General features: G+C 67.2%; 55 protein-coding genes and 1 pseudogene (2 of these 56 only partly in view). 22 read left to right on the forward strand and 34 right to left on the reverse strand.

Annotated elements, in window-relative coordinates; all coding sequences use genetic code 11:
• From AB4061_RS15865 to AB4061_RS15875, 3 genes are all read right to left on the reverse strand, one after another.
• A protein-coding gene (locus AB4061_RS15865; protein WP_441635343.1) for a sensor domain-containing protein crosses the window boundary here: on the reverse strand, positions 1 to 1346 show its 5' portion. 832 nt of this gene lie to the left of the window's left edge; only the first 1346 of its 2178 coding nucleotides appear in the window; its start codon is at positions 1344 to 1346; its stop codon lies off the left edge, out of view.
• Between the two features lie 146 nt (positions 1347 to 1492).
• Positions 1493 to 2233: a DsbA family protein gene (locus tag AB4061_RS15870; protein WP_441635345.1), complete on the reverse strand. Its 741-nt coding sequence runs from the start codon at positions 2231 to 2233 to the stop codon at positions 1493 to 1495.
• Between the two features lie 43 nt (positions 2234 to 2276).
• The gene (locus AB4061_RS15875) at positions 2277 to 3182 is read right to left on the reverse strand and encodes an MBL fold metallo-hydrolase (RefSeq protein ID WP_441635347.1); all 906 of its coding nucleotides are present in this window, start codon (positions 3180 to 3182) and stop codon (positions 2277 to 2279) included.
• A gap of 148 nt (positions 3183 to 3330) precedes the next feature.
• On the opposite strand from AB4061_RS15875, the gene AB4061_RS15880 reads away from it, so the two are divergent.
• Positions 3331 to 4257 (forward strand): LysR family transcriptional regulator, encoded by a 927-nt coding sequence (locus AB4061_RS15880; protein ID WP_441635475.1) that lies wholly within the window; start codon positions 3331 to 3333, stop codon positions 4255 to 4257.
• Between the two features lie 66 nt (positions 4258 to 4323).
• Here AB4061_RS15880 and AB4061_RS15885 read toward each other — a convergent pair whose 3' ends face one another.
• The 3 genes from AB4061_RS15885 to AB4061_RS15895 form a co-directional block, all read right to left on the reverse strand.
• Complete coding sequence (locus AB4061_RS15885) at positions 4324 to 6462, reverse strand: alpha/beta hydrolase domain-containing protein (RefSeq protein ID WP_441635349.1); 2139 nt, start codon at positions 6460 to 6462, stop codon at positions 4324 to 4326.
• A gap of 167 nt (positions 6463 to 6629) precedes the next feature.
• A complete protein-coding gene (locus AB4061_RS15890) occupies positions 6630 to 7151 on the reverse strand; it encodes a DUF2938 domain-containing protein (RefSeq protein WP_441635351.1) in 522 nt (173 codons plus the stop codon).
• Positions 7144 to 8025 (reverse strand): class I SAM-dependent methyltransferase, encoded by an 882-nt coding sequence (locus tag AB4061_RS15895; RefSeq protein ID WP_441635353.1) that lies wholly within the window; start codon positions 8023 to 8025, stop codon positions 7144 to 7146. Before AB4061_RS15895 ends, AB4061_RS15890 begins: the two co-directional genes overlap by 8 nt.
• A gap of 73 nt (positions 8026 to 8098) precedes the next feature.
• On the opposite strand from AB4061_RS15895, the gene AB4061_RS15900 reads away from it, so the two are divergent.
• A complete protein-coding gene (locus tag AB4061_RS15900; protein WP_441635355.1) occupies positions 8099 to 8536 on the forward strand; it encodes a helix-turn-helix domain-containing protein in 438 nt (145 codons plus the stop codon).
• 88 nt (positions 8537 to 8624) lie between these two features.
• Complete coding sequence (locus AB4061_RS15905) at positions 8625 to 9692, forward strand: GNAT family N-acetyltransferase (RefSeq protein WP_441635357.1); 1068 nt, start codon at positions 8625 to 8627, stop codon at positions 9690 to 9692.
• Between the two features lie 111 nt (positions 9693 to 9803).
• Here AB4061_RS15905 and pdxR read toward each other — a convergent pair whose 3' ends face one another.
• Positions 9804 to 11249, reverse strand: a complete 1446-nt coding sequence (gene pdxR / locus AB4061_RS15910; protein WP_441635359.1) for a MocR-like pyridoxine biosynthesis transcription factor PdxR — start codon at positions 11247 to 11249, stop codon at positions 9804 to 9806.
• Positions 11250 to 11331: 82 nt separating this feature from the next.
• On the opposite strand from pdxR, the gene AB4061_RS15915 reads away from it, so the two are divergent.
• On the forward strand, positions 11332 to 12228 hold the full coding sequence (locus tag AB4061_RS15915) for a DMT family transporter (protein WP_441635361.1): 897 nt from the start codon (positions 11332 to 11334) through the stop codon (positions 12226 to 12228).
• 344 nt (positions 12229 to 12572) lie between these two features.
• Here AB4061_RS15915 and AB4061_RS15920 read toward each other — a convergent pair whose 3' ends face one another.
• The gene (locus AB4061_RS15920; protein ID WP_441635363.1) at positions 12573 to 12989 is read right to left on the reverse strand and encodes a hypothetical protein; all 417 of its coding nucleotides are present in this window, start codon (positions 12987 to 12989) and stop codon (positions 12573 to 12575) included.
• Between the two features lie 519 nt (positions 12990 to 13508).
• Here AB4061_RS15920 and AB4061_RS15925 point away from each other — a divergent pair.
• From AB4061_RS15925 to AB4061_RS15940, 4 genes are all read left to right on the forward strand, one after another.
• Complete coding sequence (locus AB4061_RS15925) at positions 13509 to 15275, forward strand: FAD-dependent oxidoreductase (protein ID WP_441635365.1); 1767 nt, start codon at positions 13509 to 13511, stop codon at positions 15273 to 15275.
• 171 nt (positions 15276 to 15446) lie between these two features.
• Positions 15447 to 15734, forward strand: coding sequence for a hypothetical protein (locus AB4061_RS15930; RefSeq protein ID WP_441635367.1), 288 nt, complete (start codon positions 15447 to 15449; stop codon positions 15732 to 15734).
• 259 nt (positions 15735 to 15993) lie between these two features.
• Positions 15994 to 16680 carry an alpha/beta hydrolase gene (locus AB4061_RS15935; protein WP_441635368.1) on the forward strand — a complete coding sequence of 229 codons (687 nt, stop codon included), beginning with the start codon at positions 15994 to 15996 and terminating at the stop codon, positions 16678 to 16680.
• Between the two features lie 72 nt (positions 16681 to 16752).
• Positions 16753 to 17151, forward strand: a complete 399-nt coding sequence (locus AB4061_RS15940) for a hypothetical protein (RefSeq protein ID WP_441635477.1) — start codon at positions 16753 to 16755, stop codon at positions 17149 to 17151.
• A 47-nt stretch (positions 17152 to 17198) separates the two neighbouring features.
• Here AB4061_RS15940 and mdtD read toward each other — a convergent pair whose 3' ends face one another.
• Complete coding sequence (gene mdtD / locus AB4061_RS15945; protein WP_441635370.1) at positions 17199 to 18593, reverse strand: multidrug transporter subunit MdtD; 1395 nt, start codon at positions 18591 to 18593, stop codon at positions 17199 to 17201.
• A gap of 196 nt (positions 18594 to 18789) precedes the next feature.
• Between mdtD and AB4061_RS15950 the strand changes: the two genes are divergently transcribed.
• Positions 18790 to 19650 (forward strand): LysR family transcriptional regulator, encoded by an 861-nt coding sequence (locus AB4061_RS15950; RefSeq protein WP_441635372.1) that lies wholly within the window; start codon positions 18790 to 18792, stop codon positions 19648 to 19650.
• A gap of 30 nt (positions 19651 to 19680) precedes the next feature.
• Here the strand turns inward: AB4061_RS15950 and AB4061_RS15955 are convergent, their stop codons facing one another.
• Entirely contained in the window at positions 19681 to 20178 is a 498-nt protein-coding gene (locus AB4061_RS15955) for a copper resistance protein CopQ (RefSeq protein ID WP_441635374.1), read from the reverse strand.
• A 354-nt stretch (positions 20179 to 20532) separates the two neighbouring features.
• Between AB4061_RS15955 and AB4061_RS15960 the strand changes: the two genes are divergently transcribed.
• A complete protein-coding gene (locus AB4061_RS15960) occupies positions 20533 to 21252 on the forward strand; it encodes a Crp/Fnr family transcriptional regulator (RefSeq protein WP_441635376.1) in 720 nt (239 codons plus the stop codon).
• 24 nt (positions 21253 to 21276) lie between these two features.
• On the opposite strand, the gene AB4061_RS15965 is transcribed toward AB4061_RS15960, so the two are convergent.
• Positions 21277 to 22416, reverse strand: coding sequence for an AGE family epimerase/isomerase (locus AB4061_RS15965; RefSeq protein ID WP_441635378.1), 1140 nt, complete (start codon positions 22414 to 22416; stop codon positions 21277 to 21279).
• A gap of 375 nt (positions 22417 to 22791) precedes the next feature.
• On the opposite strand from AB4061_RS15965, the gene AB4061_RS15970 reads away from it, so the two are divergent.
• On the forward strand, positions 22792 to 23064 hold the full coding sequence (locus tag AB4061_RS15970) for a hypothetical protein (protein WP_174423701.1): 273 nt from the start codon (positions 22792 to 22794) through the stop codon (positions 23062 to 23064).
• 42 nt (positions 23065 to 23106) lie between these two features.
• Here AB4061_RS15970 and AB4061_RS15975 read toward each other — a convergent pair whose 3' ends face one another.
• The 8 genes from AB4061_RS15975 to phnG form a co-directional block, all read right to left on the reverse strand.
• On the reverse strand, positions 23107 to 23688 hold the full coding sequence (locus tag AB4061_RS15975) for an MOSC domain-containing protein (RefSeq protein WP_441635380.1): 582 nt from the start codon (positions 23686 to 23688) through the stop codon (positions 23107 to 23109).
• Between the two features lie 2 nt (positions 23689 to 23690).
• Positions 23691 to 24941 carry an alpha-D-ribose 1-methylphosphonate 5-triphosphate diphosphatase gene (locus AB4061_RS15980; protein WP_441635382.1) on the reverse strand — a complete coding sequence of 417 codons (1251 nt, stop codon included), beginning with the start codon at positions 24939 to 24941 and terminating at the stop codon, positions 23691 to 23693.
• A gap of 82 nt (positions 24942 to 25023) precedes the next feature.
• Positions 25024 to 25797 carry a phosphonate C-P lyase system protein PhnL gene (gene phnL / locus AB4061_RS15985; protein ID WP_441635384.1) on the reverse strand — a complete coding sequence of 258 codons (774 nt, stop codon included), beginning with the start codon at positions 25795 to 25797 and terminating at the stop codon, positions 25024 to 25026.
• A 2-nt stretch (positions 25798 to 25799) separates the two neighbouring features.
• Entirely contained in the window at positions 25800 to 26588 is a 789-nt protein-coding gene (gene phnK / locus AB4061_RS15990) for a phosphonate C-P lyase system protein PhnK (RefSeq protein ID WP_441635386.1), read from the reverse strand.
• Positions 26585 to 27496 carry an alpha-D-ribose 1-methylphosphonate 5-phosphate C-P-lyase PhnJ gene (locus AB4061_RS15995; RefSeq protein ID WP_441635388.1) on the reverse strand — a complete coding sequence of 304 codons (912 nt, stop codon included), beginning with the start codon at positions 27494 to 27496 and terminating at the stop codon, positions 26585 to 26587. The genes phnK and AB4061_RS15995 overlap by 4 nt, the downstream gene beginning before the upstream one ends.
• Positions 27493 to 28647 (reverse strand): carbon-phosphorus lyase complex subunit PhnI, encoded by a 1155-nt coding sequence (locus AB4061_RS16000; protein WP_441635390.1) that lies wholly within the window; start codon positions 28645 to 28647, stop codon positions 27493 to 27495. The genes AB4061_RS15995 and AB4061_RS16000 overlap by 4 nt, the downstream gene beginning before the upstream one ends.
• A gap of 1 nt (position 28648) precedes the next feature.
• The gene (gene phnH / locus AB4061_RS16005; protein ID WP_441635479.1) at positions 28649 to 29227 is read right to left on the reverse strand and encodes a phosphonate C-P lyase system protein PhnH; all 579 of its coding nucleotides are present in this window, start codon (positions 29225 to 29227) and stop codon (positions 28649 to 28651) included.
• 79 nt (positions 29228 to 29306) lie between these two features.
• Entirely contained in the window at positions 29307 to 29798 is a 492-nt protein-coding gene (gene phnG, locus AB4061_RS16010; protein ID WP_441635392.1) for a phosphonate C-P lyase system protein PhnG, read from the reverse strand.
• 217 nt (positions 29799 to 30015) lie between these two features.
• Here phnG and phnF point away from each other — a divergent pair, with 217 nt between their 5' ends.
• From phnF to AB4061_RS16035, 5 genes are all read left to right on the forward strand, one after another.
• Positions 30016 to 30750 (forward strand): phosphonate metabolism transcriptional regulator PhnF, encoded by a 735-nt coding sequence (gene phnF, locus AB4061_RS16015; RefSeq protein WP_441635481.1) that lies wholly within the window; start codon positions 30016 to 30018, stop codon positions 30748 to 30750.
• A 93-nt stretch (positions 30751 to 30843) separates the two neighbouring features.
• Entirely contained in the window at positions 30844 to 32040 is a 1197-nt protein-coding gene (locus AB4061_RS16020; RefSeq protein WP_441635394.1) for an alpha-D-ribose 1-methylphosphonate 5-triphosphate diphosphatase, read from the forward strand.
• 44 nt (positions 32041 to 32084) lie between these two features.
• A complete protein-coding gene (locus AB4061_RS16025) occupies positions 32085 to 32846 on the forward strand; it encodes a DUF1045 domain-containing protein (RefSeq protein ID WP_441635396.1) in 762 nt (253 codons plus the stop codon).
• An 11-nt stretch (positions 32847 to 32857) separates the two neighbouring features.
• Entirely contained in the window at positions 32858 to 33499 is a 642-nt protein-coding gene (gene phnN, locus AB4061_RS16030; RefSeq protein WP_441635483.1) for a phosphonate metabolism protein/1,5-bisphosphokinase (PRPP-forming) PhnN, read from the forward strand.
• 34 nt (positions 33500 to 33533) lie between these two features.
• Positions 33534 to 33728, forward strand: a complete 195-nt coding sequence (locus AB4061_RS16035) for a hypothetical protein (RefSeq protein WP_441635398.1) — start codon at positions 33534 to 33536, stop codon at positions 33726 to 33728.
• Between the two features lie 8 nt (positions 33729 to 33736).
• On the opposite strand, the gene AB4061_RS16040 is transcribed toward AB4061_RS16035, so the two are convergent.
• The 5 genes from AB4061_RS16040 to phnC form a co-directional block, all read right to left on the reverse strand.
• Complete coding sequence (locus AB4061_RS16040; RefSeq protein ID WP_441635399.1) at positions 33737 to 34234, reverse strand: GNAT family N-acetyltransferase; 498 nt, start codon at positions 34232 to 34234, stop codon at positions 33737 to 33739.
• A gap of 43 nt (positions 34235 to 34277) precedes the next feature.
• The gene (locus tag AB4061_RS16045) at positions 34278 to 34814 is read right to left on the reverse strand and encodes a phosphonate degradation HD-domain oxygenase (protein WP_441635401.1); all 537 of its coding nucleotides are present in this window, start codon (positions 34812 to 34814) and stop codon (positions 34278 to 34280) included.
• A gap of 69 nt (positions 34815 to 34883) precedes the next feature.
• Positions 34884 to 35675: a phosphonate ABC transporter, permease protein PhnE gene (gene phnE, locus AB4061_RS16050; protein ID WP_441635403.1), complete on the reverse strand. Its 792-nt coding sequence runs from the start codon at positions 35673 to 35675 to the stop codon at positions 34884 to 34886.
• Positions 35676 to 35777: 102 nt separating this feature from the next.
• The gene (phnD, locus tag AB4061_RS16055; RefSeq protein WP_441635405.1) at positions 35778 to 36770 is read right to left on the reverse strand and encodes a phosphonate ABC transporter substrate-binding protein; all 993 of its coding nucleotides are present in this window, start codon (positions 36768 to 36770) and stop codon (positions 35778 to 35780) included.
• Positions 36771 to 36839: 69 nt separating this feature from the next.
• Positions 36840 to 37679, reverse strand: a complete 840-nt coding sequence (gene phnC, locus AB4061_RS16060) for a phosphonate ABC transporter ATP-binding protein (protein ID WP_441635407.1) — start codon at positions 37677 to 37679, stop codon at positions 36840 to 36842.
• A 63-nt stretch (positions 37680 to 37742) separates the two neighbouring features.
• On the opposite strand from phnC, the gene AB4061_RS16065 reads away from it, so the two are divergent.
• A complete protein-coding gene (locus AB4061_RS16065; protein WP_441635409.1) occupies positions 37743 to 38099 on the forward strand; it encodes a hypothetical protein in 357 nt (118 codons plus the stop codon).
• Between the two features lie 23 nt (positions 38100 to 38122).
• On the opposite strand, the gene AB4061_RS16070 is transcribed toward AB4061_RS16065, so the two are convergent.
• The 3 genes from AB4061_RS16070 to AB4061_RS16080 form a co-directional block, all read right to left on the reverse strand.
• Positions 38123 to 38413, reverse strand: a complete 291-nt coding sequence (locus AB4061_RS16070) for a type II toxin-antitoxin system RelE family toxin (RefSeq protein ID WP_441635411.1) — start codon at positions 38411 to 38413, stop codon at positions 38123 to 38125.
• Positions 38403 to 38657: a type II toxin-antitoxin system Phd/YefM family antitoxin gene (locus AB4061_RS16075; protein WP_441635413.1), complete on the reverse strand. Its 255-nt coding sequence runs from the start codon at positions 38655 to 38657 to the stop codon at positions 38403 to 38405. The genes AB4061_RS16070 and AB4061_RS16075 overlap by 11 nt, the downstream gene beginning before the upstream one ends.
• Before the next feature lie 195 nt (positions 38658 to 38852).
• Entirely contained in the window at positions 38853 to 39503 is a 651-nt protein-coding gene (locus tag AB4061_RS16080; RefSeq protein WP_441635415.1) for a VTT domain-containing protein, read from the reverse strand.
• 219 nt (positions 39504 to 39722) lie between these two features.
• Here AB4061_RS16080 and AB4061_RS16085 point away from each other — a divergent pair, with 219 nt between their 5' ends.
• Positions 39723 to 40124 (forward strand): OsmC family protein, encoded by a 402-nt coding sequence (locus AB4061_RS16085; RefSeq protein ID WP_441635417.1) that lies wholly within the window; start codon positions 39723 to 39725, stop codon positions 40122 to 40124.
• Between the two features lie 70 nt (positions 40125 to 40194).
• Here the strand turns inward: AB4061_RS16085 and AB4061_RS16090 are convergent, their stop codons facing one another.
• The 4 genes from AB4061_RS16090 to AB4061_RS16105 all read right to left on the reverse strand — a co-directional run bounded on the left by AB4061_RS16090 (position 40195) and on the right by AB4061_RS16105 (position 46348).
• The gene (locus AB4061_RS16090; protein WP_441635419.1) at positions 40195 to 41427 is read right to left on the reverse strand and encodes a bifunctional alpha/beta hydrolase/OsmC family protein; all 1233 of its coding nucleotides are present in this window, start codon (positions 41425 to 41427) and stop codon (positions 40195 to 40197) included.
• A 183-nt stretch (positions 41428 to 41610) separates the two neighbouring features.
• The gene (locus AB4061_RS16095) at positions 41611 to 42783 is read right to left on the reverse strand and encodes an acyl-CoA dehydrogenase family protein (RefSeq protein ID WP_441635421.1); all 1173 of its coding nucleotides are present in this window, start codon (positions 42781 to 42783) and stop codon (positions 41611 to 41613) included.
• A 58-nt stretch (positions 42784 to 42841) separates the two neighbouring features.
• Positions 42842 to 44962 carry an acetate--CoA ligase family protein gene (locus AB4061_RS16100; RefSeq protein ID WP_441635423.1) on the reverse strand — a complete coding sequence of 707 codons (2121 nt, stop codon included), beginning with the start codon at positions 44960 to 44962 and terminating at the stop codon, positions 42842 to 42844.
• 30 nt (positions 44963 to 44992) lie between these two features.
• A complete protein-coding gene (locus tag AB4061_RS16105) occupies positions 44993 to 46348 on the reverse strand; it encodes an MmgE/PrpD family protein (protein ID WP_441635425.1) in 1356 nt (451 codons plus the stop codon).
• Between the two features lie 361 nt (positions 46349 to 46709).
• Here AB4061_RS16105 and AB4061_RS16110 point away from each other — a divergent pair, with 361 nt between their 5' ends.
• Positions 46710 to 47621: a LysR family transcriptional regulator gene (locus tag AB4061_RS16110; protein ID WP_441635427.1), complete on the forward strand. Its 912-nt coding sequence runs from the start codon at positions 46710 to 46712 to the stop codon at positions 47619 to 47621.
• A gap of 159 nt (positions 47622 to 47780) precedes the next feature.
• Positions 47781 to 48758, forward strand: a complete 978-nt coding sequence (locus tag AB4061_RS16115) for a Bug family tripartite tricarboxylate transporter substrate binding protein (protein WP_441635429.1) — start codon at positions 47781 to 47783, stop codon at positions 48756 to 48758.
• Between the two features lie 22 nt (positions 48759 to 48780).
• Here AB4061_RS16115 and AB4061_RS16120 read toward each other — a convergent pair.
• Together AB4061_RS16120 and AB4061_RS16125 are read right to left on the reverse strand one after the other, a co-directional pair.
• A pseudogene (locus AB4061_RS16120) lies at positions 48781 to 49269 on the reverse strand (thiamine pyrophosphate-dependent enzyme); the annotation flags it as partial.
• A 200-nt stretch (positions 49270 to 49469) separates the two neighbouring features.
• On the reverse strand, positions 49470 to 49871 hold the full coding sequence (locus AB4061_RS16125) for a MerR family transcriptional regulator (RefSeq protein ID WP_441635431.1): 402 nt from the start codon (positions 49869 to 49871) through the stop codon (positions 49470 to 49472).
• A 62-nt stretch (positions 49872 to 49933) separates the two neighbouring features.
• On the opposite strand from AB4061_RS16125, the gene AB4061_RS16130 reads away from it, so the two are divergent.
• A complete protein-coding gene (locus tag AB4061_RS16130; protein ID WP_441635433.1) occupies positions 49934 to 50167 on the forward strand; it encodes a GDCCVxC domain-containing (seleno)protein in 234 nt (77 codons plus the stop codon).
• Between the two features lie 273 nt (positions 50168 to 50440).
• Here AB4061_RS16130 and AB4061_RS16135 read toward each other — a convergent pair whose 3' ends face one another.
• Complete coding sequence (locus AB4061_RS16135; RefSeq protein ID WP_441635434.1) at positions 50441 to 51358, reverse strand: LysR family transcriptional regulator; 918 nt, start codon at positions 51356 to 51358, stop codon at positions 50441 to 50443.
• 95 nt (positions 51359 to 51453) lie between these two features.
• Here AB4061_RS16135 and AB4061_RS16140 point away from each other — a divergent pair, with 95 nt between their 5' ends.
• Positions 51454 to 54776, forward strand: partial view of a molybdopterin-dependent oxidoreductase gene (locus AB4061_RS16140; protein WP_441635485.1) — the 5' portion only. It continues 97 nt past the right edge of the window; only the first 3323 of its 3420 coding nucleotides appear in the window; the start codon lies at positions 51454 to 51456; its stop codon lies beyond the right edge, outside the window.

Raw genomic sequence — 54776 nt, forward strand, 5'->3', positions numbered from 1 at the left:
GATTCGGACAAGCTGCCCTTGGCGCGGTACATCGCCAGGTCGGTATTGCTGACCAGCTGGTCGCGATGGGTGCCATCGCCGGGATAGATCGCGATCCCGATGCTCGCGCCCGTGGTCAGGTCGAAGCCATCGAGCCGCACCGGCTCGCTCAGGCATGTCACCAGGCGCGCGCTGAAGTCGCTCAGCTCGGCCTGCCGCTCGAAGCGCTTCACGGCAATGAACTCATCGCCGCCGATGCGGGCGATGAACTCACCTGGCTCCAGCTGGCTGGCGATGCGCTGGGACACCGCCCGCAGCACGGTGTCGCCGGCCGCATGCCCGTGCAGGTCGTTGATTTCCTTGAAGCGATCCAGGTCGATGCCGAGCGTTGCCACGCGGCTGCCCTGCTTTTGCGCGCGCTGCAGTTCTTCGTCCAGGTAGTCGTTGAAATAGCTGCGGTTGGGCAGGCCGGTGAGCCCATCGTGGCGCGCCATATACTGGATCTTGGCTTCGATGCGCCGCTGCTCGGTCACGTCCTCGCAGGTGGTCACCCACGAGCCGTCAGCCATGACGCTGTGCGACAGCGCAATGGCGCGCCCGTCGGGCAGCGCTTCCACGCTGCGCCATTGCTGGTGACGGCGCAGGATCTCGCGGTGCCGCTCGCAAAGCGCCTGCGCGTATTGCTCCGTGCGGTCGTCGCGCTGGCCGGCCTCGGCCTGCATCTCGCCGCCAAGGCGGCTGGCGAGCACGCCTGGCGCCGCGATTTCGCTCTCGCGCACGCCGGCCATGGTGCGGCACAGGACGAGAAAATCCGCGCCTGGCACCAGCGCCGCGCCGGCGCCGCGGAAGATCTCTTCCATGCGGCGATTGGTCAGGATGATCGTGCCATGCGGATCGAACAGGCACAGCCCCTGCGACATGTTCTCCAGCGCCAGGTCCAGCGTGCGTGTCACCTCCGCAATGCGCTCGGCGTCGGCCTTTTGCTGCGTCATGTCGCGCGTGACCTTGGCATAGCCAAGCTGCTTGCCCTTGCGATCGAAGATCGGCGTGATCAGCACGTGGGCCCAGAAGCGGGAACCATCCTTGCGCAAGCGCCAGCAGCCTTCCGCCGCGAAGCGGCCTGCCTCGCGCGCTTGCCGCAACGCCTGCTCGGGCAGCCCCGCGGCGCGATCCTCCGGCGTGTAAAAGCACGAGAAATGCGCGCCCAGGATTTCATCCCGGGTGTATCCCTTGGCCCGCTGCGCGCCGGGGTTCCAACTGCTCACGGTGCCAGCGGGATCCAGCGCGTAGATCGCGTAATCGGTCACGCCAAGTACCAGCGTGCGAAAAAGTTCGGTCTCTCCGGGAGGGCCTTGGATGTGCGGCATGTAGGGTGCGGGTGTAGGGTCGATGCCGTCTCGCGCAGCGCTAGTCCCGACGAAAGGACAAGCCGCGCGCAAGCAACAATCGACGGAACCGGCGCAACCTGTGTGCCGGGACGTCGATTGGTATAACGGCAATGCGGGCGCGAAGTTTACCCTTGCGCCGGCAAAGCGCAACCCTGCGCTTCGCAAGCCGGGCCGCCCGCGCCATCCTGGCTGCCCGCCTCCGCGCGCGCGCCCTGCTGCGCAACCGCCCGCGCCAGGTTCTCCTGCCACGCCCCCACGTCGCCAAGGAACGGGCCCACGTCCAGCACGGCAAATTGATCGGTGCCGTTTTGCAGCGCAAACGTGGGGAAGCCATGCCCGCCCAGGCGGTTCAGCAGCGTACGGCTGGCGGCCATATGCGCCTGCGTCTTGTCACCCCCAATGTCCACACAAAGGCCGGCAAAGCGCTGCGGGTCCAGTCCGGCCTGCCCGGCAAGATCGGCCAGCACTTGCGCATCGGCAATGCGCAGCCCGTCCACATAGTGCGCATGCTGCAAGCGCGCCAGCAGATCGGCGGCGGCCTGCACGCCGCCCAGCGCCTGCGCGGCCAGGATCGCGGTGGTGGGCGGCGCGGAGTCCATCACCGCGCTCTCGTCGCGCAGCAAGCCTTCGAAATAGCGTTCGCCGAACGGCTGGCCGGTGAGCGCGGCGATGCGGCGGTCGTGCGGCATCACGTAGTCGCGCCATTGCGCCGTGATGCGGCGGCGGTTGGCGCCCGTGAGCATGCCGCCGCCGTGCAGCGCGAGCGTCAGGCCAGGCACGGCGCGCGCGGCACGCACCAGCGGCGCGGCGCCGTAGCACCAGCCACACAGCGGGTCGTAGATGTAATGCAGGGTGAGACCGGACATGATCAATGCTTCCTGAGATCTGGTGCTGGGTTACGCACAGCCGTTATTTTGCAGGCCACTGCATTTCGCCCTTGATGACCTTGGCGCTCAGTTCGAGCGAGTCCAGGCCACCCAGTTGCGGATAGTGTTTTTGCATCGCCGCGCTTAGCGCCTTGGCATCCGGCGCGCGTGCCGCTTCTTGCTCGAACGTGCGCAGGTAATCCCGCGTGAAGCGCACTGACGCCAGCGTCTGCGGTGCATCGTCCAGATAGTGCCCGGGCACGACCCGCGCCGGCTTCTTCGCCGCGATGCGATCGAGCATGGCGATCCAGTGCTGGCGCGAGGCCGGTGTCTGCGTATCGGCCACCCAGACGTGGCTCTTGCCAAAGACCACCACGCCGCCGGCCACGGTCTTGAGCGACGGAATCCATACCACCGTGCGCTCCGGCGCCGGGCCGTCCAGGCCCAGCACTTCCAGCTTCCTGCCCTCGAGCTCGATGGCGTTGCCAGCCAGCGGCTCGGGCAGCACCAGCGCCTTGGGCGCATTGTCCTTCAGGATCGGAGCCCAGTAAGCCTGCTTGCCCGCCATGGATGCCTGGATGGCCGCCACCGTTTGCGGCGTGGCGACGATCCTGGCCGCCGGGAACGCAGCCTTGAGCACGTCCAGCCCGAAGTAGAAATCCGGATCGCTGTGGCTGATGTAGATGGTGGTGAGGTTCTTGCCGCTGGCGCGGATGCGCGCAACCAGCGCCTCGGCGTCGTTGCGCTGGAACTGCGCGTCGATCAGCACCGCGTCGTGCGCGCCGGTGACGAGTTCGGACGAGACCGGGAACATGCTCTTGGTGCCGGGGTTGTAGACCTCCAGCTTGAGCGCGGCAGCGGCCATTGCGGGCGTGCTGGCGGCGATGCCCAGGCACAAGGCGGCGGCAAGGCCACGCAGGAATCGGTTAAGGGTCAGGCTGGCGCGCATCGGGAGTCTCACATGGCGAGGGATCAAGGAAACCGCCAGCATAATTTGCACAGACCGGTACAAAAATCCCATAGAATGAACATCTTTGTTGCATCAATCGATCAAATTGGGCGACATGCTGCACAAGCAGCACCCCCCAACCCATGCCATGGACCGCATCACCGCCGCCGAAGTCTTCATAGCCATTGCCGAACGCGGCAGCATGACGGCCGCCGCCGAGGCGCTGGACATGTCGCGCGCCATGGTCACCCGTTATCTCGCGCAAATGGAAACCTGGGCCGAGCAACGCCTGCTGCACCGCTCCACGCGCAGCCTGAGCCTGACGCCCGCCGGGGAGCAAGCGCTGTCGCGCTGCCGCCAGATGCTGGAGATCGCCGCTCAGATGGCGCGGCCCGACCATGAGCGCGCGGGCATGCCGCGCGGCATGCTGCGCATCAGTTGCGCGCAATCGCTGGCGGAGTCCGTGCTGGCCGCGGCCGTGACGGCCTACCTGAAGCGCTATCCGGAAACCGCCGTCGACCTGCATATCGGCAGCCAGGCGGTCAACCTGGTGGAAGCACGCATCGACCTGGCGATCCGCATCACCAACGACCTCGACCCCAACCTGATCGCGCGCCCGCTGGCAAGCTGCGCCTCGGTGATCTGCGCCGCGCCAGCCTACATCGCCGCCCACGGCATGCCACGCAAGGCGCAGGACCTCGCCATGCACAACTGCCTCACCTACTCGTACTTCGGCAAGAGCTTGTGGCGACTGGAACGCGCGGGGGAAACGCTGACGGTGCCGGTGCAGGGCAACCTCAGCGCCAATGAATCGACCGTGCTGCTGGCCGCCGCGGTGGCGGGCGCCGGCATTGCCATGCAGCCGCTCTACTCTGCCGCGCCGCTGCTGCACGGCGGGCAACTGGTGGCCCTGCTGCCCGGCTGGCAACCGCAGGCGCTTGGCATCCACGGCGTCTACGCATCGCGCCGGCAAATGCCGGCAATCCTGCGCACCATGCTGGACTTCCTTGCGGAGCGCTTCGCCGCGGACCCCGGATGGCAAGGCGCAGGGACCGCAGCGAGGCTTCCGGGCTAGGCAGGGCAAAACGCCCCGCCCGCCGCATCACAGCCCCTTCAAAAGTCCCGTCAAAAGCCCCTTCCCTCAGGGCAACACGGGATTCGCCTGCGCGCTCGCCACGCGCCGGTCGGCATCCGCCTGCAGCAGGAAGCGCCTGGCCACCAGCCCGGCGGCCACGCTCTGCACCTTGGCCACATAGCCTGCCTGGTCGGTGTAGAGCGACTCCAGCGAGGGCCGCGTATCGCCCGCCGCAATGCGCGCGGCCTCGGTCTTGTGGAAGGGAATGTAGCTGCCGCTCAGGTTGACCAGATCCACAATGCCCGGCGTGGCCACGTAGTTGAACTCCAGGCTGGTGCCCACTGGCGCGTCCACGTCGACGCTGTGGATGCCGGCCTTGGTCAGCCCGGTCAGCGCATCCACCTGCGGCACCATGATGGCGTAGTCCCGTCCCATGTACGACGGCGGCAGCAAGGTCGGGATGCCGGACTCATCCTGCGGGCGATAGGTCGGGCCGTAGTCGAGCAGCGGGAAGCCGTTGTAACGCGCCAGGTACTGCAGCGCGGGAATCGCGGCATTGCTGCCCGCGCCGGCCCAGGTAATGCCCTTGGTCACGGGGAAGGTCAGTTGGTCGGGCCGCACCAGCGTGCCATCGGCGATGGCCGGCACCTGGCTGGCCGGTGGCGCGACATCGCGAGCCACCCAGTCTTCCAGCGCAACGAACAGCGCCCGGAACGTATCGGCAAAATCGACCATGGAACCCGCTGGGTACACCGTGGACGCCGGCGCGTAGCTGATCAGCGGCGACTTGCCGCCGTGCTGCGTGCTGGCGTAGTAGTAGATGCGCGCATTGTCAGGCTGCTTCAGATCGGCAAAGCCGTAGGGGTCGGTCAGCACCGGCGAGCCCTGCAACTGCCAGAACTCCGTGCCCGACAGGCCGAGAAAGAACTTCGGGCAAGTCTGCGTAGCGGTGCAGCGCTGCATGACGCCGCCACTGCGGCCGGCCAGCGTGTCCTGGTAGTCGGCAGCCAGCCCGCGCGGCGCGGTCTGCCCGAAGGCGCGATGGTCGGTGCGCAGGCCACCGCCGCCGCCCGGCACGGCAAAGCGCGTGTTGATATTGGTCTGGCGCGCGGCCACGTGCGCGTAGATGCCGTCGAACACCTTGCTGCCATCCAGCGCCTGGTTAAAACCAAGATGCAGGAAGGTCTTCATCGCGTTGCCCGATTGCGAGGTGCCCTGCCCGATGGCAAAGCGCACCGCGCCCGCCACCGGGTTCGGCGTGCCCGCCGAATCCGCGGCCTGGTGCCGGAAAAACGTGATGGTGTCGCGCAGCGCCGCCAGGCCCACGCCCATCACCTTCGGGTCTTTCGCCACGTAGGTGATCTCGTAGAGGTAGCCCGGCACGAAGCCGCCCTTGAGGCAGATGTTGGCGGCGTCGGACTTGCCCGGGAAGGGGTTGCCTGCGTTATCGCAGGTGGCGAACTTCCAGTCCGTTGCGGGAATCGCCACGCGCGGGTCGGTCTCGTTCACGCGCCGCGTCAGCGTGTAGCCCGGCAAGGTGTTGTCGAGGCTGGCCGGCGCATAGGGAATCATCGTGCTGTTGAACACGCCGCCCGGCAGGCTCATCGACGGGCTGGCGGCGCTCGGGATCAGTTCCGCCGCATACGGGCCGGTAATGCTGCTGCCGTCCTTGTTCTTTGCCACCGGCACCGTCAGCGTGAGCCGCGCCGCCGAGCTCTTCGGCACATCGCCCTGCCAGGCCGAGTACAGCAGCACGTAACCGCGCTCGAAGTAGAGCGAATCCCCGGGCACCGCGGTGGGGTTCGGCATGGTCAGGATATTGCCGCGATTGGGCGCGTCGTAACGCAGCACGCCACCCGCCTTGCTCATGTCCTTGGGCTTGAGCATGACGAATTCGGTGGTGTACTCCACAAGGCCGCGGCCGTTCACCGGGGCCAGCGCCAGGTCCTGGATGATGGCGTTATGCGCATCGGCGGGATCGAGCTCACCCCTCAGCGTGCCGGTGAGTTTTTCGTAGGCGCCTACGTTGCCGTAGGTGCCAGGCATGTCTTGCCGCGCGGTGATGGTCAGCGTCATGCCCGGGGTGGCCGCCGCGGTGGACGTGGCAGCGGTGCCCGTATTCGCGCTGTCATCGTTGCCGCCGCAGGCGAGCAACGGCAAAGCTAGCGCCAGCGCCGCCATGCGGCGCGCCAAGGTGGTCTCCATACTTGCTCCTCTCTTGTCGTACGCCCTGCTAAAGGGGGCGTTGGCGCAAAGTGTAGGGAGCGCGGCAATATAAGGTAAATGGATAGTTTCGATGGATTATGCGGATAAACCGCTGAATCGCTGCTTTAGGGCGCGTAGGCATGGCGGGAAGAACGCGCGTGGCGCCGCTACCAAAAGCTCCGCCATGGCAACGTGTCCAGCCAGCTTGTCACCCGGCCCGCGCCGTAGAGACCCAGGCCGAATATCCCGTGCGTGACGAGGCTATGGAAGCGCGCGGCGGCGGGACGCGGCGTGCGGCTGGCGGCGACGCCGGCGCCCATGGCTGGCTGCATCAAAAAGAAGGGAGCCGCCACGCTGCCAATGCCAACGATCAGCGCAGGGCCGAGCGTCGGCTGATGGACCCAGCCGAGGCCCCAGAACGCGAGCAGCACGGCCGCAAATGCGATGCCGATCAGATAATGGGCAACCCAGCCAATCAGGCGCTCGCCCCGTACCGGCGGCGAAGCGGCAATGGGATCGTGGCAAAAGCGCCCTCGCGTCAGATGGGCGAGCCAGCGGCCTACCAGGGCATAGTTCAGGGGAGGAATGCCGAGCAGCCACTGTCGAGCCGCGGCCCAGATGTCCATCACCACGGTCGCACCCGCCCCGATCAGGAATGCGCACATCAGGTAACCCACTGCGTCAGACATGGGTGGCCCCCTTCAGCGCGCCTGGCGCAGACGGCGCTCGGGCGCTGACCATCCAGCAGGCTGCGGTGAAGCGAACTTCAGCGCCATGCACATAGGGATCGAAGGCGGCGCGGACCGTTTCGATGACCTGCGTGCGCGTGCGCTCGTCCACCTCTTGAAGCATCAGGCCGACGGGACCGAGGCAGGAGAGGTAGCCGAGCAGATCCTTCTCGCGCATGGTGCAGTCCACCTCGATCGGCCGGATGTCGATTTCAGCCCAGCCGCTGCCTTCCAGCAAGGCAGCGATCCGATGCCGGTCCGCGAAAGCAAACTGCCCCGGCGCATCTGGCCGGCGGGCGGGCATGTGCGGCAGCAGCGCTGCCGCGGCGCGCTCGGCCGTCGTCATGAACGGATTTTCCGCGGCACTGCGCCACGCGATAAAGCGCAGATCCGCGCCGTCCCGCGCGGCGCGGCGCAGGTTCTCGAAGGCCAGGGCCGGGTTGTCAAAAAACATGACGCCGAAACGCGAAATGATCACATCGAAGCTTGCGGGCTCGAAGGCGTGGCTCTGCACGTCGGCGCGGATGAAGCATGCGGAGGTGTCTTCGCGTTCGGCGCGCGCCCGCGCAGCGGCGATCATCGGATCCGAGATGTCGGCGCCGACGCAGTGGCCCTTCGCACCGAGCCGCCGCGCTACGGCGAGCGTGGTGCTGCCCGTACCGCAGCCCACATCCAGCACCCGGTGCGCGGCGCCGCCGCAGGCCGCTTTGACGAGCAGGTCTTCGAAGGGCTTGAACATCTGGTCAAGCGGCGCCTGAGCCTCGACCCAGGCGCGCCCGGAGCGGCCCCTCCAGAGCGCCGCCTGCTCGCTTTCGGCCCGTTGCGTGACGTCCATGATCGTTTTCCTTTGCTGCTCCAGGGAGCGGAAGCTACACTGTGCCAGTTCAAGTCGACTTGAGGTCAAGAGGGTGAAAAGCCTAGACATAGCCGAAGTGGCGCAGCAGTCCGGCGTTCCCGCATCGACGCTGCGGTTCTATGAGGAAAAGGGGCTGGTTGCCTCTACCGGCAGGCGCGGGCTGCGCCGCCTGTTCGATGCCGGCGTGCTGGAACGGCTGGCGCTGATCGCGCTGGGGCGCGCCGCCGGCTTTTCGCTCGACGAAATCGCCCTCATGTTCGCGCCGCAGGGGCAGCCGCGCATCGACCGGCAGATGCTCTCAGCCAAGGCGGATGAGCTGGACAGGACGATCAAGAGGCTGAGCGCCATGCGCGACGGCCTGCGCCACGCCGCCGCCTGCCCCGCGCCCAGCCACATGGAATGCCCCACCTTCCGACGCATCGTGCAGGCCGCTGCGTCCGGCGCCCTTGGCGCGCCGCCGAAGAAGGCACCGCAGTCACCGCGGAAGTAGCGCGCAGTTGGCGCCATCGGGCTGGTCATGCTCACGCTGTGATAGGCTCGCGTGCCGAGCATATCGCCTCAAAGTCGGATTCTCGCCCATGCCCAATTTCTCGTCCGATCTTGCGCCCGTGGAACTCCATTGCCTTGACCCCACGGCCGCAACCCCTGCGCAATGGAAGCAGTTTCACGCGTTTCGACGACTTCGATTAGGTCAAGACTTCCCGGAAGATCCGGTCATGCCGGATCACGAGGCAGAAAATGTCCTGCGCCAGCAGCACCCGATCTTCGATACCCAGCGCTTGCTTGCCCTGCGCAATGGCGAGATGGTTGGCATCCTGACTCTCTCGCATCGTCGCGAAGGGTCGCCCGGGAGCGAGGATGGCCTCGACCACGTAGACGTTGCGGGCGGGGTGCTGCTCGATCAGCGGCGCCAAGGCATCGGCAGGGCTCTTCTCAAGGGGCTGTCGCACTTCATGGACCAGCGATCCAAGGGCATCGCAACAGCCAAGGTTCACTTGCCCGACGGGCACGCGTTCATGGCGCGGATTGGTGCCGATTGCAAGCTGCGCCATGTCGAGAATCGCCTGTTGTTCGACCAGGTGGACTGGGATGAACTAGATCGATGGGTCGAGCCACCCGTCCTACGCTCCCCGAAACTATCCTGGGAAATCCATGCGGGGCGCGTGCCAATGGCTACGCTCGAACCGCTGATGGAACCGTTGACGTCGCTGCTGAACGAACAACCGCTAGGGACCCTTGACATGCCCCCTTTGCGCTATGAGCTTGCGAGCTACCCGGCCTGGTATGCCGAGATGGACCGGCGCGGGGGCGAGCATTTCATGGTGATGTTGCGCGACGCCAGCGAAGTGGTTGCCGTGTGCGATGCCAGCTGGGACCAACGCTTCCCGGACCGTGTTCGCCAGGACCTGACCGCCGTCGCGCGGCCCTGGCGAGGCCACGGCTTGGCCAAGGCGGTCAAGGCTCGCATGCTCAAGCTTGTTCGACAACGCCATCCCGAGGTGCGCATGGTCGCCACCAACAACGCGAATGCAAACGCGGCCATGCTCTCGATTAACCGGCAACTGGGCTTCTCGGTGCACCGGGAGCAGGCAACGTATCAGATTGGAAGGGATGCCTTGAGAGAATACCTGGCAGGCCGCGGGTGATGTACTTGGGTGCGATCCACACAGATGCCATCGCACAGGCCACAGCGGAACCGACGGTGCCGTGGCTCACCGATCCTGTGCAGGCGCACTTGGCCCTGACCGCGCCGGCCCTCACCAAAGCTTGCGCAGCGCCTTCAGCCCCGCCGCGATGCCCGCCTCGTCGATCGCGCCGAAGCCGAACAGCAAGCCCGCGCGATCCTGCGGGCCGAGGTAGTACTCCTGCGTGGTCCAGACCCCGATGCCCTGCTCCCTCGCGCGCTCCGCCAGCGGCTCGGGATCGGCATGGCCAACGCACAGCGCGGCCAGGTGCAAGCCGGCGGCGCAGGGCACTGGATCGAGCCGGCCGCGGAAATCCTCGCGCAGCGTATCCAGCAGCAGCTGGCGGCGCACGCCATAGAGCCGGCGCATCTTGCGCACGTGGCGCGCCAGGTGCCCTTCGGCGATGAAGGCGGCGAGCGTGTCCTGCGCGGTGGCAGCGCAATGCCAGTCGCTGCACTGCTTGGCCAGCGTGAGCGCCTGCCGCGCCCAGCGCGGGGCCACCACGAAGCCCAGCCGCAGCGTGGGAAACAGGCTCTTGGAGAAGGTCCCGACGTAGCACACGGATTCGGTGCGGTCGAGGGTCTGCAGGGCGTCGAGCGGGCGCTCCGCGTGGCGAAACTCGCCATCGTAATCGTCTTCGACGATAACCGCGCCGTGCGCCTGCGCGAACGCAAGCAAGGCCGCGCGCCGCGCCGCCGACATGGCATGGCCGAGGGGGAACTGGTGCGATGGCGTGACATAGATCACCAGCGCATCGGCGGGCAGCCGTTCCACCACCAGTCCTTGCGTGTCCACCGGCACCGGCACGATCCTGGCGCCGGCGGCGGCAAAGGCAGCGCGGGCCGGCGGGTAGCCCGGGTCCTCCATCGCCACCACGGTGCGTCCGGGCGTCACCAGCACGCGGGCCAGCAGGTCGAAGGCCTGCTGCGCGCCCGCCGTGACCACCACGTCGCCAGCCTGGCAGGCGACCGCGCGGGCAAACGAGACGTGGCTGGCAATGGCCTCGCGCAACGCGGGCTGCCCTTGCGGGTCGGCATAGGCCACCGGCGCATGCGTCATCGCCCGCATTGTGCGCGCCGTCAGGCGCCCCCACAGGTCTGCCCGGAATGCCGACAGGCTGGGCACGCCAACGCGAAAATCAAAGCGCGGCACCACCGGCGAAGCTTCCCGAGGCGGCAAGGGCGGCGCGCGCCAGAACGCGGCCAGCCGGCGCTCAGCCTCGGGCGCGACAGGCTGCGGGGCTGGCTCGCGTGCGGGCGCCAGCAGCCCCGCCACATAGGTGCCGCCACGATCGCGCGCGACCACGTAGCCCTCGCTCAGCAGCAGGTCGTAGGCGGCCACCACGGTGTTGCGCGACACCCCCCAGGCCTGGGCCAGCGCGCGCGTGGCAGGCAGGCGCAAGCCAGGGCGCAGGCGCCCGTCAAGGATCGCCCCCTTGAGCTGGCCGTGCAGGCTGCGCAGCAAATGGCGTGAGCCGGATGCCGGCAAGCGGATCGGGAAGGCGAATTCTGGATCCATAAACTTCCTAATTTCTGGCTCTTTTCCAGTACCAGTTTGCCGTCTTATCCTGGCCCTGTCATCCCCCATGAGGTGCCTGGAAATGAAACGCTCCGATCTTTCGATGTTGCTGTCGCTGGCCGCCCTGTGGGGCGCCTCCTACCTGTTTATCCGTCTGGGTGCGGGTGAGTTCGGCGCGGTGCCGCTGGCGGGCGCGCGCGCCGGCGGCGCGGCCCTGCTGCTGCTCCCGCTGCTGGCCTGGCGCGGCGGGCTGGCCGGCCTGCGCCGCCGCGGGTGGGCGATCGCCGTGGTCGGGATCACCAATTCAGCGCTGCCCTTCGTGCTGTTCAGCTTTGCCGCGCTGACGATTCCGGCCGGGCTTTCCGCCATGTTCACCGCGGCCACGCCGCTGTTTACCGCACTCATCGGCTGGCTGTGGTTGCGTGAAAGCCTGGGAGCGCCGCGCGTGGCCGGGCTGGCCCTGGGCTTCGCCGGGGTACTGTGGCTGGTGTGGGACAAGGCCGGGCTGCACCACGGCGCCGCGGGCAAGGCCGCCGGCCTGGCCGCGCTGGCCTGCCTGGCCGCTACCCTGCTCTATGGCTTCTCCGCCAACTTCACCCGCAAATACTTGGCGGACGTACCGCCGCTCACGGTGGCAACGGGCAGCCAGTTCGCATCGGCACTGCTGCTGTGCGCCCCTGCAGCCTGGCTGTGGCCGGCCACGCAGCCAAGCGCGCACGCGTGGCTGGCGCTGGGCGCGCTGACCGCAGCCTGCACCGCGCTGGCTTATGTGATCTTCTTTCGCCTGATCGCCAAGGCGGGACCCGCGCGGGCAATGACCGCGCTATTCCTGATCCCGGCCTTCGGTGTCTTGTGGGGTGCGCTGTTCCTGGGCGAGCGCATCACCCCTTCGATGCTGCTGGGCTGCGCCGTGATCCTGGCCGGCACCGCCCTGACAACGGGCATTGTGCGCGGATGGAGCAAGCGCCTGGCAAGCTAGCGAGGCGCAGGGATGCGGACTGGATTGACGGGGCTTGGAAAAAGCTTCGGCGCGCCACAGTGGGCGCGCCGATTCGCATGCAGCGTGGGGACGCTGCGCTATGCCTTCTTTGCCACGGATACCGTGGATCCCGGGGAACCCTCAGGCCGGAAGTGCCTGAGCCACTACGGTGGCCATGGAGCCGCTGGCAACGCAAACCAGCGCCCAGCCTGCCAATATCCGGAAACTCTGCCAACGGTTCATGATGTGCTCCTGGTATCCGCGCGTCGTTACGGTGACGCCGCGGGGTGATACATGCAATCCGGCACCTCGGTCATCGAGACCTGAGAGGTACCGGTTTTCACTCAGGCCCTTGCGCCATCGGTGTACACGTCCCGTGCGCCGCTGCGGGCACCGTCGAAGTACGGGTTGCGCTTGTCGTTGCGGGCGCCGTCGGTGTACGGGTCGAACTTGCGGCTGGGTTCAGACGACACGCCGCTGCGATCCAGGCCCGCGACGGTGCGGAAACCATCCGTGTACGGGTCGGCCTTGCCAACGCGGGCACCGTCGGTGAACGGATCGAACTTGCCGGCGCGTGCGCCTTCGGTGAAGGGATCGAACTTGCCGCTGCGGGCGCCATCGCTGTAGACGTCGCGGGTGCGGTATTCATAGCCGTACTTGTCGGCGGTAACGGTTGCGGCGGCCTGGGCATGGCCAGCAGCGAATGCTGCGGCGAGGGTGGCGGCGGTGAGCAGGGACTTGGCAAAAAGCTTGGTGTTCATGATGTTCTCCAATCGAAGCATGGGTCCGGGGGTCTGCTTTGGCCGCGGGGACCGGGTTTTAGCTGGTTCGTCGTCTTTTTCGCTTTCTTACCTATCACTAGGTAGAGGAGCGAGGCAAAAAAAATGACTTTCGTCGTTGTTACTTATTTGCTGCATTGGAAACCGGCCGGCTGGGCCTTGTCTGCTTGGCGTTACCTTGTTGCGGCATCCATGGAACACATCTTATCTACCTGCAAGTAGATAGTCAAGGGTTTTTACCAGGTTGTACTTACGATATCCACCAATAGCATAAGCAGCACAAACCACAAAGATGCGCATGGATCACTATTTGTGTGCTATCGCCCTTTGACGCCACGCGTGTACTACGCTTTTGGGGGGCGCGGGCAACGAGGGATTGCCGCATCGCGGCATCGCGAGCAAACTCTCCGGGCCATGCCCGGGCATCCCCGCGCACGCATCAGCAGCACTCGACTCATCCGCACCGGCGCCAGCGCGGTGCCACCGGGAGGCCTTACAGCCATGAGCGCAGACAACGCTATCGGAAGCCTGGAACCCCCTGGCCCGCAAGCCATCGATGCGGCGGGCCTGGCCATCGAGCAGGAGGCGGCCACCGCGGCGTTCTCCCCGATGGAGTCGCGCCGCCACCAGATGTGGCCCCTGCTTACCGCCGCCGAGATCGTGCGGCTCCAGCATTTCGGCACACTGCGGCAGTGGCGCGCCAATGAATACCTGTTTCGCACCGGCGACCCTGCCCACGGCATGGTGGTGGTATTGCGGGGCCGCGTGCGCGTCTTGCAGCGCGACGCGCGAGACCGTGCGTCGGTGGTCGGTGAGCACGGGCCGGGCAGCTTTCTTGCCGAGGTGGGGCAGCTATCGGGCAAGCCCGCGCTAGTCGACGGCCTGGCGCTGGAGGACATCGAGGCCATCTCGATTCCACCCGATCGGCTGCGCGCGCTGATGGTCGCGGAAGCCGAGCTGGGCGAGCGGATCATGCGTGCGCTGATCCTGCGCCGCGTTGGCCTGATCGAGCGCGGCAATGGCCCGACACTGCTAGGCCGCGGCAGCGACGCGCGCCTGCTGCATCTGCAGGCGTTCCTGCGGCGCAACGGCTATCCCCACACCGTGGTCGACGCGGATACCGATCCCGATGCGTGCGCCCTGCTCGATTTCACCGCCGCCGCGCCCGGCGATTTTCCGCTGGTGATCTGCCCCGGCGGCGCGGTGCTGCGATGCCCGGACGCAGGTCAGCTTGCCACCTGCCTGGGCCTGCTGCCCGAATTCGACCCGGACTATATCTACGATGTGATCGTGGTGGGTGCCGGTCCGGCGGGTCTCGCCACCGCGGTGTATGCCGCGTCCGAAGGCCTGTGTGTTGCGGTGTTCGACAGCCTTGCGCCAGGCGGCCAGGCCGGCGCCAGCTCGCGCATCGAGAACTATCTGGGCTTCCCCACGGGTATTTCCGGGCAAGCTTTGGCCGGCCGGGCCTTTGTGCAAGCCCAGAAGTTCGGCGCGCACCTTGCCATCCCCTTGCAGGTAAGCGCGCTGCATTGTGGCGAGCATCCGCAGCGCGTCGAACTGAGCGATGGCCGCAAGATTGCGGCCCGGACCGTGGTCATTGCCAGCGGCGCGGCTTATCGCCACCCCGCCATCGCGGCACTCGATCGCTATGAAGGACGCGGCGTCTACTACTGGGCCTCCCCGGTGGAAGCCCGCCTGTGCAGCGGCGAAGAGGTCGTGCTGGTGGGCGGCGGCAATTCCGCCGGGCAGGCCGCTGTGTTCCTGGCCGCGCACGCCAAGCGCGTGCACATTCTCATCCGGGCATCGGGGCTGGAGGCCAGCATGTCGCGCTACCTGATCGAGCGCATCGCGGCCCAGCCCAATATCGAACTGCATACCGGCACGGAGATCCTCGCCCTGGGCGGGGAAGAACGCCTGGCCACCATCGGCTATCGCTCGCGCGGCAGCGATCGCGTGACCGAAGTGCCGGTCCGGCATCTGTTCCTGTTTACTGGTGCCGATCCCAATACGGGATGGCTCGCCAGCTGCAATGTGCGCGTGGACGCGAAGGGATTCGTGCTGACCGGCACAGACACGGCGCATGAAGGCACCATGCCGGCATCCACGCTGGAGACCAGTGTGCCAGGCATCTTTGCAATCGGGGACGTGCGCTCGGGTTCCACCAAGCGGGTGGCGGCAGCCGTGGGCGAAGGCGCGGCGGTGGTCGCGCAGATCCACGGCTACCTGGAAAAAATGAAACAGCCGGAGCCGGGAACGCTTGCCATGTAAGCATTGCCGGGCGCCTTGCAAAACACCGGACGATCAATTTACTCCTGCCGCTGCATGCCGGCAATCGACTGTGTGGACGGCGCGCGACAGGGCCTGAAATGCGCTTTTATTTACTATATTGGTTGCATGGCAGGAGCTTCAATTCGAAGCCGTCGATAGCGGGAGGTTTCCATGCGTTCGCTTGCAGACATGTTTAGTCCGCCCACCCCGGAGAAAATCGCAGCAAGGGAATTGCAGCAAATGCGGCTTACCTTATTCCAAGCCGAGCGTCGCCTGCTGGAGGCACAGATGCAGGTCGACTACTACCGCGACCTGGTCGCCTTCCTGGAGGAGGTGTCCGCCTCCGGCGTCGAAAGCGTCGTGGACAAGCGGCGCGCCCCCGTCGCCGCGGAGCATGCGCAAGCGCCCCGCTCCGCGCCCGGCCTCATCACGGTGCCTACCGTACCTTCAGCAGCCTGACGGTTTGCCGTCATGCCGTGCCGCGCGGCTTGAAGCCGCCGCGGCCATCCGCTCGCATGACGCTTGGCGCTAGCTGAAGCGTTCCCGATTGCCCAGCCGCCGGCACCGCGCCGGCGCTGTGCGATACTTGCCGCCTCACGCGGCCATCCCCATGYCATGCGCACAGCCACATTGCCCCGCACCGGGCGGTTGTGCCCGGCGCGCTCGCCGTGCCGGCAAGGGGGGGCCCGATCAGGATCCGGGAACAAGGAACATCGAAATGAGCGCACTGCTGCCAGCCATTGAAATCGAAACCGCGCCGTCACCCACATGGTCGGTCATCTGGATGCACGGGCTCGGCGCCGACGGCAGCGATTTCGTGCCCGTGGTCCCGGAGCTGGGCCTGACGTCCGCGCCCGGCGTGCGTTTCGTGTTTCCCAACGCACCGGCGATCCCGGTTACCTGCAACGGCGGCTACGTCATGCCGGCGTGGTACGACATAGAGTCGCTCGATGACACGCGCCGCCATGCGGACGAAGCCGGTATCCGGGTCTCCCGCGATGCCATCCGCGCCCTGATCGCGCGGGAGAACCAGCGCGGCGTGCCCAGCCACCGCGTGGTGCTGGCGGGGTTCTCGCAAGGCGGGGCCGTGGCCTATACCACAGCCCTGACGCATCCCGAAGCACTGGGCGGCATCATCGCCCTTTCCACCTATATCCCCGCGCCGGCAATGCTTGCCGCCGAGTTCAGCGAAGCCAGCCGCGCCACGCCGATCTTTGCCGGACACGGCACCGAGGACGATGTGGTGGCCGTGCAGCTCGGCCTGCTGGCGCGCAACACCGTGGAAAAACTGGGCTGCAAGGTGGAATGGCACACCTACCGCATGTCGCACTCGGTCTGCATGGAAGAGATCAAGGCGATCGGCGCCTGGCTGAATACGCGCTTCGCGGCGGCCGGGAAATCCTGACCCGTAGGGACGCCGCCCCGACATCCGATAGCGTGGTAGGCTCGCGCCCCACCGCACGATTTGCAAGTCATGATGAAAACCTCTCCCCCCGACGCTTCCGCCCCCACGCCAGCGCCCGCGCTCAAGCTCGACTTCGATACCCGCAAGGCCTTGCTGTTTGCGCTTGCCGCCGAGCGCTTGTCGGCATTCTACGAACACCGTCAATGGATGACCGATGCCCAGGGCGCCACCCTGGCGAGCCTGTGGCTGTCGCGCTCCAAGCTGCAGCTGGCGCTGGCCGAGCGGCGCTTGCTGTCGCAACTGAGCGATCAGTTCGCGCGCCAGCTCGCCGGCACGCTCTCACGCGAGGCCGGGCTGTACACCGCCCACGAAATGATGGAAGCGCTGGACCCCAACTACCAATCGGCCTTTGCGCACGACCTGCTCGACGAGTGCGAGCGGCTGCTGCATGAGAACGGCGTGACTGAGTAATGAGCGGGCAAGCCGGTGCGCGACGCATCGCGTCCCGCACCGGCGCATCAGCGGCTGGCCACCCTGGCCGGGCCGCGGCTCTTGTCGAATTGCCCGGCATCGAGCCGGCGAAACACCAGCGCCGATAGCAGTGTGATCATGCCCACGGTAAAGAACGCCAGCCGGTAGGCTGTGCCGGCCACGCCCAGCTGGGCTGTGAACATGCTGACCAGCCCGCCGCCGATGGTGACCCCGAGGCCGATTGCCAGCATCTGCACCATCGAGAACAGGCTGTTGCCGCTGCTCGCGTCTTCCACGCTCAAACCCTTGAGCGTCACGCTGTTCATGGCAGCGAACTGCATGGAGTTGGTGGCCCCGAACAAAGCGAGCTGCGCAATGGCAAGGCCCACGGGCCAGCCCGGCGCAATCGCCGCGAACGAGCCGATCGAGCCACCGACCAATACCGTGTTGACAAGCAGGAAGTTGTCATAGCCAAAGCGCTTGACCAGCGGCACGATCCAGCGCTTGGCGAGCACGCCGGCGAGCGCGGCCGGCAGCAGCATCAGCCCCGAATGCAGCGGCGAATATCCCATCTGCAGCTGCAGCAGCAACKGCATCAGGAACGGCACCGCGCCCGAGCCGATGCGGCACACCAGGTTGCCGGCCAGGCCCACGCTGAAATTGGGCTCGCGGAACAGCGCCAGCCGGAACAGCGGATTTTGACGCCGCCGCGCATGCGGGATGTAAAGCAGCGCGGACAGCAGGCTCAGCGCGAACAGGCTGCCGCTCCATGCCGCGTGGCTTGCCTCGTGCGGGGTGTCCAGCGCCAGCGAGAACGCCACCATGCAAAGCGACAGCAGGCCGCAGCCAACAAAGTCGAACGGTGGCGCACGGCCAACGGTGTGGTCGGGCAGGTAGCGCAAGACCGCCAGCATCCCGATGGCGCCCACGGGCACATTGATCAGGAAGATCCAGTGCCACGCCACCGACTGCACGATCCAGCCGCCCAGCACCGGGCCAAAGATCGGCCCGACCTGCCCCGCCACCGAGACAAAGGCCAGCGCCGCGATGTATTGCTCGCCGCAGACGCTGCGCAGCACCGCCAGCCGGCCGATCGGCAGCAGCATGGAGCCACCCACGCCCTGGATCACGCGGGCAATCACGAGCTGGTCCAGGCTTTGCGCACCCGCGCAGAACAGCGAGCCCAGCACAAAGATCAGGATCGCGGCGAAGTACACGCGACGGGTGCCGAAGCGGTCGGCCAGCCAACCCGAGGCCGGCGTGAGCATGGCCATGGTCAGCGTGTAGGCCACCACCACGGGCTTCATGTCGAGGGGGGTTTCGTTGAGGCTGCGCGCCATCGCGGGCAACGCGGTATTGACAATGGTGGTGTCGAGCGTTTGCATGAAAAAGCCCGCTGCGACGATCCACAACATGGCCTTTTGCGAGGTTTGGCTGGTCATCTGGTACGTCTCGAGGCAAATGCAAATACCGGCAATCAGGGGCAATGACCGGCGYGGCATCTGGAATGGACCATGGAAGAAGCGATCGGGCCAAAAACCAGTGCCAGGAATGCAGCCGATGTTAATACCGGCCATGCCAATCGGGAACCCTGCTAGGTATATTGACTGTCATCGGAAATTCCGATGACAATGCGGCATGCTCAATCCCGTCTGGATCAAGACCTTCGCCACCGTAGCCGCCGCGCACAGCTTTACCGACGCGGGGCGCCAGCTCGGGCTCTCCCAATCCAGCGTCAGCGACCACGTCCGGCGCCTGGAACAGCACGTCGGGCGCCGGCTCTTTGTGCGCGATACCCACACCCTGACCATGACCGCCGACGGCGAGGCGCTGCTGGCCCACGCGCGGCTGATCCTGGATGCCATTGCGCGTGCGGAATCCCAGTTCAATGCGCCGCGCCTGCAGGGCCGCGTGCGCCTGGGCACCTCCGATGACCTCGCGCTGGGCCCCCTGCCCAATGTGCTGGCGGCGTTTCGCAACTCGCATCCGGATGTGGAACTGGAGATCACCATCGGCATGACCGGCAAGCTCTACGAGCTGATGGATGCCGGCGCGCTGGACCTGATGATCGGCAAGCGCCGCGAAGGCGACCGGCGCGGGTCTCCATTGTTCAGGGGCAAGCTGGAGTGGCTAGCCCGGCCCGGCACGGTGGCGGACCTGCGCCAGCCGCTGCCGCTGATCCTGGTGCCCGAGCCCAGTGTCACGCGCGCCATCGTGCTCGATACGCTGGCCAAGGCCGGGATGCGCTGGCAGATCGTCTGCACCAGCAGCAGTCACTCAGGCTGCATCGCCGCCGCGCGCGGCGGGCTGGGCATTACCGTGCGCGCGCAATACCTGTCCAGGCGCGGGCTGTCGCCGCTGGTCAACGGCGACAGCTTGCCGGCGCTGCCGGAGGTGGAGTTCATCTCGCTGCGCGCGGGCCGCCTGAGCCGGCCCGCCGAAACGTTGCTGCAACTGCTGCAAAAGAGCGATCTGCGCGGGTCCTGGCTGGACGAGTAGCCAGCCCCTGCGCATTGGGCCGCGCACGGCTCAGGCATTCGCGCCATCCTGGTACACGTTGAAGCTACGGGCCGGCGGCGCTGAAACGCCGCGGGTATCCATGCCAGCCACTTTCTGCGCGCCATCGACGAACGGGTCGATATTGCGCGCCGGATCGGAGGACACACCAGTGCGATCCAGGCCAGCGATGCGGGCGCCGTCGGTAAACGTATCGAGCTTGCGCGCGCCATCGGTGAACGGGTCGATGCTGCGCGCCGGGTCGGCGGAGGGGCCGGTGCGGTCCAGGCCGGCGATGCGCGCGCCATCGGTAAAGGGATCCACCATGCGGGCGTGGGCACCGTCGGTAAAGGTATCGAACCGCCCGCCCCGTGCGCCATCGGTGAAGGTGTTCACGGGCGCGGTGCGCGCCCCGTCGCTGTAGATATCACGCACGCTGGCGGCTTGGGCGCTGCCCAGGGCAAGCACGGCGCCGGCGATGGCGGCGGCAAACAGCGACTTGGTGAACGACTTGGTGAGGTTCGGGTACATGGCAATCTCCAACTGGGTGAATGTGCCCATTCGTCGCCGCCACCCACAGGAACTTACAGGTTTTTTTTCAGATTGTTTGCGCCGATCCGTCCGCCGCATCCCCGCGCGGCGCCCCGGCCACCTAAACCCTCCCCCCGTCTAAAGTATGAACCCGGGGCTGAATCCAGCCGAAAGCATATCCCCCCAATACCGTGGCGATCTCCAACCTCCGGCCAGTGTCGGCAAGCGCACGCATGACGCTTAATACGTTAACGGGTCAAGCCCGGCTGCGTGGCATACCGAACAGAGAAAACAGAGAAAAAACCAAACGGCTGGCGCAGCCGCCGCGACCTTTCGACTTGGGGAGACAAGGGGATGATCGATACCGAACTGGATCTGGCCGGCAATCACTTGCTGGGCGCCCTGCCGCCGCACGAGCGCCGCGTGCTGCTGCCGCGCCTGGATAGCGTCAACCTGCGCACCGGGCAGCTGTTGAGCGATTCCGGACAGCGCATCCGGCATCTCTATTTCCCGAACACGGCGGTGATCTCGATGATGTCGCTGCAGGAAAGCGGCGCCACCGTGGAGCTGGCCTCCGTGGGCCGCGAGGGTCTGGTGGGGCTGCCCGCGCTGACCGGCGCCGAGACCATGCCCAACCGGATCGAAGTACGCAGGAGCGGCACCGGCTTTCGCGTTGGCGCGAGCGACCTGCGCGCGATCTACCCCGAGCTGCCCACGCTGCAGCGCATGGCCCTGCTCTATATGCAGGCGCTGCTCACGCAGGTGTCGCAGACGGCCGTCTGCATCCGCCACCACTCGCTGACCACGCAGTTGTGCCGCTGGCTGCTGCTGGCGCTGGACCGCTCGCCCTGCAATGAGCTCGACGTGACCCAGCAAACCATTGCGGACATGCTTGGCGTGCGCCGCGAAGGCGTGACCGAGGCGGTGGGCAAGCTGGCGGAGCTGCAGATGATCCGCCACAGCCGCGGCCATATCACCGTGATCGACCGGGCCGGGCTGGAGGGCTTTTCCGGCGAGTCTTACCGCATCGTGCGCAACGAGTTCGACCGTTTGCTCAGCCGCGCGGCCGGCTGATGCGGCGGTGGATCCGCCAGGCCGTCAATCCTGCGGCAGTGCCTGGTACGCGGTGGCAAGGTGATATGGCGTGGTTGAAGGCATCTCCGCCCGCTCCACCTTGCCGGCAGGCGACAGGCACTCATGCCAGCCGCCCGCGTGCAGGAATCGCGCCGGGTAGGCGTTCAGCCAGGCCTGCAGGTGCGCCAGCGCCACGCTGTCGCCGCGCACCGCCAGCGCCCGCGCGAATTCGGTCTGCGCCCAGATGCGCTGGATCGGGTCACGCGGCGAGCCGTCCAGGTGCAATGCTGCCGCCACGCCCATGGTGCTGATGTCGACGCCGTGCTGCAGGGCGAAGCCGAAGGCGCGTGCCAGCGCTTGCGCGAGCCCGGAGCCCTCGAACAACGCGGGCGCGCTGGCAAGCAGCGAGAACCACTCGAACTGATGGCCGGGCTCGACCCGGTTGCCAGCGCGATCGGTGCACATCGGCAACTCGGCAATGCAACCGGTCGCCGGGTCGACAAAGGTGGCCAGCACGGCGGCGGCAATGCCCGCCAGCCGGTCCGCATAGCGACGCTCCCCGGTGACCTCGAACGCCGCCAGGTAGGCCTCGGTCAGGTGCATGATCGGGTTTTGCTGGGGCGGCCCGCCTAGCGGGCGAAGGTCTTGCGCTAGCGCGGCATGGTACAGGCCATCCGCGGTGGCGAAACGCTCCTCGATCAACCGTGTGGTGCCATCCAGCAAGGCACGCGCCTGCGTGCTGCCCGAGCGCTTGAAATACGCCGCGCAGGCAAAGACGACGAAGGCGTGGGTGTACAAGTCCTTGGTGGTATCTAGCGGCCGTCCCTGCGCGTCGATGCTGTAGATGAAGCCACCCTGCCCGCCATCGGCAAAGCGGCCCCCGAGCGATGCGAACAGGCGCGCCGCATGGGCGGCCCCATCAGTGCCATCGCACTGCGAAAACACATAGAGCTGGCGCGCGCAGGCCATGGCGCGGTAACGCGCCACCGGCAAAGGCTGCTGGCCGGTGCCGGACAGCGCCTCATAGGGCAGCTGCAACGTGGCGTTCCAGCCCGGCCCGGTCCAGAGCGGCAGGACGGCGCCATCGTAGTGCGCGCGCAATGCGGCGAAGGAAGCGGCCTTGGGATCAGCACCGGCGGTGGCAAGGGGTGGCGTAACGTTCATGCGGAAAGGGAAATCGGTAGGAGGCGCGTATCTGCCACCCGTGGAATATACCTCAGCCCGCCAGCCAGTCTTCCCGAGCGGCGGTGGCAGCGCAGGGTACCGCCCTCGTCCCATTAGCGCTTTGACGCCGACGGCAAGCTTGATCCCGCCAATAAATCGCCTAACCTTACGGCGTGGCCCCTTGAATCGATCGCCGCAGTAAGCGGCTTTTGCGCCGTATTCCGCGCCTGCCGCGGCGTCCTGGCCACATTCCTGGTTTGTGCAGGTGACATGGACGGAAGGCTCCCCCCGCCTCCCGTCCAGCCGGTTCACCAAGCACTTTCGGCCCGTCCGGAGCCCGCCGGAGGTCGCGCCCATGCTCCATGGGAGAGCAACATGGAAAAGCCGGTTGTAAGTCCCTTGCGTTTTGTCGAACTACTCAACGCCAGGCTGCCCGCCCATCCCCTGTATCAGGAAGGGATGCGCGTGTACGCCATTCCCAATCATTCGGAACACCCTCACAGCCTGGTCTGCGTCGGCCCGCGAGGCGTCAAGGGCGTCTGCGCGACGGTGGAGCTGATCGTGCGCGGCGAGTGCGAGATCTTCCCCGACATACCGGGCGACTGGCACGGCTCCCACCACGGAACCGTTCGCGCGTCGCATCGCTAGGGCTGCTCCACCCTCACCCGTACCTTCATCCACGCGTCCTGCTCAAACCCGATCCAGCCTCCGGTGAGGCTCGGGCGGCAGCGTCACGCGGATCGCGTCGTGCGCGCGCACCAGTCCGCCGGCCAGGACAATGCCCATGATGCCGGCCTTGCGCACCAGCTTGCCTTCATCGTCCCGACCCAGCACCTGCGCAAGCAGGCCCGGCTGGAAGCGTTCGATCTGCGCGCAGGGATTGCGCAGCCCGGTGATCTCGACCAGCGCGGTGTCGCCCAGGTGCAGCCGCGCGCCGGTTGGCAGCGCCAGCAGGTCGATGCCCCGCGTGGTGATGTTCTCGCCCAGCGCGCCAGGCGCCACCGCATGGCCGGCGGCCTGCAGCATCGCCTGCAGTTCCACCGATAGCAGGTGAACCTGCCGCAGGTTCGGCTGGCTAGGGTCCACCGCCACGCGGGAACGGTGCTTGACGGTTTCCCCCAGATGCGCGTCACCCTCGACGCCCAGCCCGGCCAGCAGGCGGATGACCGGCGTCACCGCCTTGCTGAAGGTGTGCGTGGCGCTAAGGCTTACCGCGGCCACGCTGCCCGCCTGCGGCGACTCGGCCCACCCATTGCCAATATTAGCCGCCATGGTCATGCCGCCGCGCGCCCTGGTTCTCCCGGTTCGTCCGATTCGTCCGGCAGCGGCATCTGGACCAGGCCTGCGCTGTCAAGCGCCAGGGCGCCCGCCGGATAGCGCGCGGCAAACACCAGGCGGCCCGATGACCACGTATGCGTCACCAGCGGCTGTCCGGCCACCATGGCAACCGCTACCAGGTCGGCGCGCAGCCCGGCCCCGATGCGCCCGCGATCGGACAACCCGCAAGCCGCGGCCGGGTTGGCGCTGACCAGCGCGGCGGCTTGCGGCAGGCTCAGGCCGGCGAGGCGTTCCGTGGCAAAGGCGGCGGCAATCAGCGTGGACGGCTGGTAGTCCGAGCATAGGCAATCCGCCACCCCGGCGCTGATGGCGTCGATGGCGCGCATGGAGCCGCTCTGGCTTTGGCCGCGCAGCACATTGGGCGCGCCAAGGATGGTCGGCAACCCCTTTGCCTTGGCGGCCTGCGCCGTCTCCAGGTTGATCGGGAACTCGCTCATGCGCACGCCCAGCGCATGCATGGTGGCAATACGCTGTGCCGAGTCGTCGTCATGGCTCGCGGCCGGCACCCCTATGCGGGCGGCCAGCGCCAGCAAGCGTTCAACCCGGTCCAGTGCGCCGTGCTTCTCCACCAGTTTCCTATCGGCGGCGGCATGGGCCTCTTCACGGCTCATGGCGTGGTTGCCCATCATGTAAGCCAGGTAGGACTCCAGCGTCTTGAACTGGCCCTGCCCGGGCGAATGGTCCATCACCGAGACCAGGTCCACCAGGCCGGCTTCCACCAGTTGCTCCAGCACCGGCAATGCGCTGGCGTCGGTGACTTCATAGCGGCAATGGATGCGGTTATCCACCAGGCTGTGGCCGCGGAAGGCGGCCACAGCGCGCACGAGCTCGCCGGCCGTGTCGAAGTTGCGCACGCCGAACGAGTTACCGGCGAACGATACCGCGTGGTAAGGCGTGGTGATGCCCGCGGCGGCGTTGCGGCGATCGATCTGCGCCACGGCGAAATCCAGCGGGAACATCACCCGCGAGCGCGGCTCGGCTTCTTTCTCGATCGCGTCGCAATGCAGGTCGACCAGGCCGGGCAGCAGCGTCTGGCCACGCAAGTCGATCACCTGGGCGGCACGCGGCACGGCGGCGGCATCGGGCTCGATGGCCGCGATATGGCCGTTGTCGATCAGCAAGGCGCTGTCGGCTAGCACGCCATCGGGCAGGACGATTCGTGCATGAGTCAGGTAAGCAGGAAGCATGGTCGGTTCCGGGAACGAGTGGGAACGATGGGGAACGAGTGGGAGCGCTTGGGAGCGAATGAATACGATCAGGATGAACGGCTCAGCCGGCGACAGCCGCAAGCTTGCCGGCCGGCGCGGCCTGCGTGACAGCCGGCGAGTGCAATGGCAGCTGCCTGGTGGCCACCGCCTCGCGCACGGCTTCATCGTGGAAGATGCCGACCAGGCACCGGCCCTCGGCCAGCGCTTCGCGGATCAGCGCCACCACCACCGCGCGGTTATCCGCGTCGAGCGAGGCGGTCGGTTCGTCGAGCAACAGCACCGGATGGCCGCCGATCAGCCCGCGCGCGATGTTCACGCGCTGCTGCTCGCCGCCCGAGAAGGTCGCGGGCGGCAGGCTCCACAGCCGGCCCGGCACCTGCAGCCGCGCCAGCAGCACCGCGGCACGCTCGCGCGCTTCGCCGGCACTGGCGCCGCGCTGCTGCAGCGGCTCGGCCACCACATCAAGCGTGCTCACGCGCGGGATCACATGAAGGAACTGGCTGACATAGCCGATCACCTCGCGCCGCAATTGCAGGATGCGTTGCTCCGGCGCGCGGGTCAGCTCCACCCACGCATCGTTGTCACGGATGCGGATGCTGCCTTCGGTGGCCAGGTAGTTGCCGTACAGACACCGCAGCAGCGTGCTCTTGCCCGCGCCGGAACTGCCGGCCAGCACCAGGCATTCGCCGGCGGCGGCATCGAAATCGATGGCCTGCAGCACGGGCAGGCGCGTGCCGCCCTGGTTGTGCAGGATGAAGGTCTTGCCGAGGCCGCGCACCTGGATGCGCTGGGCGTCGGCGGCCATGCTTGGATGGTGGTAGGCGTCGTGCGTCATGATCAGCCCTGCAGAATGGAAGACACCAGCAACTGGGTGTACGGGTGGTGCGGATCGTCGAGGATCTGGTCGGTCAGGCCGCTTTCCACCACGCGCCCGCCTTGCATCACCAGCGTGCGGTGCGCCAGCAGGCGCGCCACGGCGAGGTCGTGGGTGACGATGATGGCGGCAAGGCCAAGGTCCGCCACCAGCCGGCGCAGCAGGTCGAGCAGGCGGGCCTGCACGGAGACGTCGAGCGAGGCGGTGGGCTCGTCCATGAACACCAGGCGCGGATGCGTCACCAGGTTGCGGGCGATCTGCAAGCGCTGCTGCATGCCGCCGGAGAAGCTGGTCGGCGCATCGTCCAGGCGGCCCAGGTCGAGCTCCATCTTTTCCATCCAGGTGCCGGCCACGTCGCGCAGCTCCCCATAGTGGCGCCCGCCTACCGCCATCAGGCGCTCGGCGATATTGGCGCCTGCGCTCACCCGCATGCGCAGGCCATCGCGCGCGTTCTGGCGCACGAAACCCCAGTCGGTGCGCGCCAGCAGGCGCAGCCGGGCGTCGGACAGCGTGGCAAGGTCAACCAGCCCTTGCTCGCGGGTGTCGTAGCAAACGCTGCCGGATTCAGGCGCGGCCTGCCAGGACACCGCCTGCAGCAAGGTGCTCTTGCCCGAGCCGGACTCGCCCACCACGCACAGCACTTCGCCGGGAAACAGATCGAAGCTGACATCGTGGCAGCCATGCACGCCGTCCCAGGTGCGGGTCAGGCCGCGCACGGACAACAGCGGCTGGTGCGGATCGGTGCGGCTCATGCTGCCTCCTTGCGTGCGTTGGCGGCCGTGCCGTTCGGCCCGGTCTCACCCTGCTCCTGGCGCGTGGCGCAGTACTCGGTATCGGAGCAGACGAACATGCGCCCGCCCGCGTCGTCGGTGATGATTTCATCGAGATAGCTGTCGGTGGAGCCACATAGCTCGCAGCAGCCATCCCACGTCTCCACCGCGAACGGATGGTCGTCGAAGTCCAGGCTCTTCACGCTGGTAAAGGGCGGCACCGCATAGACCCGCTTCTCACGCCCCGCGCCGAACAGCATCAGCGCCGGGCTGTAGTCCAGCTTCGGGTTGTCGAACTTGGGGATGGGCGACGGCCGCATCATGTAGCGCTGGTTGACCATCACCGGGTAGTCGTAGGTGGTGGCAATGCGCCCATGGCGGGCGATGTCCTCGTACAGCTTGACATGCATTGCGCCGTATTCCGCCAGCGCGTGCATGGTGCGGGTCTCGGTCTCGCTCGGTTCCAGCCAGCGCAGCGGCTCCGGGATGGGCACCTGGAACACCATGATCTGCCCCTGGGCCAGCGGCGTTTCCGGAATCCGGTGGCGGGTCTGCACGATCGTGGCTTGCGCGGTGCGCTCGGTGGTCTGCACGCCAGTCACGCGGCCGAAGAAGCGGCGGATATTGATGGCGTTGGTGGTGTCGTCCGAGCCCTGGTCGATCACCTTGAGCACGTCGTCGCTGCCGATGATGGAGGCGGTGACCTGGATGCCGCCGGTGCCCCAGCCATAGGGCAGCGGCATCTCGCGGCTGCCGAAGGGCACCTGGTAGCCGGGGATCGCTACCGCCTTGAGCAGCGCACGGCGCAGCATGCGCTTGGTGGATTCGTCCAGGTAGCCGAAGTTGTAGTGTTCGTCGCGCACGGTGGCGTTGGCATTGGTGTCGGTCATGATGCGATGGCCTCCTGCGCCAGCACTTGGGAGATGYCGGCAGCGTCCTGCCCGGGCGGCGTCGGCGCCGGAGACGGCACGCCCTGCCCGCGCTCGGCGCGCAGGCGGCGCAGCAGGTCGAGATTGGTCTGGAAATCCACGTARTGCGGCAGCTTCAAGTGCTGMACAAAGCCMGAGGCCTCSACGTTGTCGCTGTGRTASAGCAYGAACTCSWSGTCGTTGGCGGGCGMRTCGGCGCSTTCGCCCAGTTCGGCGGCGCGCATGGCGCGGTCGGCCAGCGCCATCGACATAGCCTTGCGCTCGCCATAGCCGAACACCAGGCCGTAGCCGCGCGTAAAGCTCGGCCCTTCCTGCGCGTTGCCGGCGAACTGGCTCACCATCTGGCATTCGGTGACCTCGATCTCGCCGATGGTCACGGCAATGCCCAGTTCCTCCACGAACAGCTCCACTTCCACCTCGCCGTAGCGGATCTCTGCCGCGAACGGGTGCGAGTTGCCGTAGCCGCGCTGGGTGGAGTAGCCCATCGACAGTAGGAAGCCCTCATCGGCGCGGGCCAGGTTCTGCAAGCGCGCCGGACGGGCCGCAGGCAGCTCCAGCGGCTCGCGCGTGAGGTCGGGCGGCGCGGGGTCGTGCTCGGGCACGGTCTCCGGCTCGATCAGCGATTCCTGGCGCAGCAGGTCCGTCACGCGTGGCATGCGCGCATCCAGCGTGGTTTGCGCAGCCGGCAGCGGCGCATTGTCGCGCTCGGCTTCCAGCGTGAAGTCGAGCAGGCGCTGGGTGTAATCGTAGGTCGGCCCCAGCACCTGCCCGCCCGGCACGTCCTTGAAGGTGGACGAGATCCGGCGCTGCAGGCGCATGGCGCCGGTATCGAGCGCCACCGAATAGCCAAAGCGCGGCAATGTAGTGCGATAGGCGCGCAGCAGGAACACGGCTTCGATCAGGTCGCCCGCGGCCTGCTTGATGGCCAGCGCGGCCAGGTGCGGGTCGTACAGCGAGCCTTCGGCCATCACGCGCGACACGGCCAGCGGCATCTGCTCGCGCACCTGCGCCAGTGTCAGCTCCGGCACGCGGCGGTCGCCACGGCGGTAGTCGTCCAGCATGCGGTACGAGTTGAGGATGGCGCGTTCGCCCCCTTTGACGGCAACGTACATGTCAAGCCTCCGCTTGGGTGGTGCGCGGCAGCGCGCTCAGGGCGCTGCCACTGGTCAGCAGCACGTCCACGCCGAGCGGGAAGCGCGCATGGTTTGCCTGCCACTGGGTCCAGAAATCGGCCGGCAAGCCTTGCACGGCCAGCGTGGCGTGGGTCTCGATGCCCGGGCCGCGCAGCGTGACCTCGGGGCCGCCGTTCAGCGAACCCACCTCGATCAACAACGTGGCGGAGCGGTCCGGGTACGCCGGATCGCCCAAGGCGCATGCGGCCAGATCGGGCGCGGCGTAACCGGCCGGCACCGTCACGAAGGCCGCCTGCCCTGGTTCCGCCACCAGCGGGCAGCCGCAATGGAAGCGCAGGAAGGCGCGCACGCCTTCGGGCGTCCCGGGCGGCAGCCACACCGGCGTATCGCTGTCGACCAGCGCGAGCAGCAGCGCGCTCAAGGCCGGGGACAGGCCCTGTGGTACGCCGCACGGCTCGGCCAGCTCGCCGACGCTGCCCGGGTGGGACATGGCATCCAGCGCGGCGCGGAAGGTCCGCTGCGCCGATTGCACCGCATCGTCGAAGCCAGGCAGCAGCATCGGCGCAAGCGCGCCGTGCCGCCCCGGGGGCACGTTGTCGTATCCAGCCGTCTGGGCGGCAATCGTTTGGCCTGGCATCTCAGTCCTCTCCACGCACCATGGTAAAAAACTCCACCTTTGTCTGCGCCGCCACGGCGGACTTGTGTTCGCCTTGCGCCGTACGCGCCTGGGCCAGCGGCGTGACCACTTCGGCCTGCACGCGCGCATGCCAATCGGGCAACTGCAGCAACGCATCCAGCACGGCGATCTGCTCCGCATGGGCGTGTGTACGGCCTTGCACGTAACCCACCCCGACCACGCCCGGCTCCAGCGTCACCGCGCAGCGCGTCACGCTGACCTCGCCGAGGTTGAACTGCGCCCCCGTGCCACCGGCGCGCCCCCGCACCATGGCCATGCCGCTCTCCGGCTTGCGCAGCAAGCGGTAGGCCGGCAGCGCGCCGAGGCGGCCCACGGCCTGCGCCAGGGCATCCGGAGCGGCCAGAGCCAGCACGCGCAGCCAGGCCGCTCGGGCCGCTTGCTGCTGGGCCGCCGCCCCTGGTTGCGTGCCCGCGTCGGTATCGGTTCGATCCATTTCACATCCCCTATACGTCTATACGTTTAGATGTAGAATACCATCCATGGCCGAACTACAACACAGCCAGATGAAGCTTTCATGACGCCCGGCAAGGCGCTTCGGCCCGCTTCGGCCCACTTCGGGCCCCGTGCACGGCATGGCCAGGTTGAGGCACAATCGCATCCTATTGAAGCACGCAAATGATTAACGCAGGATGACGAAAAGGCAGGACACGATGGTGGAACAGGAAGTCGAGCGGGGCTCGGGAGTAGCGGTATGGCGCCAGATCGGCGAGGCCCTGGCGCTCGACATCCGCAACAAGCTCTATGTCCCGGGCGAGCGCCTGCCGCCCGAGCCAGAGCTGGCCACGCGTTTCGCCGTCAACCGCCATACCATCCGCCGCGCCATGGGCGAGCTGGAGCAAAACGGGCTGGTGCGCATCGAGCAAGGCCGGGGCACCTTCGTGCAGGAACACGCGATCGACTACGCCATCGGGCGGCGCACGCGTTTTTCGCAGAACCTGGCCAGCCAGGGCATGCGTGGCCACATCGAGGTGCTGGAGTCGCAAACGCTGCGCGCCCCCGAGATCGCCAAGCACCTGGGCCTGGCGCGCAGTGCGCCCATCCTGCGCGTGCAGATGCTGGGCAAGGCTGAAGCCCGCACCATCGACGTGGCCGAGCATTATTTCGATGCCGCGCGCTTCCCCGGCATGGACGCCGAGCTGCGTGCGCGCCTGTCGATCTCCAAGGCGTTCGCCCATTACGGCATTACCGATTACACGCGCAAGTGGTCGCGCATCACCGCCGCCATGCCGACAGCGCCGGTGGCCCGTCAGCTCAACCAGCCCAAGACGCGGCCGATCCTGCAGGTGGAGGCGCTCAACGTCGACCTGGACGGCGTGCCGCTGCAATACAGCGTGGTGCGCTTTGCCGGCGACTGGGTCCAGCTGACCGTAGCCGACCCGGACTAAAATGCGCAATCGCCGGCCGTTTGGAACGCACGCCCCACCGACCAAATTGGTCTAGACATCTGTTTGTCATCTGCCCGCGCTAAGGTCGCCAGCATGGATACCAATCACGCACCTCACCCCACCCTTGCCGGCCTGAGCGGCCGCCGCGTTCTCACCGCCAACGGCATTGCGCCGGCCGCCTTCGCATTCCGCGACGGTTGCCTGGCCGGGCCGGCCAGCACGGCAGGGCCTGCCCTCGATGCGGGCGACCTGCTGGTGCTGCCCGGCATCGTGGACATTCACGGCGACGCCTTCGAGCGCGCCGTGATGCCGCGCCCTGGCGTGAGCTTTCCGTACACCAGCGCGCTGTTCGACGTGGACCGCCAGTTGCTCGCGCATGGCATCACCACCGAGCTGCACGGCGTGACGCTGTCGTGGGAAGGCGGCCTGCGCGGCGAGGCTTACGCCCAGCGCATGTTCGACGGCCTGGAGCGCATGCGCGGCACCCTTGGCGCGCAACACCATGTGCACCTGCGCTTCGAGGCACATCACCTGGCCGGGCTGGAAACCGCGCTGGCCTGGATCGATAGCGGCAAGGTGCGCTTCCTGGCCATCAACGACCACCTGCCGCTGATGGCCACCCGCCTGCACGACGCGCGCAAGCTGGCGCAGTACGCGGACCGCGCGGAGTGCGACCCGGTCATCTTCCGCCAGCGCCTGGAGCAAGCGGCCTCGCAGGCAAGCAAGGTGCCCGACGGCGTGGCCCGGCTGATTGCCGCTGCCCGCGCCGCCGGCCTGCAAGTCGCCTCGCACGACGACGGCGACGCCGCCACCCGCCAGCGCTACCACCAGCAAGGCTGCACCGTGGCGGAATTCCCGCTCACCGTGGATGTGGCCCGCGCCGCCCACGCGCTGCGCAACCACGCCGTATTCGGCGCGCCCAACGTGATCCGCGGCGGCAGCCACACCGGCGCCCCGGACGCCACCGAGATGATCGCCGCCGGGCTGTGCAACGTGCTGGCCTCCGACTACTACTACCCGGCGCCCCTGCAAGCCGCGTTCCGCGTGGCGCAGCTCGGCGTGCTGCCGTTGCCGGCCGCCTGGGACCTGGTCTCGCGCAACCCGGCGCGCGCCGCCGGCATGAACGACCGCGGCGCGCTCAGCCCCGGCCTGCGCGCCGACGCCATCATCGTCGACGACCGCGATCCCGCCCTGCCCCAGGTCTGCGCCGCCATTGTCGGCGGTGTGCTGCACCACGCCACGCGTGCCTTCCCGCTGGTGCAGGCCAGCGGCGCGCGGCGCGCGGCCTGACCGTCACGCCCATAATGCCCAGGACGCCCAGGACGCCGAACCCGATGTCGAACAATCCATTGCCGCAGGCCTACCGCTACGCCATCTACCTCAATCCCGCCGCGCCCTTTCGGATGGTGGGCGAGCAATGGCTGGGCCGCAGCGCCGAGACAGGCGAGGCAATCGCGCGTCCCGCTGCGCACGATGCCCACCGCATTGCCCAGATTGCCCGCTGGACTGAGGCACCGGCCTACTATGGCCTGCATGCCACGCTCAAGGCCCCGTTCCGGCTGGCGGACGGCCAGACGCCTGCCGGGCTGGACGCCGCCATGCGCGCCTTCGCGCTGGACCGCCAGCCCTTCGCGGTACCGCTAGCACTGCAAAACCTGCGGGGCTTCCTGGCCTGGTGCCTCGGTGGCGACGCCAGCGCCAATGCGCGCATGCACGCGCTGGCGGACGCAGCGGTGCGCGAGTTCGACAGCTTCCGCGCGCCGCCCACCCCTGCCGAACTGGCACGCCGCAAGCCGGGGGAACTGAGCGAGCCAGCCCGGCGCATGCTGGATGCCTGGGGCTACCCCTACGCGTTCGAGACGTTCATCTTCCACATCACGCTCACGGGGCTGCTCGACGAATTCGAGCAGGACAGCGCCATCGCCATGCTGCAAGCCGCGAGCGGCCCGCTGCTGCAGCAGCCGATGACGGTAAGCGACGTCAGCCTGTTCGTGCAAAGCACGCCGGATGCGCCCTTCCTGGCCGCCCGCCACTATGGCTTTGACGGCAGCACCACCGATGCCGCCGGGGCGGCTCTGCTGGAAGCCACGGCATGAGCGCCAAGGCCATGCACACCGCGGCACGGGCCGACATCGCCGCGCCCGGTGCCGAAGCCCCGGACGGCAGCGGCCTGGTTTACCTGATGGGCCCCTCCGGCAGCGGCAAGGACTCGCTGCTGCGCGTGATGCGCGACAAGTTGCAGGACGATGCCGGCGTACGCGTGGCGCAACGCTGCATCACCCGCGCCAGCAGTGCCGATGAAGACAGCGTGGCGATCACCCCCGCAGCGTTCGAGCACCGCGTGGCGCAAGGCGGCTTTGCGCTGCACTGGCGCAGCCACGGCTTGTGCTACGGCATCGGGACCGAGCTCGACGACTGGCTGGCCCAAGGCCTGTGCGTGGTCGTGAACGGATCACGCGAGCACCTGGCCGCCGCCCACGCGCGCTATCCGGCCCTGCACGCCGTGCAGATCAGCGTGCGCCTGCACGTGCTGGGAGAGCGCCTGCGGCTGCGCGGCCGCGAGGACGAGCAAGCCATCGTGCGGCGCCTGCAGCGCGCGGGCGAGCCGTTCGCCGTGCCGGCAGGGTGCCGGCTGACGGTGATCGACAACAGCGGCGCGCTGGAGGATGCGGCAAGCGCGCTGATGCGGCTCACGCACGAGCGCACGCGCCACCACCAGCAACAGCAACAGAACCAACACCAGCCGTAGGGTCCTGTTCCGGGCCCGCCACCACGCCGGCATCATGCAGCACCTGGTCGGTATGCGTGCCCAGCAACGCGGCCGGCAACGTTGCCTCGCGCTCCGGCTGGCGTATCACGCGCTGGCCGAAACCGCTGTCACGCAACGTTTTCGCGAACGTATCGAGGCGCTGGTGGAGAGGGTGCCCGTGGCCGGGCGGGAGACGGTCAGGCGGAGCGGGGGCAAGCGGATGGGATAGCGCTCCAATCAGAGGTGCACAGCCGCCACCGGCAGCCCGATGCTGAAACTGGTCCCATGCTCCGTAAACCCAAGCCGCCGGTAAAACTGATGCGCCTGCAGCCGGCGCGCGCTGGACGATAGCGCCAGCTTGGAGGCGCCTGCCTCTTCGGCCAGCCGCATGGCGGCGTGCATCATGGCCGTGCCGACACCGGTGCCGCGCGCGGCGTGGGTCACCACCACGCTTTCCACGATGGCCTCGCTGCGGCCGTCGTGCGCCAGCACCGGGAACACCAGCAGGCAAAACGTGCCGAGCGCTTCGCCGGCGGCGCTGCGCATGAGGTAGCAGCGATAGTGCGGCATCGCCTTGAGCTGGGCGAACAGTGCACGCATGCGCTGCAACGGCAGCGGCGTCTCGTTGTCCATTTCGGAGAGCAAGGCGGCAACCTGCAGCAGTTCGGCATCGGTGCCGGTCACTTCGTGCAGGGTCGGGCCGCCGCCGGTGCGGCGTGCATCTGGCAGGTCCATGCGGATATCGGTTTCGAGTGAGGTTGCAGAGGTGCGATGCGGGTCAGGGAGCACGCCGCAGGCAGCGCGCTACCATCGGCAGGTAGTACTCCAGCGGCGGCGTGGCAAGGCCGACGACCTTGGCCAGGTCGTCGTAGCGGCGCAGGCGCACGGCTGCCGGCCCGTGGGGATGGGCGACGAAAGCCTCCGCCTGGGCCGCGTCAAAGGGGCCGCCCTGCAGTGCCAGGCTGTGTTGCGAGGCTGGCGACAGGATCGCCTGGTAGCCCGGCACGGTAGCGCACAGGTAGCGCTTGGCGGCCACATGCATGCGCACCGGCTCGGTCACCTCCGGCCCAAACCCGACCGCCAGCAGGTCGGCGCCGACTTCCTGGTGGCGCATATCGGTGGTGCTGTCCTCGGACATCACGAGGTGGCCAAGGTCGTGCAGCAGGCTGGCGACGATCAGCGGCTCGGGGTCGCCGGCCTGCTCGGCTAGTTGCGCGCACTGCAGCGCATGCTCGGTCTGGGTGATGGCCTCGCCGCCGTAGAAGGCGGTGCCGTGGCCGGAGAAGAGGATTTCGATGCGCCTGAGGATGGTCATGATGATTTGTGTGTGCGGGCTGATGTCGTGAGGCAGATTGAGGTGGCTTGAGGCGGCTTGGGACCGCTGTCAAACCAGCGCCTTGCGGATCCGGGCGGACAACAAATCGATAAGCGTGACAAAGCCAACGATGATGATGATCACCGCGCAGGTCTCGGCATACTGGAAGCTGCGGATGATCTCCCACAGCACGGTGCCGATGCCGCCCGCGCCGACGATGCCAAGCACCGTGGCCGAGCGCACATTGGATTCGAAGCGGTACAGCGCATAGGAGATCCACAGCGGCAGCACCTGCGGGATCACGCCATAGACCACCTCTTCGAGTGCGTTGGCGCCGGTGGCGCGCACGCCTTCCACGGGGCGCGGGTCGATGGCCTCCACGGCTTCCGAGAACAGCTTGGCGAGCACGCCGGTGGTGTGCACCCACAGCGCGAGCACGCCGGCGAAGGGGCCCAGCCCCACCGCCACGATAAACAGCATGGCGAACACCATCTCATTGATGGCGCGGCAGGCATCCATCACGCGGCGCATCGGCTGGTAGACCCAGGCCGGCACGATGTTGGCGGAACACGCCAGGCCTAGCGGCACGGCAAACACGATGGACAGGAAGGTACCCCAGATTGCGATCTGCACGGTCACCAGCATCTCGTCCAGGTAGATGCGCCAGTCACGGAAGCTGGGCGGAAAGAAGTCAGCAGCGAATTTCGCCATGTTGCCCGAGTCCCTCCACAGGTCGAGCGGACGCATGTCGGCGCCCTGCCACGACATGACCAGCAAGGCGAGCACCACCGCCCAGACGAACATGACAGGCAGGCTGGCACGCGGCGGACGAACGGCACGAGGCGGAGTGGCTGGGATCATGGTGGGGTTGGCGGGAGGATGCATGAATACTTGGGCGAAAGCGAAGATGAGGCGGCGGTGTGCGGCCCGCCCCGGCTTTGGGGCGGGCCGACGATGGGCGCGTTACTGCGCGCTGGCGGCGATCTTGTCGAGCTCAGCCAGCTTGCTGCTCAGGTCGGCAAGGCGCTTTTCCTTGTCCGGCGCGGCCATCGTGGTGTCGGACTCGATCTTGGTCTTCTCGCGGGCCAGCTCGATCTGGCGGATCGGCACCAGCTGCTTGTCGTTGGACGCACGGAAACCCTGGTAGGTCAGCTTGGCAAGGTTCTCTTTCTCGCGCGCGGCGTCGGCACCCTTGCCATAGTTCACGAAGAAGGTCTGTACCTTGGCCTTGACATCGGCCGGCAGGTCCTTGCGGTAGACCAGCGGATCCGCCGGGATCAGCGGCGACTTCCACAGCACGCGCACCTGGTCATAGGCGTTTTTTCCGGTGTTGATGCGGTAGCGCTCCATGTTCTCGGTGTTGTTGACCGCCACGTCSACCTGCTTGTTCAGCACSGACAGCAGGTTGGTTTCGTGGTTGCTCACGCGCACCGTCTTGAAGAAGGTCTTCGGCTCGATCTTGTGGGCGCCCCACAGGTAGTGGCCCGGCACGGCGGTGCCCGAGGTGGAGTTCGGATCGCCCGCGCCGTAGCTCAGCGACTTGCCTTGCTTGAGCACATCGTCCAGCGTCTTGAGGTTGCTGTCCTTGTTGACGATCAGGAGCGACCAGTAGCCGGGGTTGCCGTCCTTGTCGATCACCGAGGCGAACACCTCGCCGTTGGCGCGGTCCACCGCTTCGATGGCGGACTTGTTGCCGAACCAGGCAATCTGCACCTTGTTGAAGCGCATGGCTTCGATGATGCCAGCGTAGTCGGAGGCGAAGAACGGCTTGACCTGCACGCCCAGCTGCTTGCCCAGGTCATCGATCACCGGCTGCCAGGCGGACTTCAGGTTGGACGAGGTTTCCGTCGAGATGAAGCCCATATTGAGGACCTTGCCTTCCTGGGCAAAGGCGGGCAACGAGAGCGCGCCAGCGGCGCTCGTGACGATCAGGGCGAAAAGGGTTCTGCGCAGCATGAGGGAACTCCGAGGAAAAGCCTTGTTGGGGGTGCTTGCGGGAAACATTGCGAAGAAATCCAGGGTCAGTCAGGCCGCCGCCAGGCCGCCGTGCAGCATGGCGGGCGCGGCAACCTCCAGCCCCGCGCCGTCGGGCAGCAGCTCGGCGGCCTCCGTGCCATACAGCTCGCGCAGCATGGCCGGGGTCAGCGCCGCGGACAGGCCGTCGTAGACCACTTTGCCGTGGCGCAGCGCGACCACACGCGGGCAATAGCGCATCGCCACATCCACCTGGTGCAGCGACACCACCACCGCCACGCGGCGCGCTCGGTTGATCTGCGCCAGCAACTCCATCACGCGCCGCGCGGATTCGGGATCTAGCGAAGCGATCGGCTCGTCAGCCAGGATCACCCGCGCGTTTTGCACCAGCGTGCGGGCAATGGCCGCGCGCTGCTGCTGGCCGCCCGACAAGGTGGAGGCCCGCCTAAAGGCATAGTCGTCTATACCAACCTGGGCAAGTGCTTCGAGCCCTGCGTCGATCTCACCGACATGGAAGAAGCGGGTCAGGCTGCGCCACAGCGGCACGCGCGGCAGCATGCCGGTCAACACGTTCGTGATCACCGGCAGGCGGCCCACCAGGTTGAACTGCTGGAATACAAAACCAATTTCTGCCCTTGCCGCGCGCACATCGCGCGCCAGCCGGCCGCCTTGCTGGATGCCCCGGCCATTGACCAGCACCTCGCCGGCGCCGCCCGCATCGGCAGCGATAAACCCCGCCACGTGGCGCAGCAACGTGGACTTGCCCGAGCCCGAGGCACCCAGCAGCGCCACCATTTCACCAGGGGCTACGGCAAGGCTCACGTTATCCAGCGCCTTGCGTCCCGCCTGGAACGACTTGGACAGGCCGCGCACTTCAATCGCATGCGTCATCCCACACTCCTTGCATCAACAGTGAGCGCATTCTGGGTGGCGCGGATGACAAAACGATGAAGGTTGGAGAGCAATCTCGAATTGGGAGGCGCGCATGGCCAGCCGCCTGCACCAAGTGGCCTTGAGCCGACCTCTCTGCCGGGCCGGCGGGCCGGCGGACCGCAGAGGCTGCTGGGCGCGCTGGGGGTGCTGTGGCGGCCCACCCGGCGAGCGGCGGGATACTGCCAGGCGCTGCTGACGCTTGCGGTCACGCCGGCCAATGTCTACATGTGGCAGCACCCCGAGCTGTTCCCGAAGATTCCGCCGAGCCCACTGGGTATCCGCCTGGTGGTGCAGGTGTTGTTGCTGGTGTGCATCTTGTGGAGCACGAGCCGGCAGGATGATGCAGTTGCTACGCAAGATGGGGACGGCGAACCATAGGCCGGGGCAAAACAAGGTGACCGCTATCGCCTCACACCAGCCCGGCGATAAGCCTCACTCTTGTCCCATCGTCCAACAGCGAGCACCAGCACAGTGACGGTACGATCGTTCACCTCGTACACCAGTCGGTACCCGGCATCGCGCAGCTTGATCTTGTACACGTCCTTCATGTCCTTGCCGCTGAGCTTGGCAGACTGCACCCGGGGTTCGGCCAGACGTTTCTCGAGCTGCTTTCGAAACTGATCCTTGATCGACGCATCGAGCTTCTTCCATTCCTTCAAGGCGTCTTCGTGAAAGGCAAGCTCATAACTCATCCAGCGACACCTTTACGGCCTTCCCGCCGCGACGCTGCCGAACGATTTCCGCAAGCTCGATGTCCTCGAGCCTGTCCATGAGTGCTTCGAAAGCCTGGGCGGGAACCAGGTATGCGGCCGGGCGATTGTGATTGAGGACTGCTACGGGCTCGTTCCCGGCCTCCTCAATGATGGCACCGGGGTTGCGGCGAAGGTCCGTGATGCTTACGGTCGCGGTAGCGTAGATGGCGCGTGTGACAGTCATATCTTTGGCTTGGCCTGTGTAGCGAGTTGCAATCGGACTGCATGGACAGGCTTGCAGTCCGTTTATTAGCCGTAATAAAGCACACAATTTAGCATAAAATTTGGGTATTTTTTATGTTATCGATCCGTCACTGGAAGCCGGGCGGCCCGAGACGTTCAATGTCCATGCTTGCGCGCCGTCGCAACCGCAAACGACTCACCCCCGCGCCCCATGCCTCCCCCTCACCGCCCGCCACGCACTCGCCACCACCAGCGAGCCCAGCCCGAGCGCAAGCCCAAGCAGGACGATGGCGCTCATGTGGTCGCGCACCAGCGGCACATTGCCGAAGAGAAAACCGCCAACCAGCAGCGACACCACCCACACCGTGGCGCCAGCACTCGCGGCCAGCGTGAAGCGCGTCGCGGACATGGCGGACACGCCCGCGACGAAGGGGGCAAAGGTGCGCACCACGGCGACGAAGGGGGACAGCAGCAAAGTCAGGCTGCCGTGGCGCTGGTAGAAGTCATGTGTCCTGCGCAGCGCGTCGCGGTTGATCCAGCGGTAGCCGCCGGTGAGCACACGAGACCCGATGGCTTTGCCGATGGCGTAGTTCAGCAGGCTGCCGGCCACCGCGGCGGCCAGCAGCACCGGCAGCAGGATCCATAGCTTGAGCGCGCCCGACGCGCAGAACGCGCCACAAAGGAACAGCAGCGGGTCGCCAGGCAGGAAGAACAGCGGCAACAGCCCGATCTCGCAGAACACGATGGCAAACAGGATGCCGTAGACCAAGGTGCCGTACTGCGCGATGGCAGGGCCGAGATGCTGGTCGAAATGCAGCAGCAACGGCAAGACTTGCGATGCTTCCATGCGTGCCCCCGATCTTGAAGCGATGGCTACAGTGTAGGCGCGCCCCGGCCGCCGGGCACTTCGGGCGGGTACGGTGCCCGGGCCGCTATGCCGATGACAAGCGGGAAATATGCCGAGAGGAGCCTTTCCCTGCGGCGCGCGCCCGCATAATATTGAGCACAACCCGCACAATCCGCGCAATCCGTACAACCATCTGCACCAACAACCCCAGGAAATGCCATGTCAAATTCCCAAGCCACCGCCCGAATCGGCCCGGTCGATGCCAACTACCTGGTGCACCTGCAGGCCGGCAGCCACGCGCTGGTCGGTGACGAGTCCGCCGGGCTGGGCGGCACGGACCAGGGCCCGCCGCCCTTTGCCTTCGTGCTGTCCGGTCTGGTGTCCTGCACCGCCATCACGCTGAAGATGTATATGCAGAGAAAACAATGGCCCGTGGCCGATGTGGAAGTCACGGCGGTCTTCCAGGGCAAGGACGAGGCACGCTTCATCCGGCGCGAAGTCCGGCTTAGCGGCGCGGAACTGGGCGAGGCCGAGCGCGAGCGGCTCGCGCAGATCTGCGAGCGCACGCCGGTGACGCTGTTCCTCAAGGGTGCATCGCGGATCGAGACAACCTTCCTCTGAGGAGGCCCAGGCAAAAACGGAAGGGACAGCCCGCAGGCCGCAGGCCACCGCTTCCGGTTCGTGCCGGCGCCTACCTGGCGGCAGTCTCCGCCAGATGGGTCCGCACCACCACCTCCGAATGCAGGGTCCGGTGGACTGGGCACTTGTCCGCGATCTCCAGCAGCGCCGTGCGCTGCGCCTCGTCCAGCGGGCCGCGCATGGTGATCTCCCGCTCGATCCACTCGATCTTGCCTTCGGTGGTGGAGCACTCCGCGCAATCGGTCGCGTGGATCTTCTCGTGGCGCAGCGTGACCGCCACGTGTTCCAGCGGCCAGCCCTTGCGGTCCGCATACATGCGCATGGTCATGGCGGTGCAGGCGCCCAGGCCCGCCAGCAGCAGGTCGTAGGGCGCGGGCCCGCCGTTGAGCCCGCCGAACGAAACCGGCTCGTCGGCCAGCAGGTGGTGCGGCCCGGCGGTGATGCGCTGCTGGTACCTGCCGGCATGGCTTTCCTCCACCCGCACCAGCCCTTCCTCGGCCACCGCGGCCGGCACATCCAGGGCATCGATGTCGAGGTAGCGCTGGCTCCATGCCGCGATGGTGTTGGCCACGTAAACGGCATCGGCCTTGCGCGTGAGCAGGTGATCGGCACGGTCGAGCGAGACGAAGCTCTTGGGATGCTTGGCGGCAATGAAGATCTGCGTGGCGTTATCGATGCCGACGGTGTCGTCCTGCGGCGCATGCATGACCAGCAGCGCCTTGCGCAGCTTGGCTACGCTATCGAGCAGCTTCTGCTCGGCCACGTCTTCGATGAACTGCCGCTTGATCTTGAACGCACGGCCGGCGAGCCGGACCTCGGCCTCTCCATCGGCCTCGATGCGCGCGGCCTGGTCGCCGAACAGGCCGACCACATGGCTCGGATCGCTCGGCGCGGCGATGGTGACGACCGCCTTGGCTTCAGGGATGCCGTGCGCGGCGCTGAGCACCGCCGCGCCGCCCAGGCTGTGGCCAATCAGCAAGGCCGGCGCCCGGTGATGCTGGCGCAGATAGTCCGCCGCCGCCAGCAGGTCGGCCACGTTGGACGAGAAATTGGTATTGGCGAAATCACCGCCGCTGCCGCCAAGGCCGGTGAAATCAAAGCGCAGCACGGCGATGCCGTGTGCCGTCAGCGCCTGCGCGATACGCGTCGCCGCCAGCACGTCCTTGCCGCAAGTGAAGCAATGGGCGAACAAGGCAAAGGTGCGAACCGGGCCAACTGGCAAATCCAGCCGCGCGGAGAGTTGCTGACCATCACTTCCCGGGAACTGCAGGCGCTGGGCTTCCATGGGTATCCTCATGCTTGACGCGAACTGTATGAGGTTCCCACTCTAGCCAAGTTTGCCGCCGAGTGCTACTGGCGTCGCATGGCTGGCTGCGCACAACGCACTGGGGCGACGGCAAGCTTGCCGGCGCCCCGCTTTCCGTTGTACGCAAAAGCGCACCCGTGGCGAGCTTGCGCTGCTGGCGGATCAGGCTGCCTTCGGCGCGGCCGCCTTTTCCGGGCGCTGCGAGAAGGTCCGCTCGAACACCGCTTCGGCGATGCGGTTCTTGAGTATTTCAATGGAGCCGCCGGCGATCATCCAGCCGCGGCAACGGCGCAGGCAATACTCCACCAGCGCCTCCTGGCTGTAGCCCATGCCGCCCATCACCTGCAGGGACTCGTTGGCCACGTCGAAGCCCGCCTGGTTGCAGAACGCCTTGGCAATCGCGGTTTCTTCCGCCGAGGGAAAGCCGCTGTCCGCATTGGCAGCCGCCCTGTACAGCAGCAGCTGGCCGGCATCGAGCTTGATCTTCATCTCGGCGAACTTCCATTGCAGGCCCTGGAACTCGCACAGCAGGCGTCCGAACTGCTTGCGCTGCATCGCCCAGTCACGCGCCACCTGGTAGGCATAGCGTCCAAGCGCCAGCGAGCGCGCGGTGTTGCCCATGCGCTCGACATTGAAGCCGGCGATCTGTTTCTTGAACCCCCCCTCGCCCAGCAGCACGTCGGAAGCCGGGATGCGCACGTCCTCGAAGTAGATCTGCGCCCATTCCTCGCCGGACATGAACCTGGAGCGCTGCCCGATACGCACGCCCGGCAGCTTGGTATCGATCAGCACGGAACCGATGCCGCCCACGCCCGGGCCAAAGCGCACATAGGCCAGGATCACGTCGGCGTGCGGGCCGTGGGTGGTGAAGACCTTGGTGCCGTTGATCAGGAAATCGCCGCCGTCGGGCGTAGCCGTGGTGCGCAGCTCGGTCACGGCGGAGCCGGCCTCGGGCTCGGTCATGCCGACGGAGATCAACGCCTCGCCGGCCAGCAAGCGGCGCAGCCATTTGTCCTTCTGCGCCGGCGAGCCGTACTCCGCCAGCACGCGAATGGCGCCAAAGTTGCCAGCCTGGATGACGTCGGCACTGCGCGGGCAGACCGCGGCAACAGCCTGGATGGCGATGATGGCGTCCATCAGGCTGCCACCCTGGCCACCGTCGGCCTCGGCAATGGTGATGCCCAGCAGGCCCTGCTCGCCCATCTTGCGGGCCACACCCCACGGGTACTCGTCGGTATGGGCGCGGGCGACGGAGCCGGCGCGCAGCTCGCGCTCGGCAAAGCGCGTCACGGCGCGTTCGAATTCGGCCTGCTCCTGGGTCAGTCTGAAATCCATGATGGTTGTCTCCAGTGCTATGTTCAGTTCGGTTCAGTTCGGTTTTGTTCAGATTTGCTCAGCTTTGCTCAGCTAGCCGGACCACGCAGTCCACGCCGACCACGCCATCGGCGCGCACGAACAGCGGATTGATCTCCGCCTCCAGCACGCGCACGCCCTCAAAGGCCGACAGCCGGGAAAAGTGCACGATGGCATCGGCGAGTGCCCCGACGTCCCCGCGCGGCAGCCCGCGGAAGCCGCGGATCAGCGCGGTGCTGCGCACTTCGCCGATCATCTCCATGGCATCGTCGCGCGTCACCGGCGCCGGGCGCAGGCTGACGTCCGGACGTAGCTCGGCCGCGATGCCGCCCGCGCTCAGGATGACGATGGGCCCCACCAGCGGATCGTCCCGGTAGCCGAGCATCAGCTCCAGCAACTTGTCCTCCATGCGCTGCACCAGGATGCCGTCGAGCCGGGCCTGCGGCACGGCGCGGCCGACATCCGCCAGGATCCCCGCCATGGCGCGCTGCAATTCCTCCGTGTCGCGCACGCCGACGCGTACGCCGCCCACGTCCGTCTTGTGCAGGATGTCGCGCGAGCAGATCTTGGCCACCACCGGATAGGGAATCTTGTGCCAGCACTCGCCCACCGGCATCAGCGCCAGGGGCGCGACAGGCACGCCCAGCGCCACGAATGCGCCGGCCGCCTCGTACTCCGAAAGGTTGCCCGCCACAGGCAAGCCCGCCGGCCAGCTGAGCGGCGCGATGGCCTCGTCAGCCTCGGGGTGCGCCCGCGCGGCCTTGAACAACTGCGCCAGCGCGTCCGCGCAGGCCTCCGGCGTGCGAAAGGCCGGGATGCCCGCTGCCTGCAGCACCTGCAGCGACGCACCAGCCTCCGGCGCGAGGAACGCGATCAGCGGCTTGTGCCCGGCCCCGGCGGCTTCCACCATGGGCCGTACGGCAAGCTCCGGGTGAAACTGTGCGGATGAGCCCGCCACGCACAGCACGGCGTCGCACCAGTCGCTCAGCAGCAGTTGCTCGACCAGGTCCTTGTACTGCGCGCTGGTCGCCGCCAGCGTCAGGTCGATGATGGGCGTCTGGCGGATACGCACGCCGCGCCCGATCATGTGCGCCACGAAGGCATCCGGCGGCGCCACGGCGTCGATCTGAGACAGGCCCAGCCGATCCACCACGGTGGCCGCGCCGCCCCCCGTGGTGGTCACCACCGCCACGCGGGGATTGCGCTGGAGCGCGGGCACCCACTGGCCATAACGCAGGGCCAGCGGCGCCGCTTCGAACAGCGTCTCGAGCATCTCCACGCGCATCACGCCGTACTTGCGCAGGAAGGCATCCACGGCGGCGTCGTTGCCGGCCAGTGCGCCGGTGTGGGACTGGGCCAGCGCCTCGCCCTGCGCAGAGCGGCCGAGCTTGTAAACGATGACCGGCTTGCCGGCCTGCCGCGCGCGGCGCAGCGCCGGCCCGAGCACGGCGGCGTCCCGGATCGTCTCCAGGAACAGCAGGATGACCTTGGTGGCGTCATCGTCCACCAGCAGGTCGACCAGCTCGCCCACGCCGATGTCGCTCTCGTTGCCGACCGACACCAGCTTGGCAAAGCCCAGCCCGCGCGCGGCGCCTCGCGACAGCAGCGCGCCCAGCATCGATCCGCTTTGCGAGATCACGCTGATGCTGCCGGCGTGCAGCTCGTCCATCTCCAGCACGGCATTGACGGACAGCACCGCGCCGGACGCCACATTGACCACGCCGATGCTGTTCGGCCCGATCAGGCGCACGCCCAGCGCCTGGGCCTTGCGCACCAGCGCCTGCTGCGCGGCCATGCCGGCCTCGCCCACTTCGGCGAAGCCGTCCGAGAAGACCGTCACCACCTGCACGCCCTTGGCCGCGCATTGCTCCAGCGCGGCTTCCACGTGCTTGCCCGGCACCATGACAAAGGCATGCTCCACCGGCCCCGGCACGGCCGCCAGGCTGGGATAGGCCTTCTCGCCCAGCACTTCGGCGCGCGTGGCGTTGATCGGGTAGATGGTGCCCCGGTAGCCGTGCTTGCGCATGAAGCGCATGGGCCGGGCGGTGTTCTTGGTGATATCGCTGGACGCGCCCACCAACGCCACCGTGTCCGGCGAGAACAGCGCCTTGGCCAGGCTGGCGGATTTTGCCGGGGCGCTTTGTGGGTCCATTTCAGCCATGGTTGTCTCTGCAGTCATCGGGTTCATGCTTCACGCCGCGCCGAGGCCGGCGAGCCGCAGCCCGCGTACGCTGCCGGTGTCCAGTTGCCACAGGGCAGCCAGCAAGCCCTTGGCGGTGCCGCTGCCGATCACCGGCGCGGCCAGCTCCATGAACTTGTCGTTTAGCGTGGCGTCGTCCAGCGGGGATTCGGGATCGCCCTTGCGGTAAGGGGCAAACAGCGCATGGCGCGCGCCGCTCTTGCACAGGATCTCAACGCGCGCCGCGCGCTGGCGCGGGAATGCCGCCGTCAGTTCCGGGTCCGCATGCAGGGTGACGCGCTTCATCAGTTGCCGGATCTGCGGGTCGCGCAGGCGCTCATCGGAGAAGGCATCGAGCCGCACTGCCCCGCGCAGGATGCCATGCGAAACCACATAGGGCAGGCTGAAGCGCGCTTCGAACGCGGTAACGGGATTGGCGTTGCCGGTCACGTCGATGGTGGCTTGGTATGCCCACACGGTGACCGCCTCGATATCGGCCCCATCGATGCCGTGCTCGCGCACCAGTTCGATCGCCGCGTCGATGGCGGCAAAGGTATGGCCGCAGCAACCGTGGTTCTTCTGCGTGATGCTCAGGATGTTGTAGGTGGTGCCCAGCCCCTGCCCCACGCTCGACCAGTCGGGGCTGCCACACAGCGCCGCGCCGAAGCCGGCTGCGCCTTCCAGGATGTCGTGCACGCCATTGACGCCCACGGCCGCGCCCTGCGCCGCCTGCACGCCCACCATGGCGGCGTGCCCGGCGTGCAGCGCCTTGGTCATCGCATCCGAGCGGAAGGCCTGCTGCAAACCCGAGGCAAAGGTGGCGGAAGTCGCCAGCGCATCCGCGGCCACGCGTGCGTCTCCCGGCGCCAGCAGCAAGGCGCTGGCCGCCGCGCTGCCGAAGCAGCCCACGGTGCCGGTGGTATGGAAATAGCGATAGTGCGCGGGCTGGATTGCTGCGCCGATGCGGGTGGATACCTCGTAGCCTGCCACCACCGCCCGCAGGAAGGCCTCGCCTGTGGCATCCCGGGCTTCGGCCAGCGCCAGCGCGGCGGAGATGGTCGGGCAGCCGGGATGGTAGACCGCGTCCCGGAAGATATCGTCGAACTCGGCGGCATGCGATGCGCTGCCGTTGATCCACGCAGCCGTGGCCGGAAACGCCGTCGTGCCATGGCCGATCACGGTGGCCGCGCCCACGCCCAGCTCGTCGCGATGCGCCTCGACGAGGTTGGTCCCCGGCGACATGCGCGTGCCGGGAAACAGCGCGGAAAACCAGTCGATCACGGCGCGCTTGCCATCATGGAGAACCTCGGGCGACAGTGCGCGCCGCCCTTGCGCGCCGACGTATTCGGCCAGTTCATCGATCACCATGCAGTGCTCCTCGTCATTGTTTGTCTCAAAGGCGGCTTGATGGCGCATTGCCTGCCGCCTTGACCCCGATGTTAAGGATCGCCTGCCGGGGAGCTTTGAAATTTGGTGAAGGCTCCCGAGCACGGTGGCGAAATGGCATGCGCCGGGGCCCCGCAAGCCCGGCTGCCGGCGCATTTGGCAAGCGACCTGCCGCGCCCGGGAAAATCCGGTTTGACGTTGGCGGCGAGCCTGCATAGCATGGCAGGCCGTCCCTGGCGCCTTCGTACGCCACGCCCGCCGCTACACAGACGCACACAGACGCACACAGACGCACACAGACGCACACAGACGCACATAGACTCACCTAGCCGCAGACACCCGTATGGATATCGCCTCCCTGGAAGTTCTCATCGCCGCCGTCGAGGAAAAAAGCCTTTCCCGCGCAGCCGAACGCCAACACCTCGTCACCTCGGCAGCCAGCAAACGCATCTCCGAACTGGAGCGCCAGGTCGGCACCGCGCTGCTGGTGCGCCACGGCCGCGGCGTGGAGCCCACGCCGGCCGGCGCCATGCTCTACCAGCATGCCAGGGCCATCGTGCGCAGCATCAAGCTGGCCGAAGAGGCGCTCATCACCTATTCGATGGACGGGATCGCCAAGATCCGCCTGGCGGCAAACCGGTCCACCATCCTCCAGTTCCTGCCCACCGACATCAGCGGCTTCCTGCACAGCGCGCCCGACAGCCGCATCGACCTGATCGAATCGTTCAGCTTCGACATTCCGCGCATGGTCTCCAACGGCGACGCCGACATCGGCATCTATCATGCCGAAGCGCCCAGCCCCGGCGTGTTCTCCCTGCCCTACCGCTCGGACCGGGTGGGACTGGTGGTGCCGCGCGGCCACCCGCTGGAAGCCAAGGGCTCGCTGCAACTGGAAGAAGCGCTGGATTACGACTTCCTCGGCTATTTCCCGCGCCATACCTTCGATGCCTTCCTGCAGCTGGCGAACAGCACCATCTCGCGGCCGCTGACGGTGAAGACGCAGGTGTCGAACTTCGAGGCGCGCTGCCGCATGGTGCGCGAGGGGCTGGGCATTGCCGTGGTGCCGGAGGGCATCGCCAAGAACTACCTGTCGATGATGGGGCTGAGCCTGCTGACGCTGACCGATGCGTGGGCCACGCGCAACTTCTATGTTTGCGTGCGCGACCGGCAATCGCTGCCGGCCGGGACGGCCAAGCTGCTGGACTACCTGGGCCAGTGCGCGACAATGGAGCGGCATTTCCAGCGCTCGCGCTAAGCCAGGCGGCGGCGCGCTAAAGGCCCGCGCCATCATCATGAAAGAAAGCAGCGTTTCTATTTGATCAACGCTGGACGAGACCAGCTTCGTACCATGTCCCTGGTGGCACGCGCCAAAGTAGCGCGGGCCGAAACCACCTCTATTCTCGTGGAGAGAGACATGATCCTGCCACAGCGGCTAGCCGCCGCCGCGCTGCTTTCGCTTGCCATCGCCGGTGCCGGCACCGGCGCCAATGCCGAAACCTATCCCGGCAAACCTATCCGTATCGTGGTGTCGTTCTCCGCGGGTGGCACCACCGATATCCTCGCCCGCGAAGTCGGCAACCAGCTCGGCCAGAGCCTGGGGCAGACGGTGATCGTCGAGAACCGGCCGGGGGCGGGCGGCAACATCGGCACGGAGTTCGTCGCCAAGAGCGCGCCGGACGGCTATACGCTGCTGGCCACGTCGGTGGGCCCGGTCGCCATCAATCCCACGCTGTACCCCAACCTCAAGGTCAACCCGCAAACCGCGCTGGCCGCGGTCGCGCCGATCGCCGACGTGCCTAACGTGCTGGTGGTGCATCCCAGCGTGCCCGCCAGCGACGTCGCCCAGTTGGTGGCCTATGCCAAGGCAAACCCCGGCAAGCTGAACTTTGCTTCCACGGGTGTTGGCACCGCCGCGCATTTGTCCGGCGCGCTGCTCAACGAGCGCACCGGCGCCAACGCCGTGCATGTGCCCTACAAGGGCGCCGATGCCCTGAACGACCTGCTGGCCGGGCGCGTGCAGTTCATGTTCGCCACCATCCCGTCGGTAATGAGCCATATCCGCGCGGGGCAACTGCGCCCGCTGGCAGTCACCAGCGCCAAGCGCGCCGAAGCGCTGCCCGAGACGCCGACCATGGCCGAGGCCGGCGTGAAGAACCTGGTAACCGGCGCGTGGTTTGGCCTGTTTGCCCCCAAGGGCACGCCGCCCGATGTGATCGCCAAGCTGAACAAGGCCGTGGCCAACGCCGTGAATAGCCCCGATATCCGCAAGAAGTTCGCCATGCAAGGCGCGGAACCGATGCAATACACACCGGATGCGTTCGGCAAGTTCGTGGCGGCCGAGTACCAGGCCTGGCGGCCGATCGTCAAGGCGAGCGGCGCGCGGATCGACTAGCTGCAGGCCTCAGGGACCAGCGTTATCGCCACAGGTTCGTCCTGGCCAGGTCCACCACCTCTGCGCCGCGCCCGTCGATGATCGCCCGCAGCAGGTAAAGGCTGAAGCCCTTGGCCTCCTTGGTGGTGATGGTGGGCGGCATTGCCAGCTCCAGCCGGTTGGTCTTCACGTCGACGACCACCGGCCCGGGCCGGGAGAAGGCTTCCTGCAACGCCGGCCCGACCAGCCCCGGATCCTCCACGCGAATCCCCGCGATGCCGGCGGCCATCGCGATCGCGGCAAAGTCGGTATCCACCATATCGGTATAGGTATCGAGGAACCCCGATGCCTTCATTTCCATGGCGACAAAGCCAAGGTTGCCGTTGTTGAAGATCACCGCCTTGACCGGCAGCTTGTGCTGGCGCAGCGTGAGCAGGTTGCCAAGCAGCATCGAGAAGCCRCCGTCACCGCACATGGCCACCACCTGCCGCTGTGGAAACAACGACTGCGCGCCGATGGCCTGCGGCAAGGCACCGCCACTCCGCGCTGCCCCAGGGCAGCCCGCATGGCCGACTGCATGATGCGCGGCGGGTCGTCTGGATTGCTCACCATTTCGCAATAGTGGCTGCAACCCCGGAACAGCTCCTGCGGCCGGGTCTCCTGGAAGTACCCAGTCATGCTGGCGCCGTGCAAGAACGATGGAAGATAGATGCCGCGTGGCGTGCTGGACGGCTAACTGGACGCGCACAATGTGTCAATCAAGGGGCACGAGCCGGTGCCGCCATTGGCGTGGCATTGCCCGATCAACCTGTGCAGGTCGGTACGCAGCGCCTGCAACTCCCGCAGGCGCGCTTCCACCGCCTGGAGCTTGCGCTCGGCCAGCGCACGCGCGGTCCCGCACGTGCTACCGTCATTGCGTTGCAGCAAGGCACGGATTTCATCCAGCGTAAATCCAAGCGACTGTGCTCTGCGGATGAAGATCAGCCTTTGCAGGCTTTCACGTGGATATTGCCGGATGGCGCCAGGCGCTCGCTCGGGTACCGGCAAGAGGCCACACCTGTGGTAGTAACGCACTGTTTCCACGCCCACGTTGGCCGCCTTGGCCACCTGCCCGATCGTCAGTGCCGATTCCATCGCTTGACTCCGTACCTGAGTACGCACCTAGACTACGTGCAAGCCGGCCTTAAGGGAAGGGGATGGGCAAAGTCCTGCTGCACGCGATCATCACCTGTCCACATTGCGGACACCGGAGCGCCGAGAACATGCCCACCGACGCGTGCCTGTGGTCCTACACATGCGGGCACTGCAACGCCGTGCTGAAACCCAAGGCCGGGGACTGCTGCGTATTCTGCTCCTATGGCGATACCCGCTGCCCGCCGCGCCAGCAAGAACCTGGCGAGCGCAAGCGATGCGCCGCGCCTGCTCCCTGACACCTCATCATCCCCTCGCGCCATGCTATGTCCAAGCTGCAGGAAATCTGACTTGTCAGCGACAACGCTGCAGATAGATGGGCCCGAAGTGGGCGCGTCCATCCTCCTGACCGTGCTCAAGTGCCCCGCGTGCACCGAAGGGGTCATTGGGGAAAACGAGCTTCAACGGATATTGCGCAAAGCCCGCGATCCGGCCGGGAGCAGCCAGCCCGGTCCTGCCTTGCGGCCGCGGGAGCCCGGCGCTGGACACTGACCCTGGCACGGCCCCGCAGCTCACATCCGCGCGCTCTGCCTGCCCTTGAGCGCGCTGCGCAGGTAGTCCGCCAGCGCCACCACGGTGCCCGGGGTGGCGGGCTCGCGCTTCCATACCAGCCCCACGTCCATCGACGGCACCTTGTCGGCAATCCCGCGCCGCACGATGCGCTGCCCCTCGAGCGACCACGGCCGGTAAACCAGGTCGGACAGGATGGCAACGCCGCGCCCGGCCGCCACCAGGCTGCGGACCGCCTCGATCGAGCAGCTCTGGTAGCGGACCTGGGGTGCCAGCCCATATTGCCCCCAGTACTTGCCGACCGTGGCAATGTGCTCGTCCATGTCGAGCAGGATGTAGTCATGCCGCGCCACGTCCGCCAGGCCGATGCGGTCCGCCATCATCAGCGGATGCTCGGGATGGCCCCATAGCTGCCTTGGCGAGCGCAGCAGCGTTTCGCAAGTGACATGGTCGAGCCCGGGCAGGTTCGAAACCAGCAGCAGGGCAATATCGATCTCGCCACGCAGGATGCCCAGCTCGATGTCATGCCGTTCCCGCTCCAGCAACTCAAGCCGGAGCCGGGGAAACTTTCTCTCGATGGACTCCAGCAAGCCGGGCAGCACATAGGCCGTGATGGTTTCGGTCACGCCCAGGCGCACCGTGCCCGCGATGTCTACCGGCGCCACGCTGACGGCTTCCACCGCGTCCAGCACAGCGTCGTCGATCTGCTGGGCATGCCGCAGGAAACGCGTACCGGCTTCGGTAAGGCGCACGCCGCTGGCGTGCCGGGTGAACAACTGCGTGCCCACCGCTTCCTCCAGGCTCTTCAGGGAGGCCGTCATGGACGACTGCGATACGTGGCAACGAAGCGCCGCACGCGACACCTGTCCCGTTTCGGCGATGGCCACGAAATGCTGCAGTTGCTTTAACGTGGGGAGCATCGATTATTCCAATATTGCTATGTCGAAATTATGAATTAGAAATACTTCCTCATGCTAGCTAGCATCCGGTCAGGAGACAAGATGCGGTGACGACGATGATTCAGGAAGACAAGCGCGGCTACTGCACGTTGTGCCGCTCCCGATGCGGCACGGTGAACGTGGTGGCGAATGATGCGCTGATCGCAGTGCGCCCCGACACCGCGCACCCCACGGGCAAGGCGATGTGCATGAAGGGAAAGTCCGCGCCAGAACTGGTCCATAGCGCCGACCGCGTGCTGTATCCGATGCGTCGGACCACGCCCAAGACCGATGCGGATCCCGGCTGGCAGCGCATTAGCTGGGAGGAGGCCCTGGCCGAGGTTGCGCAGCGCCTGCTCCAGGCCAGGCGCGACGGCGGCGCCGAATCGGTCGCCTTTGCCGTCACCACGCCCAGCGGCACGCCGCTGTCCGACAGCATCGACTGGATCGAGCGGCTTATCCGGCTCTTTGGCAGCCCCAACACCTGCTACGCCACGGAAATCTGCAACTGGCACAAGGACTACGCGCACGCCTTCACCTTCGGCTGCGGCATGCCGACCGCCGACTACCGCAACGCCGAACTCATCGTGTTGTGGGGCCACAACCCGACCAACACCTGGCTGTCGCAGGCCGAAGCGATCGGCGCCGGCAGGGCCGCCGGCGCGAAGCTGCTGGTGGTGGACCCCAGGCAGACCGCGCTGGCTGGCCAGGCGGAGCAATGGCTGCGCGTGCGGCCGGGCACGGACGCCGTGCTTGCCATGGCGATCGCCAACCTGCTGATCGAAGCCAATGCGTTCGACCTGGCCTTCGTGCGGCAATGGACCAATGGCCCCTTGCTGGTGCGCAGCGACAACGGGCGCTTCCTGCGGGGCCGCGACCTGGGGCTGGCCGATGGCGATGCCTACCTGGTCTGGGACGCCCATGCCGGGCAAGCCCGGCCGTCGTCGGCGCTGGCCGGGCGGGATTTCGAGCATGTTGCGCTAAGAGGCACATTCGAAGTGGGCCAGGCCACGGCCACGCTCGCTTGCCGACCCGCCTTCGACCTGTATGCCGGCGAATGCGCCCGCTACCCCGCGGACGTAGCCGCGCGGCTCACCTGGGTGGCGCAGGCGGATATCCGCCATGCGGCAAGCCTGTTCGGCTCGGCCAGGCGCGTGGCCTATCACGCCTGGTCCGGCGTTGGCCAGCATGACAACGCAACCCAGACGGACCGGGCAATCGCCTGCCTCTATGCCTTGACCGGCAGTTTCGACAAGACGGGCGGCAACCGGATCTTTCAAAAGCCACCGTACAACCCGGTCAGCAGCTTCGACCTGCTGCCGCCAGAACAAAAGAGCAAGGCGCTGGGCTACGACGCGAGACCGCTCGGGCCGCCCGCGCAGGGATGGGTCACCGCGCGCGACCTTTACCGGGCGATCCTGCATGCGCAGCCCTACGCCGTGCGCACCTTGTTGGCATTCGGCACCAATCCCCTGCTCTCGCAAGCCGATGTGGAAGACGGCGAGCGCGCCCTGCGCAGCCTGGACTTCTATGTCCATTGCGATTTGTTCGAAACCCCCAGTTCCCGTTATGCCGATATCCTGCTGCCGGTCAACACGCCGTGGGAGCGCGAGGGACTGCGCATCGGCTTCGAGATCTCCGCCGAGGCCGAGCAACTGGTGCAGTTGCGCCAGCGCATGGTGTCGCCGCGCGGGGAATCGCGCTCGGACAACGACATCGTGTTCGACCTCGCCGTCAGGCTGGGCATGGGGCAGGCGTTCTTTGGCGGCAGCCTGGAGGCGGGATGGAACCACATGCTCGCCCCTTCGGGGTTGACGGTGGACAGGCTGCGCGAGCAGCCGGAAGGCATCCGCGTGCCCGTTGCCGACGTGGAGCGCAAGTATGCGGGCCGGCCGCGTGAGCGCGCCTTTCCTACGCAAACGGGGCTGGTGGAGTTGTACTCGGAACAGCTGCTGCGTCACGGCTATCCGCCACTGCCACGCGCCGGCCAGTGCCCCGAAGAAGCGGACGACACTGCCGGCGGCGCCTATCCTTTTGTCCTGACCTCGGCCAAAAGCGGCTACTACTGTCACAGCCAGCATCGCGGGCTGCCTTCGCTGCGGCGCCGCGCGCTGCAACCCGAAGCGGAAATCTCCGCCGCGCTGGCAACCGCGCGCGGGATCGCCAGCGGCGATGCGATCCGGGTGACCACGTCCATCGGCAGCGCAAGGTTTATCGCCAAGGTCCGGGAAGGCCTGCATCCCCGCGTGGTGGTCGGCGAGTTTGGCTGGTGGCAGCGCTGCGATGCGCTTGCGCAGACCGCGCTGGGCGTCACGGGCGAGAACAACAGCAACTACAACGGCTTGATCGCCGCGGACAGCATCGATCCGGTCAGTGGCTCCGTGCCGCTGCGGGCCTATCGCTGCAACGTCGAGCCCGATCCTGCTTTCGACGTGACGCGCCGCCGGTGGGACGGCTATCGCGCCTTTCGCGTCGCGAGCCTGGCGAAGGAAGCGCGCGAGGTCACGTCGGTATGCCTGGAGCCCCTGGATGGCGGCGGCTTGCCGGACTTCCTGCCCGGCCAGCATGTGACGATCAAGCTCACTGTGCCGCCCACCGGCGAAGAGATCGTGCGCTCGTATTCGCTGACCGGTCCCGCCGTGTTGCCGGCGCGGCGCGGCTACTCGATCTGCGTGCGCCGCGCCGCGGGCCTGAGCGATACCGGCGAGGCCGTGTTCGGGCGCGCTTCGTCGCATATCAACCTGTGCCTTGCGGTTGGCGACGTCGTCGCGCTGCGCTCGCCGTCCGGCACCTTTGTCATGCCGGTGCGCACCCGGCGCCCGCTGGTGCTGCTGGCCGGCGGGATCGGCATCACGCCGTTCATCAGCCTGCTCGAATCGCTGGCCGGGCTCGCCGATCCGCCAAAGATGCTGCTGTTGTACGCGAACCAGAACGGCCTGGCCCATGCGTTCCGGTCACGCATCCGCGCGCTGCGGCACGCCCTGCCGACGCTGGAAGTCGTCAACTTCTACGACCGTCCCGCGCAAGGCGACGTGCCCGGCGTCGACTACGACGTGGCCGGACGCGTCAACGCCGAGCATGTCCCGGCCGGCCTGCTCGGCCAGCGCCCGCTCGTCTATATGTGCGGCCCCGCGCCAATGATGACCGCCTTCGCCAATGCGCTCGCCGACCGTGGCGTGCCGCGCGCCGACATCTTGCGCGAAGTGTTCCGCTCGCCCGAGCGCGTGGCGGCCGGGTCCGGCCAGCAGTTCAAGGTGGTGTTCGCCAGGTCCGGCACCGCCGGCACCTGGCGCTCGGCGGACGGCCCCCTGCTGGGCTTCGCCGAAAGACTCGGCCTGGCACTGCCCAGCGGCTGCCGGGTCGGGCAGTGCGAGAGCTGCGCGGTTTCCGTCATGTCGGG

Origin of the sequence: Cupriavidus sp. YAF13 (assembly GCF_052113425.1) — a bacterium.
Lineage (GTDB): Bacteria > Pseudomonadota > Gammaproteobacteria > Burkholderiales > Burkholderiaceae > Cupriavidus.

What these genes read in the sequence shown, in the direction of transcription:
- AB4061_RS15870 (WP_441635345.1), bottom strand. Translation starts at nt 2,233, where the DNA reads ATGTCCGGTCTCACCCTGCATTACATCTACGACCCGCTGTGTGGCTGG.
- AB4061_RS15875 (WP_441635347.1), bottom strand. Translation starts at nt 3,182, where the DNA reads ATGCGCGCCAGCCTGACCCTTAACCGATTCCTGCGTGGCCTTGCCGCC.
- AB4061_RS15880 (WP_441635475.1), top strand. Translation starts at nt 3,331, where the DNA reads ATGGACCGCATCACCGCCGCCGAAGTCTTCATAGCCATTGCCGAACGC.
- AB4061_RS15885 (WP_441635349.1), bottom strand. Translation starts at nt 6,462, where the DNA reads ATGGAGACCACCTTGGCGCGCCGCATGGCGGCGCTGGCGCTAGCTTTG.
- AB4061_RS15890 (WP_441635351.1), bottom strand. Translation starts at nt 7,151, where the DNA reads ATGTCTGACGCAGTGGGTTACCTGATGTGCGCATTCCTGATCGGGGCG.
- AB4061_RS15895 (WP_441635353.1), bottom strand. Translation starts at nt 8,025, where the DNA reads ATGGACGTCACGCAACGGGCCGAAAGCGAGCAGGCGGCGCTCTGGAGG.
- AB4061_RS15905 (WP_441635357.1), top strand. Translation starts at nt 8,625, where the DNA reads ATGCCCAATTTCTCGTCCGATCTTGCGCCCGTGGAACTCCATTGCCTT.
- pdxR (WP_441635359.1), bottom strand. Translation starts at nt 11,249, where the DNA reads ATGGATCCAGAATTCGCCTTCCCGATCCGCTTGCCGGCATCCGGCTCA.
- AB4061_RS15915 (WP_441635361.1), top strand. Translation starts at nt 11,332, where the DNA reads ATGAAACGCTCCGATCTTTCGATGTTGCTGTCGCTGGCCGCCCTGTGG.
- AB4061_RS15920 (WP_441635363.1), bottom strand. Translation starts at nt 12,989, where the DNA reads ATGAACACCAAGCTTTTTGCCAAGTCCCTGCTCACCGCCGCCACCCTC.
- AB4061_RS15925 (WP_441635365.1), top strand. Translation starts at nt 13,509, where the DNA reads ATGAGCGCAGACAACGCTATCGGAAGCCTGGAACCCCCTGGCCCGCAA.
- AB4061_RS15930 (WP_441635367.1), top strand. Translation starts at nt 15,447, where the DNA reads ATGCGTTCGCTTGCAGACATGTTTAGTCCGCCCACCCCGGAGAAAATC.
- AB4061_RS15935 (WP_441635368.1), top strand. Translation starts at nt 15,994, where the DNA reads ATGAGCGCACTGCTGCCAGCCATTGAAATCGAAACCGCGCCGTCACCC.
- AB4061_RS15940 (WP_441635477.1), top strand. Translation starts at nt 16,753, where the DNA reads ATGAAAACCTCTCCCCCCGACGCTTCCGCCCCCACGCCAGCGCCCGCG.
- AB4061_RS15950 (WP_441635372.1), top strand. Translation starts at nt 18,790, where the DNA reads ATGCTCAATCCCGTCTGGATCAAGACCTTCGCCACCGTAGCCGCCGCG.
- AB4061_RS15955 (WP_441635374.1), bottom strand. Translation starts at nt 20,178, where the DNA reads ATGTACCCGAACCTCACCAAGTCGTTCACCAAGTCGCTGTTTGCCGCC.
- AB4061_RS15960 (WP_441635376.1), top strand. Translation starts at nt 20,533, where the DNA reads ATGATCGATACCGAACTGGATCTGGCCGGCAATCACTTGCTGGGCGCC.
- AB4061_RS15965 (WP_441635378.1), bottom strand. Translation starts at nt 22,416, where the DNA reads ATGAACGTTACGCCACCCCTTGCCACCGCCGGTGCTGATCCCAAGGCC.
- AB4061_RS15970 (WP_174423701.1), top strand. Translation starts at nt 22,792, where the DNA reads ATGGAAAAGCCGGTTGTAAGTCCCTTGCGTTTTGTCGAACTACTCAAC.
- AB4061_RS15975 (WP_441635380.1), bottom strand. Translation starts at nt 23,688, where the DNA reads ATGGCGGCTAATATTGGCAATGGGTGGGCCGAGTCGCCGCAGGCGGGC.
- AB4061_RS15980 (WP_441635382.1), bottom strand. Translation starts at nt 24,941, where the DNA reads ATGCTTCCTGCTTACCTGACTCATGCACGAATCGTCCTGCCCGATGGC.
- phnL (WP_441635384.1), bottom strand. Translation starts at nt 25,797, where the DNA reads ATGACGCACGACGCCTACCACCATCCAAGCATGGCCGCCGACGCCCAG.
- phnK (WP_441635386.1), bottom strand. Translation starts at nt 26,588, where the DNA reads ATGAGCCGCACCGATCCGCACCAGCCGCTGTTGTCCGTGCGCGGCCTG.
- AB4061_RS15995 (WP_441635388.1), bottom strand. Translation starts at nt 27,496, where the DNA reads ATGACCGACACCAATGCCAACGCCACCGTGCGCGACGAACACTACAAC.
- phnH (WP_441635479.1), bottom strand. Translation starts at nt 29,227, where the DNA reads ATGCTGCTGCCTGGCTTCGACGATGCGGTGCAATCGGCGCAGCGGACC.
- phnG (WP_441635392.1), bottom strand. Translation starts at nt 29,798, where the DNA reads ATGGATCGAACCGATACCGACGCGGGCACGCAACCAGGGGCGGCGGCC.
- phnF (WP_441635481.1), top strand. Translation starts at nt 30,016, where the DNA reads ATGGTGGAACAGGAAGTCGAGCGGGGCTCGGGAGTAGCGGTATGGCGC.
- AB4061_RS16020 (WP_441635394.1), top strand. Translation starts at nt 30,844, where the DNA reads ATGGATACCAATCACGCACCTCACCCCACCCTTGCCGGCCTGAGCGGC.
- AB4061_RS16025 (WP_441635396.1), top strand. Translation starts at nt 32,085, where the DNA reads ATGTCGAACAATCCATTGCCGCAGGCCTACCGCTACGCCATCTACCTC.
- phnN (WP_441635483.1), top strand. Translation starts at nt 32,858, where the DNA reads ATGCACACCGCGGCACGGGCCGACATCGCCGCGCCCGGTGCCGAAGCC.
- AB4061_RS16035 (WP_441635398.1), top strand. Translation starts at nt 33,534, where the DNA reads ATGCAGCACCTGGTCGGTATGCGTGCCCAGCAACGCGGCCGGCAACGT.
- AB4061_RS16040 (WP_441635399.1), bottom strand. Translation starts at nt 34,234, where the DNA reads ATGGACCTGCCAGATGCACGCCGCACCGGCGGCGGCCCGACCCTGCAC.
- AB4061_RS16045 (WP_441635401.1), bottom strand. Translation starts at nt 34,814, where the DNA reads ATGACCATCCTCAGGCGCATCGAAATCCTCTTCTCCGGCCACGGCACC.
- phnE (WP_441635403.1), bottom strand. Translation starts at nt 35,675, where the DNA reads ATGATCCCAGCCACTCCGCCTCGTGCCGTTCGTCCGCCGCGTGCCAGC.
- phnC (WP_441635407.1), bottom strand. Translation starts at nt 37,679, where the DNA reads ATGACGCATGCGATTGAAGTGCGCGGCCTGTCCAAGTCGTTCCAGGCG.
- AB4061_RS16070 (WP_441635411.1), bottom strand. Translation starts at nt 38,413, where the DNA reads ATGAGTTATGAGCTTGCCTTTCACGAAGACGCCTTGAAGGAATGGAAG.
- AB4061_RS16075 (WP_441635413.1), bottom strand. Translation starts at nt 38,657, where the DNA reads ATGACTGTCACACGCGCCATCTACGCTACCGCGACCGTAAGCATCACG.
- AB4061_RS16080 (WP_441635415.1), bottom strand. Translation starts at nt 39,503, where the DNA reads ATGGAAGCATCGCAAGTCTTGCCGTTGCTGCTGCATTTCGACCAGCAT.
- AB4061_RS16085 (WP_441635417.1), top strand. Translation starts at nt 39,723, where the DNA reads ATGTCAAATTCCCAAGCCACCGCCCGAATCGGCCCGGTCGATGCCAAC.
- AB4061_RS16090 (WP_441635419.1), bottom strand. Translation starts at nt 41,427, where the DNA reads ATGGAAGCCCAGCGCCTGCAGTTCCCGGGAAGTGATGGTCAGCAACTC.
- AB4061_RS16095 (WP_441635421.1), bottom strand. Translation starts at nt 42,783, where the DNA reads ATGGATTTCAGACTGACCCAGGAGCAGGCCGAATTCGAACGCGCCGTG.
- AB4061_RS16100 (WP_441635423.1), bottom strand. Translation starts at nt 44,962, where the DNA reads ATGGCTGAAATGGACCCACAAAGCGCCCCGGCAAAATCCGCCAGCCTG.
- AB4061_RS16105 (WP_441635425.1), bottom strand. Translation starts at nt 46,348, where the DNA reads ATGGTGATCGATGAACTGGCCGAATACGTCGGCGCGCAAGGGCGGCGC.
- AB4061_RS16110 (WP_441635427.1), top strand. Translation starts at nt 46,710, where the DNA reads ATGGATATCGCCTCCCTGGAAGTTCTCATCGCCGCCGTCGAGGAAAAA.
- AB4061_RS16115 (WP_441635429.1), top strand. Translation starts at nt 47,781, where the DNA reads ATGATCCTGCCACAGCGGCTAGCCGCCGCCGCGCTGCTTTCGCTTGCC.
- AB4061_RS16125 (WP_441635431.1), bottom strand. Translation starts at nt 49,871, where the DNA reads ATGGAATCGGCACTGACGATCGGGCAGGTGGCCAAGGCGGCCAACGTG.
- AB4061_RS16130 (WP_441635433.1), top strand. Translation starts at nt 49,934, where the DNA reads ATGGGCAAAGTCCTGCTGCACGCGATCATCACCTGTCCACATTGCGGA.
- AB4061_RS16135 (WP_441635434.1), bottom strand. Translation starts at nt 51,358, where the DNA reads ATGCTCCCCACGTTAAAGCAACTGCAGCATTTCGTGGCCATCGCCGAA.